This is a genomic window from Allosphingosinicella sp., assembly GCF_036403745.1.
Classification (GTDB): Bacteria; Pseudomonadota; Alphaproteobacteria; order Sphingomonadales; family Sphingomonadaceae; genus Allosphingosinicella.
This window is the reverse complement of the sequence record NZ_DASWQI010000064.1, coordinates 1-47,226: the sequence shown is the minus strand read 5'-3', so window position 1 is coordinate 47,226 and position 47,226 is coordinate 1. Positions and strand designations below refer to the sequence as shown.

Here is a 47,226-nt window from a genome sequence, read left to right as displayed (position 1 = left end):
CGACCTCGACATGGTTCTCGCTCGCGGCCTTCACATAAGTGCCGATGCCGCCGAACCACAGAAGGTCGACCGGCGCGCGCAGGATCGCGGAGATCAGCGCGGTCGGCTCCAGCTCATCGGCGTCGATGCCGAGCGCGGCTTTCACTTCGGGCGTGAGCTTGATCACCTTCTCGGTGCGGGCATGGACGCCGCCGCCCTTGGAGATCAGCGACGGGTCGTAATCCGCCCAGCTCGAACGCGGCAGTGCGAACATCCGCGCGCGCTCGTCCCAGCTCTTCGCGGGATCGGGATCGGGGTCGAGGAAGATGTGGCGATGGTCGAACGCGGCGACCAGCTTGAGTGCTTTCGACAGCAGCATGCCATTGCCGAACACGTCGCCCGACATGTCGCCGACCCCGGCGACGATCACCGGGTCTTTCTGAACGTCGACGCCCATCTCGGCGAAATGGCGGGTGACCGAAACCCAGGCGCCGCGGGCGGTAATGCCCATCGCCTTATGGTCGTAGCCGTGCGAGCCGCCGGACGCGAAGGCGTCGCCGAGCCAGAAGCCGCGGTCGAGCGCGATGCCGTTGGCGATGTCGGGGAAGGTCGCCGTACCCTTGTCGGCGGCGACGACGAAATAGGGATCGTCGCCGTCGCGGATGGTGACGCCCTCGGGGTGGACGACCTTGCCCTCGACGAGGTTGTCGGTGACCGACAGCAACGCGCGGATGAAGATGCGGTAGCTTTCGGTGCCCTCGGCGAGCCACGCGTCGCGGTCGGTGACCGGCGGCAGATGCTTGGGATAGAAGCCGCCCTTGGCGCCGGTCGGCACGATGACGGCGTTCTTGACCAGTTGCGCCTTCATCAGGCCGAGGATTTCGGTGCGGAAATCGTCGCGCCGGTCGGACCAGCGGAGGCCCCCGCGGGCGATCGGGCCGCCGCGCAGGTGGATGCCCTCGACGCGGGGTGAATAGACCCAGATCTCGCGCCAGGGCAGCGGCTGCGGCAGGTTGGGCACCTTGCGGCTGTCGAGCTTGAAGGCGATCGCTTCCTGGCCCGCGGGCGCGAAGGCGTTGGTGCGCAGCATCGCCCGGATGACGGCAAGGAACAGGCGCAGGATGCGGTCCTCGTCGATCGCGGCGACGGCGGAGAGCGCCTCGGCGATGACGCGCTCGGCCTCGGCCGCCGCATCGTCGCGGCCGCTCTTGCGGGCCGGATCGTGGAGGGCGTCGAACAGGGCGATGAGGCCGCGGGTCACTTCGGGCGCGCGGCGGAGCGCATCGACGACGGTCGCCATCGAATATGAGAGGCCGCACTGGCGCAGGTAGCGGAACCAGGCGCGGAACAGGACGACGTCGCGCTGGGCGATGCCGGTGGCGACGAGCAACTGGTTGAAGCCGTCATTCTCGGCCTTGCCCTCGAGCACGTCGGCGATCGCCCGCTCGACCAGCTTGGCACGCTCGAGCACGACGCTCGCGTCGCCCGAGCGGGTCTCGAGCAGGAATTCGTGGATGTAGCCGAGCCGCCCCTCGTCGAGCGCCCAGGGCCGCTCTTCCAAAACGCGGAAGCCGAAATTCTCGAACACCGGTACCGCGTCGGAGAGCGGGATGATCTCGGCCAGCCGGTAGGTCTTGAGCCGCAGCTGGGCCGGATTGCCCTCGCCGGCCGGGTAGAGGCGGGCGTCGCGGGCGGCGGTGCCGTGCATCACCGACATCCGGCAGATGTCCTGCGCGGCGTCGCGCGGCTCGGTCTGCAGCCGGTAGGATTCGGGGAGGTCGTCGAAATAGGAAAGGGCAAGGCGGGTCGCGCGCTGCGGGCCGACGATCTCGCCCAGCGCCTCTTCGACCGCCGGGGCCCAGCCCCGCACCATGGCGTCGAGCCGCCGGTCGAGCGCGGGAACGTCCGGCGTCGGCGTCTCGGCGCCGACGTAGAGCGTGTAGCGCAGGAGGGCGAGATCGCCGTCGCCGAGCTCGACCGACCAGTTGGAGATGCGGCCCTTCGAGGCCTCCGCGATCATCGCGCCGATGGCGAGCCGCCGCCGCGTCGTCAGCTCGTCGCGCGGCAGCCACACGAAGGCGAACATGTTGCCCTTCAGGATCGAGCGGACCAGCATCAGCGTCGGCCGCGGCCTGTCGGCGAGCGACATCGCCTGCGTCGCCAGCTCGCGCACGCAGTCCATGCCGAGGCCGGTCAAAAGGTCGTGGGGTAGGGCGGTGACGGCGTGGCGCAGCGCCTTGCCGCTATGGCCGCCGCGGTCGAAGCCGAACTCGCGCTCCATCAGCGACAGCCGCTCGCGCAGCACGGGCACGTCCTCGACCGGCGAGCTCAGCGCGTGGCTGGTCCAAAGGCCGGCATGGACGCCGATGGCGACCACCTTGCCGTTCTCGCGCACCGGCACCACGACGAGGTCGAGCGGCACCCGGCGGTGCACCGACGAGCGGCGGTCGGCCTTGGTGAGCAAGGGCACGGCGCCGCCATTTTCGAAATAGCGCATCGCGCCGAGGCTGCCGCCCGGGTCGGTCGGATCGCCAGGCAGGCTGAACAGGCCGAGCTGGGACGAGGGCTGCGCGTCCGGCCGCTCGACCTCGTAGCCGAGCAGGGTCATGGCGCCGTCGGCGAACCAGTTGAGGAGAGCGCCGCCCTCGCCGCCGGCTTCCTCGGCGTCCCTGCGCATCTGCGCCTGCATCGCCTTCCAGTCCTGCACTACGGCGCGCACGTCGGCGAGCACGCGCTTGATCTCGTTGGCGAGGTCGCGGCGGCCGCGCGCATCGTCGCGGTCGACCTCTAGGTACATGATCGATTCGCGCCGGTCGCGCTCGTCGCAGAGCGGCTCGACCGCTTCGAGATTGCCCTCGTCGTCGCGGCGGACGCAGACGACCGGGTGGAGCAGGCGGTGGACGGTGAGGCCGCGGGCGGCGAGCGCGTTGGCGACGCTGTCGACCAGGAACGGCATGTCGTCGTTGATGACGCCGATCCGCATCCGCCGCTGGCCGAGCGCCCCGCCGAGCGATTCCACCCGCACGAAGGCGGTGTCGGGCGTGCGGCGGCTGGCGCAGGCGGCGAGGAACTGGGCGGCGCCGATCCGGTCCTGGTCGGTAAAGTCGAGTATCTCCCCCGGGACCGCGCCGGCGACCAGTTCGTGGGCGAGGGCGTCGACGATCTGCACGTCAGCGGGCCTGTCCGCGACGATGCTCTCCGAATCCATAAATCACTCCCGAGGGCGCGGCGGCGCACGGGCCGGCTCGCAGTCGCGCGCCATATGCTCCGGGCGGGCGAGAGGGGCAACCCCGGGCGGGGGCTAAGTGCCTCCCCGCGCGAAGCGGGGGGAGGGGGACCATGCGCAGCATGGTGGAGGGGTATTTGCAGGGGCAAGGGAGGAAATCGGCTGGCAACCTCGGCGCGGGTGAATACCCCTCCACCAGCTTCGCTGGCCCCCCCCATCTCCGATGGGGAGGCAGAGTTACGCGACTTTCTTCAGGGCCTTCTCGATCAGCGCGGCGTCCGTCACGGGCGCCACCAGCGCCGCGCCGCCAATCTCATCCCTACGTCCGATGAACAGGACGAACTCATTGTCGCCCATTTCATAGGCGACGTGGCCGAGCGGCCGGCGGGCGCGCAGCTCCGCCCGAATGCGATCGCCGAGGTCGGGCTTCGGCGCCGGGCGGCGGGCCTTGCGCTCGCAGGCGACGAGGCCCTTCAAGCCGCCTTCGGCCGCCTCGACATAATCGGCGAAGCTGCCGGCGGGAACGTCCTCGCGCCGCGCCCAGGCGAGGGCGGCGGCGAATTCGGTGAGGCGCGCCTTGTCATAGTCGGCGCCGAAGACGAGCTTGGCGACCGCCGTCATCGGCGCGCGGGCCTGGACCTTGATGCCCGCATCTTCGAGCATCTCGGCATAGTCGCCGGGCTCGCCTTCCGCGGCGAGGGCGAAATCATAGGCGTGGCCGAGCGCGCGGTAGAGGGCGGCGCGGCTGCGGCCGTCGGCCTTCTTCGCCGCTTCCGCGCAGTCGCGGGCGACGCAGAGGCGATCGGCGAGGCCGGCGTCGAACGGCAGGCTCGGCTCGTCCCAGCTCTCTTCCTCGGCGGCGGCGGCGGCAGGCGCGTCGAACTCGGGTGCCTCCGCGCTCGGACCGTCGGCCCAGACCGGGCTGGCGGCGGGCGGCGCGGCGGCGGCGAGGACGCCGTGGGCCTGGCGCTCAAGGTCGGCGGCCGTATCGACGTCCGCCAGCTCCTTCCAGTTGATGACGCCGTAGATGAAGTCGATCTGGTCGCCGGTCGACGAGAAGGGCATCAGGATGCCGCGGTACATGGTGTTGACGCCCCGCTGCCCGACGAACTCGGCCTCGAAGCCGATCGGCGCGCGGTTGGCGATGATCTGGAGATAATGGTCCGTGAGCCGCGAGAGGAGCGAGCGCTTGGGCACGTCGCTGATCCGGCGGATGTCGCCCAACAGGCTGCATTCCTCGCGCAGCGCCCGGCCGAGCCAGGAGACGCCGGGATCCTCACCGCCGTCCGAGAAATCGAGCAGCACGCTGTGCGGGCCGAAATCGTCGATGCGGCCCGGATCGAGATCCTTGATCGACGGATAGGGGCGGCCGTCGAGCAGCGACACCCAATGGTTGTAGGCGCGGACGTGCATGCGCCGCTCGTCGACGCCGATCTCCGGCGGCGCCTCGATGGCGTCCTCCACGGTGGAGGAGCCATAGGCTGGCTCGTCGTCGAATGCCCGCAGGCTGTCCATCAGGCGGTCCTTGTCTGCCTTGTTCTTGAGGGAGACATGCAGCCGCCATGGTTGAGAAACCGTTAAGACTTGCCGCGACGGACCTGTCGTCCGCGCCGGACGCTTGTCACGGTGCGGGGGCGCTGGTAGAGGCCCCATTCCCGCCGGGTACGCCGCTTTAGCTCAGCCGGTAGAGCATCGCATTCGTAATGCGAGGGTCAGGTGTTCGAGTCACCTAAGCGGCACCAGCGCCTTTCCCCTTGGCGCCTGACGAGCGCGGCGGAATAAAACCAGATTGGCAGTAAGTGCTTGTGGACAGGCATCAATCCTGCCGTGTAACCTTATACCCTGTGCAGGGGGAGGATTGCGCGTGGCCACGATCAACGGGACGCCGGCGGGCGAGAGGCTGAACGGCACGCCATTTGCGGACGTGATTTCAGGCAACGGCGGCAGCGACACCATCACGGCCGGGCCCGGCAACGACCAGGTGCAGGGAAGCGACGACGGCAACGACGTCATTTACGGCGAGGCGGGCAACGACGTCCTCAACGGCGGCGGCGACGACGATGTCCTCTACGGCGGCCTCGGCGACGACATCGTCCATGGCGGCCTCGGCAACGACATCCTCTTCACCGATGAGCGGACCGGCAACGACTCCCTCTTCGGCGACGACGGCGACGACCAGATCCTTGTGACCCGCCTGATCGGCGGCAGCGCGGTCGCCGCCGCGGGCGGCAACGGCAACGACATCTTCACCCTGGACGTGCGCGGCGGCTCGACCGTCGCCGCAGACGGCGGCGCCGGCGACGATTATTTCATCCTGCGCTCCCCCGATTCCGGCGCCACGCTGACGCTCGGCTCGGGCCGCGACGTCATCGTCTTCAACCAGATGTCGAAATTCTCTGGCTCCGCGACGACCGGCGTGACCGTGCTCGATTTCACGACCGGCGCCGGCGGCGACTTCGTCAATTATGCGAGCGCGCTGGCCTCCCTGGGCCTGCCGAGCCTCGCGATCGACGCCGCGAGCAACCCCTTCACCGACGGCCACCTGCGGCTGCGCCAGTCGGGCAGCGACACGATCCTTGAATATTCCGCCTTCGCGAACGGGACCTACATCGCTGAGCTCATCTTCAAGAACGTCACCGCCTCGGCCTTCACCGCCGACAATCTCTACGGCTATTTCCCGGCCGGCGCCGTGGCAGACGAGACTCTCACCATCGCCGACGGCGGCCGTCTCGCCGCAGGCGGCGCGGGCAACGACACCCTCACCGGCGGATCGGGCGACGACCGGCTCTACGGCAATTTCGGCAACGACACCTTGAACGGCAGCGACGGCAACGATTTCCTCGACGGCGGCGCCGGTAACGACAATCTGAACGGCGGCAATGGCAACGATTCCATTCTCGGCTCGACCGGCGACGACATCGCGCATGGCGGCGCCGGGGACGATGTCATCCAGGAATCGCGGGGCAGCACCGGGACCGACCTGCTGTACGGCGACGACGGCAACGACACCCTCCTTGCGCAGCGCGCCACGGGCTCCGGGGGCAGCATCTCCATGTACGGGGGCGAGGGCAATGACAGCCTCGATCTCGCGAGCTTCACGGCGGAGCCGGTGCTCGCGGACGGCGGCAACGGCAACGACACCTTCAGCCTGGAACGCGGCGGCGGCCCGATCACCCTCACGCTGGGTGCCGGGTCGGACCTCGTCCTGCTCTACGGCTTCAACAGCTTCACGGGCCCGTTCGGCTCCACCGTCGACATCTATTCCACCATCACGGTCACCGACTTCCAGACCGGCAGTGGCGGCGACCGCTTCGACGTCACCGATTACCTCAGCTGGCGCAGTATCTTCGCGCTGAGCGCCAATCCCTTCGGCAGCTCCGGCTACCTGCGGCTGGTGCAGAGCGGCGCCGACACCGTCCTCCAGATCGACATCAACGGCGGCGGCGACAATTTCGTAACGCTCACCACGTTCCAGAATACGCTCGCCACCGCCTTCACCGAATATAATCTGGTGTGGAACCCGGACGGCAGCGCCGCATCGCCGCACACGATCACCGGCACCGGGGCGGACGAGACGCTGTACGGCGGCCAGGCCGGCGATACGATCGACGGCGGCGGCGGCAACGACCTCATCTCCGCCTTGCAAGGCGACGACACGGTCTTCGGCGGCGACGGCAACGACAGAATCGACGGCGGGCCCGGTAGCGACACGATCGACGGCGGTGCCGGGGACGACGTGATCTCTTTCATCGCCGGCACTGTCCACGGCGGCACCGGCAATGACAGCATCTATTACGAGGGCGGCTCCGCCCAGATCGACGGCGGCGACGGCAACGACCTCATCGACCTCGCCGACGCCGGGGGTGGTCCGTCAACAGTCTACGTCACAGGCGGCGAAGGCGACGATCATATCAATCTCTATACCGGCCCGGACGCGATCGACACGATCGACGCCGGCAATGGCAACGACATCGTCAGCCTGACCGGCACGAGCAACGCCAATGTCTACCTCGGCGGCGGCCAGGATGTGATCGATCTCAACAGCCTTGTGGGCACGCCCGGGCAAGTGACGATCAACGATTTCCAGACCGGCGACAATGGCGACCGCATCGACTGGGAGCATTGGATCGGCACCCAGCTGCTCGTCTACAATGGCAGCGCCGACCCGTTCCAGGACGGCCATCTGCGGCTCCTCCAGTCGAGCGCAAACACCCTCCTCCAGGTCGACATCAACGGCGGCGGCGACAGCTACGTCACCTACATCACGTTCGCGAACACGCAGGCCTCCGCCTTCACCGCCTATAATCTCGACAATTACTCCCTCACCGGAAGCGCCGGCGGCACGCCCGGCAACGATGTGATCGTCGGCACGTCGGGCGCGGACCAGATGGCGGGCGGGACGGGGGACGACATTTACTACGTCGACAATGTCGGCGACGTCGTCACCGAAAACCCCGGCGAGGGCATTGACGAGGTGCGCAGCAGCATCCCCGCCTACACGCTTCCCGCCAATGTCGAGAACCTCACCTATATCGGCGCGGGCAGCGCGGCGCTGCGCGGGAACGGGCTCGACAACCTTGTCACCGGTGGCCCCAACGCCGATCGCGTCGACCTCAGCGACGGTGGCCACGATCACGCCATCGGCGGCGGCGGCGGCTACGACGTCTTCGTCTTCGGCGGCGCCTACGATTCCGGCGACGTGGTGGAGGGCGGCGCCGGCATCGACGAGGTCCACATCCAGGGCGCCTACGGCACGATCACGCTCGGCGCGAACCTCATTGGCGTCGAAAGCGTCAATTTCTACGGCCACGCCAACCAGGCGGAGGGGAATCCGGGCGCATCGCCCTACAATTACAGCGTCGTCGTCGGCGCCGTCACCAGCGACGAGAATATGTTCTACGTCGGCGCCGCGCTGGCCGCCAACGAGACCTTCACCGTCGACGCCTCCGGCGCCTCGATGCGGGTCGGCCTCACCGGCAGCGACGGCAACGACGTGCTGAAGGGCAGCGTCTACGACGACTGGATCTACGGCGGCCTCGGCGCCGACACGATGACCGGCGGCGCCGGCAGCGACGTCTATACCATCGACGATGTCGCCGACGTCATCGTCGAGAAGCCGGGCGAAGGCGAGGACACGGTCTCCGTCTCGCTCGCCACCTACACCCTGCCGGACAATGTCGAGGACATTATCGGCTTCAACATCGACCAGCACCTCACCGGCAATGCCGCCGACAACACGATCTACAGCGGCAGCGGGAACGATGTCATCGACGGCGGTGCGGGCGCCGACCGGATGGGCGGCGACCTCGGCGACGACATTTATTATGTCGACAATGCCGGGGACGTGGTCATCGAGAATCCCGGGGCGGGCACCGACACGGTGTTCACCACAATCTCGAACCCCGCCGGGCTCTTCGCCAACGTCGAGAATGTGAAGGCGGCCGCGGGCGGCCTCACCCTCTTCGGCAACGGCCTCGACAATGTCCTGACCGGCTTCGGCAACACCAGCTACAACGTCACCTCGGGCGGCCACGACGTGGTCGCCGGGTCGGCGGCGGGCGATTACCTGCAGGCCGATTGGGGCGACAGCAACCGCAACATCGTCCTCACCGCGACCGTTGACGCCGCCACCGGCGGCTGGGACGGGACGCTCACCGACGGCAGCCTCCGCAGCGTCGCCTTCAGCGCGATCGACGTCTTCAACCTGACGGCCGGGTCGGGCGTCGACAGCATCGCCATCGATTACAGCGCGGTCGGCTCCGGCGTCGGCGTCGACCTCCAGTCGACCGTGCCCGGCTTCCGGGGCTTCGACTATTTCGCTGACTTGAAGACCACGGCCTATGGCGACAGCGTCAATACCGGCCTCGGCGCCTATGACGACCGCATCGCCACCGGCGGCGGCAACGACATCATCACCGTCTATAACGGTAACGACATCGTCGACGGCGGCACCGGCAGCGATACGCTTCATGTCGATTGGAGCGCGCTCGGTGCCGACATCAGCGTCGCCGCGCCGATTACCGGCAGCGCCGGCGCCGGCTATGCCGGAAAGTTCGCGGCCGCCGGCTACAGCGTCGCCTTCACCGGCATCGAGACGCTGGACGTGCACGGCGGCAGCGGCAACGACACCCTCACCGGCGGCGGCGGGAGCGACACGCTCGCGGGCGGCGCGGGCAACGACGTGCTCGACGGCGGCGCTGGCGCCGACACGCTGGTCGGCGGCACCGGCAACGACGTCTATTATGTCGACAATGGCGGCGATGTGGTCATCGAGAATGCCGGCGAGGGCATGGACGAAATCCGCACCACCCTCTCCACCTACGTCCTTCCGGCGAACGTCGAGAAGCTGACCTACGTCGGCACCGGCAATTTCAGCTTCACCGGCGGCGCGGGCAATGACGATGTCGGCGGCGGCAGCGGCAACGACTTCTTCGACCTCTCCCAGGGCGGCGCCGACAAGGCGTCCGGCGGCGGCGGCACCGACGCCTTTTCGTTCGGGGCGGCGTTCGGCGCGGGCGACAGCGTCGACGGCGGCGCGGGCGCCGACACGGTCGGCATCCGCGGCGATTATGCCGGGGCCAACAAGCTGACGATCACGGCGGGCCAGCTCGTCAATGTCGAGACCTTGAGCATCATGACCAGCCTCGGCGGCGCGGTCGGCTACGACATCACTTGGGCCGACGGCAATCTCGCCGCGAACCAGAAGATGGCGATCTATGCCGGCAACCTCCAGGCGGGCGAGAACGTCACGTTCGACGGCTCGGCCGAGACCCATGGCTATTTCGTGATGTACGGCGGCCTCGGCACCGACGACCTGAAGGGCGGGTCGTTGAGCGACGGCTTCTATTTCGGCCCCGGCAAGTTCACCCAGGCCGACCAGGTCGACGGCGGCGGCGGCGGCCAGAACCAGCTCGGGCTCGACGGCCATTACGACTTCTCGGCAGGTTCGGCGCTGGGGACGTTCGGCGGCAACTTCGCCAACATCCAGACCATCGTCCTCTACGCCGGCGATACGAGCTACAACATCGTCACCAACGACGCGGCGGTGGCGGCCGGCAAGCTCCTCACCATCTTCGGCACGCCGGTGGGCTCGAACCTGGTGTTCGACGGTTCGGCCGAGACCGACGGCACCTTCCGCATCCTCTCCGGCACCGGCGACGACACGCTGACCGGCGGCCATGGCAACGACACGCTCTACGGCAACCTCGGCGCCGACACGCTGAGCGGCGGCGGCGGCAACGACGTGTTCCTCTACACCGACGCGGCGCAGTCGACGGCGGCGAAGACGGACCACATCCTGGATTTCGACTTGGGCGACAAAGTGGATCTCTCGCAGATCGACGCGGACTCGACGCAAGCCGGCGACCAGGCGTTCGCCTGGATCGGCGCCGGCGCCTTCGGCCACCATGCCGGCGAGCTGCGCGCCGACCTCGCGAACGGCGTCTGGACGATCCAGGGCGACACCGACGGCGACGGCGCGGCCGACTTCACCCTGCTCGTCACCACGGCGAACAACCACGTGCTGGTGAACACCGACTTCGTGCTGTGAGGGAGGGGACAGTGAAGTCACTGTCCGCCCTCCTTCTCACCCGCACGCCTGAGGGGGCGGAACGTTCCGCCGCGTGAACATATTTTCACGGCGTTTCGAATCGCTCGACAGGGGGCGGGCGCGCCACTAGGGGCCGACCAAAGCCACGTTCCTTCGATCTTCGGACTCATGAATCTGAGACCCACACGAATCCTTCGAGCGGCCATGGTGCCGCTCCTCCTCTCCTTCGCGCTCGCCGCTTGCGGCGGGAGCAGTGACGATGCCGCGGGCGGCGCCGGCAAGGGCGGCGCCGGCAAGGGCGGCCGCGGCGGTGCGGGGGGCACCCCCGAAGCCGGCTATGTCGTCGTCCAGCCGACCAGCGTCCCCATCGTCGCCGAGCTTGCCGGCCGCACCGCGCCCTACCAGGTGTCGGAAGTCCGCCCGCAGGTGTCGGGCGTGATCCGCGCGAGGCTGTTCACTGAGGGCTCGGTGGTCCGCGCCGGCCAGACGCTCTATCAGATCGACCCCTCCGTCTATCAGGCGCAGGCGGCCCAGGCGCGGGCCAACCTCGCCAGCGCCAGCGCCACCCAGCAGGCCGCCCGTATCCGCGCCGGCCGCTACGCCCCGCTCGCCCGCATGCAGGCGGTCAGCCAGCAGGAATATACCGACGTCCGCGCCCAGGCCGCCCAGGCCGCCGCGGCCGTCCAGCAGAATCGCGCCACAGTAGAGAGCGCCAACATCAACCTGCGCTTCACGCGCGTGCCGGCGCCGATCAGCGGCCGGGTGGGCCGCTCGACCGTCACCACCGGCGCCCTCGTCACAGCCAACCAGACGGAGTCGCTCGCCACCATCCAGCGGCTCGATCCCATCTATGTCGACATCCAGCAGTCGAGCGCGCAGCTTCTCGCGCTGCGCAAGTCGATCGCCGCGGGCGGCGCGGTGCCGTCGCGGGCGCAGGTCAAGCTGATCCTCGAGGACGGCAGCGAATACGGTCAAACGGGCACGCTCGAGTTCGCCGAGGCGGTGGTCGATCCGGCGACGGGATCGGTGACTTTGCGCGCCACCTTCCCCAACCCGCAGAACCTCCTCCTGCCGGGCATGTACGTGCGCGCCCAGCTGGTCCAGGAGACCATCCCCAACGCCTATCTCGTCCCGCAGCAGGGGGTGAGCCGCGATCCGCAGGGCAATGCGACGGTGCTGATCGTCGGCCCCGGCAACCGCGCCATCCCGCGCAAGGTCACCGCCGACCGCACCGTCGGCGACAAATGGGTGGTGACGGCCGGGCTCCAGCCGGGCGACAAGGTCATCATCGAGGGCCTGGTGAAGGTGAAGCCCAACCAGCCGATCAAGCCGGTGCCCGCCGGCTCGCCCCCCACCCGCGGCGCGGGTGCCGGGGGACGCGGCGGCGCCGGCGGCCAGGGCGCCGGCGGACGTCCGGGCGGCGCCCAAGGCGGCGGCGGAGCAGGGCAAAGCGGTGCCGCCGGGGCGGGCGGCGCGGGCAGGGGCGGCGCGGGCGGCTCGCAGGGCTAGCCGGCAATGATCTCCCGCATCTTCATCGATCGGCCCATCTTCGCGTGGGTCATCGCGATCGTCATCATGCTCGGCGGCATCGGCGGCATATTGTCGCTGCCGATCGAGCAATATCCCGACATCGCGCCGCCGTCGGTCAACATCCGCGCCAATTATCCGGGCGCCAGTGCCGAGACGGTCGAGAACAGCGTCACCCAGGTGATCGAGCAGCAGCTGACCGGGATCAGCGGCATGCTCTATTTCTCGGCAAGCTCCAACGCGTCGGGCGGCGTCAACATCACCGCCACCTTCCAGAAAGGCGTCGATCCGGACATCGCGCAGGTCCAGGTCCAGAACAAGGTCCAGCAGGCGCTGCCCCGCCTCCCCCAGCAGGTCCAGCAGCAGGGCATCGTCGTCACCAAGTCCAACCAGGACTTCCTGATGGTCGTGGCGGTCTATGACGAGACCGACAAGTCCACCTCGAGCGACGTCTCCGACTATCTCGTCTCGAACATGCAGGACCCGCTCGGCCGCGTGCAGGGCGTCGGGGACGTCAACGTGTTCGGCGCCCAGTATGCGATGCGCATCTGGCTCGATCCCTACAAGCTCGCCAGCTATGCGCTGATGCCGCGCGACGTGACGCAGGCCATCCAGGCGCAGAACACGCAGGTCGCCGCCGGCTCGATCGGCGGCCAGCCCTCGCCCGCCGAGCAGATGCTGAGCGCCACGGTGACCGCGCGCTCGCGCCTGCAGACGGCCGAGCAGTTCCAGCAGATCATCCTGAAGACCCAGCCGGACGGCTCGAACGTGCTGCTGCGCGACGTCGCCCGGGTCGAGCTGGGCAGCGAGAATTACGGATCCCTGTCGCGCCTCAACGGCCATCCCGGTGCCGGCATCGCCATCATGCTCGCGCCGGGCGCCGACGCGCTCAAGACCGCCAAGCTGGTCCGCCAGGAAGTGGAGCGCCGCGCGTCCGCCTTCCCGCAGGGCTACAAGCTCGCCTACCCGAACGACGCCACCGCCTTCATCAAGCTGTCGGTCGAGGAGGTGGTGAAGACCCTCTTCATCGCCATCGTCCTCGTCATCATCGTCATGTTCGTGTTCCTGCAGAGTTGGCGCGCCACTTTGGTGCCGGCGATCGCGGTGCCGGTGGTGCTGCTCGGCACGTTCGGAATCCTCGCCGTCTTCGGGTTCTCGATCAACACGCTGACCCTGTTCGGGCTCGTCCTCTCGATCGGCCTGCTCGTCGACGACGCCATCGTCGTCGTCGAAAATGTCGAGCGCGTGATGGAGGAGGAGGGGCTCTCGCCGCGCGAGGCGACGATCAAGTCGATGGGCGAGATCCAGACCGCCCTCATCGCCATCGCCCTGGTGCTGTCGGCGGTGTTCCTCCCGATGGCCTTCTTCGGCGGCTCGGTCGGCGTCATCTACCGGCAATTCTCGATCACCATCGTCAGCTCGATGATCCTGTCGGTGGTCGTCGCCCTGGTGCTCAGCCCGGCGATCACCGCCACCCTGCTCAAGCCGCCCAAGCACCGCGTCGAGGGCGAGCCGGAGGAGAAGGAAGGGACCGTCGCCGGCTATGGCCGCCGCGTCGGCGCCGGGTTCAACCGCTGGTTCGACCGGAGCCGCGAGCGCTACAAGAACGGCGTCGTCTGGACCATCGCGCGCGGCGTGCCGATGATGATCGCCTATGTCGTCTTGGCGCTGATCCTTGGCGTCATCTTCTTCCGCCTGCCGACCAGCTTCCTGCCGACCGAGGACCAGGGCTTCGCGCAGCTCCAGTTCAACCTCGCCCCCGGCGCCACCCAGGCCCGCACCCTGGCCGCGGCGCAGGCGATCGAGCATTATTTCCTTGGGCGTGAGCAGAAGAACATCAACGCGATGTTCACCGTGGTCGGCGCCAACCAGTCGGGCTCGGGGCAGAATGCCGGCCGCGGCTTCCTCTCCTTCGTGCCGTGGGACCAGCGCAACGGCACCGAAAACAGCGCGCAGGGCATTACCGGCCGCGCCACCCGCGCGCTCGGCGGCTCCTTCCGCGACATGCAATTCTACGCGCTGAACCCGCCGCCGGTGCGCGGCCTCGGCCAGTCGAGCGGCTTCACCATGGAGCTGTTGAACACCAGCGGCATGCCGCGCGACCAGTTCAAGGCCGCCCGCGACCGCATCCTCGCCGGCGCCATGGCGGACAAGAACCTCAGCGGCGTCCGCCTCTCGACGCTGGAGGACAATCCGACCCTCCAGGTCAACGAGGACGCGGCCAAGATCGGCGCCCTCGGCCTCAGCCAGGCGGACGTCGATTCCACCCTGTCGGCGGCGTGGGGCGGCAATTACGTCAACGACTTCATCGACCGCGGCCGGGTGAAGCGCGTCTACGTCCAGGGCGACGCCCCCTATCGCAGCCGCCCCGAGAGTCTCGGCGACTGGTTCGTGCGCTCTTCGACCGGGAGCATGGCGCCCTTCTCCGCCTTCGCGACCACGACCTGGGGCCAGGCACCGTCCTCCCTGTCGCGCTACAACGGCGTTCCGGCCTATGAATTCCAGGGCCAGCCCGCCGAGGGTCACAGCTCCGGCGAGGCGATGGACAAGATCGCCGCCCTTGCCGCCAACGAGCAGGGCGTCGCGGTCGACTGGTCCGGCCTCTCCTACCAGGAACGGCTCTCCGGGGGGCAGGCGCCCTATCTCTACGCGATCTCTTTGCTCGTCGTGTTCCTCTGCCTCGCCGCGCTCTACGAAAGCTGGTCGATCCCGATCTCGGTGCTGCTCGTCATTCCGCTCGGGCTCCTCGGCGCGGCGGTGGCGGTGGCGCTGCGGGGGCTGGAGAACGATGTCTATTTCCAGGTCGGCCTGCTCACCACCATGGGTCTCTCCGCAAAGAACGCGATCCTGATCGTCGAGTTCGCCGAGCAGGCGGAGCGGCAGGGGCGATCCGCCTTCGACGCCGCGGTGGAGGGCGCGCGCCTCCGCCTCCGCCCGATCCTGATGACCAGCCTCGCCTTCATCGCCGGCGTCTTCCCGCTCGCCATCGCCACCGGCGCCGGCGCGAGGAGCCGCGTCGCCATCGGCACGGCGGTGATGGGCGGGATGATCGCCGCGACCATCCTCGCCATCTTCTACGTGCCCCTGTTCTTCGTCCTCGTCCGCCGCCTGTTCAACCGCGGCCGCAAGCGCGAGGCGGGGCCGGCGCTGACCGGCCATGAGGTTCCCGCCGAATGACCCGCCGCCACCGCCTCCTCCCCCTGTTCCTCGCCATGACGGCGCTCGCCGGCTGCAAGACGATGGAGCCCAAATATCAGCGCCCGGACCCTCCGGTTCCGATCAGCTGGCCGCAGGGCAATTCGTATCTGCGCCAGAGCGAGGCGGCGCTGCCGACGCTGACCTATCGCGAAATCTTCCAGGACCCGCGGCTCCAGATCCTCATCGACCTGTCGCTGACCAACAATCGCGACCTGCGCATCGCCGCGGCCAACATCGCCTCGGCCCGCGCCCTCTATCGGGTGCAGCGCGCCGACATCTTCCCCACCATTACGGCGGGCGGCGGCGCCACCGTCACCGGCACGGGCAACAGCGGCCCCGACACCCGCTTTTCCGCCGATGTCGGCGCGAGCAATTTCGAGCTCGACCTGTTCGGCCGCATCCGCAGCCTCACCAACGCCCAGCTCAATCAATATTTCGCCACGGAGGCGGCGGCCCGCGCGACCCGCCTGACCCTCGTCGGGGAGATCGCCACCGCTTACTTCACCTACGCGGCCGACCAGAGTCTGCTCAAGATATCGCAGCAGACCGAGGCCATCGCGGCGCGGGCGACGACGCTGACCAACGCGCGGCTCCAGGGTGGCATCTCCAGCCGCATCGACCTGCGCCAGGCGCAGACGGTGCTCGAGCAGGCGCGCAGCGACGTCGCCGCCCAGGTCACCCGCGTCGCCCAGGACAGGAACGCCCTCCAGCTCCTCGTCGGCGCGCCGATCGCCGAGACCAGCCTGCCGCCCTCGCTCGAGGCGGTCGATACTTTGGTGAAGGAAGTCCCCGCCGGCCTCGACTCGCGCATCCTCCTGCGCCGTCCCGACGTGGTCGAGGCGGAATTCTCGCTCATTTCGACCAACGCCCGCATCGGTGCCGCCCGCGCCGCCTTCTTCCCGCGGATCAGCCTCACCGGCCTGCTCGGCCTCGCCTCGAACGCACTGGGCGCCCTCTTCACCGGCGGCGCGTTCAACTACACGGCCGGCGCCAACGTCTCGCTGCCCATCTTCGACGCCGGCGCCAATCGCGGCAACCTCCAATATGCCGAGGCGCAGCGCCAGCTGTTCGTCGCCCGCTACGAACAGACCATCCAGACCGCCTTCCGCGAAGTCTCCGACGCGCTCGCCCGCCGCGGCACGATCGGCGCGCAGTTCGCCGCCCAGACCCGCCTCGTCGCCGCAGCCCGCGACAGCTATGCGCTGAACGAAGCGCGCTACCGCAACGGCATCGCCAGCTTCCTCGAAGTCCTGGACGCCCAGCGCACTCTCTACACCGCCGAGCAATCGCTGGTCCGCACCCGCCTCACCCGCGCCACCAACCTCGCCGACCTCTACCGCACATTGGGCGGCGACCAGACGATCGACACCGCCACCATCGCCGCCGACAAGCCCCACTTCCCGCTGATCGGGAAATAGGGCCCATGAACGCGCGGGCGGCGGCGGCAACGGCCCTGCTCCTGACGCTCACCGGCGGGTGCCGGTCCGATCCCGTCCTCTCCCCGCAGAGCGCCGCCGACCGTGCCGCCTATGAAAGCCGGCGGGAGGCGAGGCGGCTGGCGCAGGCCGGCTTCGAGCCGCTCGCGGCTCTTGCCGCCAGGAGTATCGAGGTCCAGCGCGTCGATCCGACGTGGAACCTCATCGACTATCCCTCGGTGGAGCTGACACGCGACGCCCAGGGCAATGCCGCCATCGCGCTCAAATATCTCGGCCATGTCGAATCACGGCGGGTGCCCGCGGCGCTTTGGGATCGCCTCTCCGCACGCATCCCCGCTGCCTTCAGGCCTGCCGATCCACAGGCGGAAGGGAGGAGCGATCGGGCGGCCGTGCGCCGCGGCCAATATTGCCACGCCTGGCATAGCTTGGAGGCGCTCAGCGGCGGGCGGCTGTACAGGATCATCGCCACGCCCTGTATGGCCAATCTCCAGAAGGAGACCCTCGCTTATACCGACCTGCTGATCCGCGCCGCGATCGACGCCCTTCCGCTGTGCGCGCCGGAACGCGCCGTGCCCGAGACCGACGAGGCGCTTGCCGCCTGCGGCCATCGGCTCGGGCCTCCGACCGAAGCATTCCGCAACTATCCCTGGTGAACCGCTCCCAGCGGTGCCTTGACAGCAAAGCCCGCGGCCAGTCTCATCGCCTGATGCCGAAGCACTTTCTGCGTGCCGCCGCGCTTGCGGCGATCGCCCTCTTGCTCCCCGCGCAAGCGCCGCCGCCGGCCGCAGCGCCATCGGCAGGTGAGCCGATCGTCATCGGCCGCTCCTACCTGGTCCCGTCTGCGATCCTCCACGGGAACCGGCGGGTGAACGTCTACCTCCCACCGCATTACGGCGCGGCGGGCCGGCGCTTTCCAATCCTGTTCCTGCTCGACGGCGGTGCCGAGGAGGATTTCCACCACATCACCGGCCTCGCCGCCATCTCCGCCGCCTACGGCACGACGGACGAGATGATCGTCATCGGGATCGAAGGCGTCGACCGGCGCCACGATCTCACCGCGCCGTCGACCAGTCCCGAGGATCTGAAGGCGGCCCCGACTTCGGGCGGGGCGGCCGCCTACCGTCGCTTCCTCGTCGAGGAGCTGAAACCCTGGGTCGCCGCCCATTATGGCGGCGCGGGCCGCACCGCCCTCATCGGCGAGTCCCTCGCCGGGCTGTTCGTGGTCGAGACGGCGCTGCGGGAGCCCGGCGCGTTCGACGATTATATCGCGATCAGCCCCAGCCTGTGGTGGAACCGGCAGGCGCTGAGCCGCGAGGCAGAGGCGGATCTGGCGAAAGGGGGTCTGGAGGGCCGGCGCCTGTGGCTCGCGATGGCTAACGAAAGCAGTCTCTACCCCGAAATGCAGCAGGGCATGGACCGCTTGCTCGCCGCGCTCAGGGCCGCCCCGCCGCGCGGCCTGACCTGGAGCCACACGCCCTTCCCTGGAGAAACCCACGCGACGATCTACCACCCGGCGGCCATGGCGGCGATCCGCGCCCTCTACGCCTTGCCGCCGGCCCGCCCCGGCGGCTGACGGCCCGACCCGCCGCAGCCTCAGCCCAGCCGCTTCTCCATCGCGTAATTGTGGATCGCCACCCCGCCGATCTCGAAGTCGCGCCGGTGCACCTCCCGAAAGCCCTGCTTCAGGAAGAACCGCCGCGCCGGCTCGCTCGCCTCCACAGTGAGGCACACTACGCCCCGCCCCCGTGCCGCCGCCTCGATCGCCGCATACAGCGCCGCCGTGACCCCGGTGCCGGCATGCTCGGGCGCGCAATAAAGGTGGTCCACGTGGCCGTCGCCCTCGACGTCGCCGTAGGCGATAGGCCTGTCATCCTCGTCCACCGCGACGAGCAGCGTCCGCCCGTCCCGCCCACGCGCCACGAAACGGGCCGGATCGGCCGGCGCGGGCGACCAGGCCGCCACCTGTTCCGCACTGTAATAATGCGCACCGACGCCGTGGACGGCTGCATGAAAGAGCTCGGCGAGGATGGGCGCGTCGTCGTCGCGGAACGGCCGGATACGCATCGAGGCAGTCTACGCGACCGGGCCCGCGAGGAAAACCAGGGGGGCTCTGCCGATCGTTCAGTGCGGTGCAAGCTCGCAATATCGCGCGATCCATCGGTCGAACGACGGCGCGTCGATGTTCGCCTCGCCCGTGTCGTGGTCGAAGAAGAAGACCGGCTGCCGTCCCTCGACGGGTTGGGAGGGGAAGCAGAATAAATTGCCCCGGCCGTCGGAAGCAAAGGCGACGAGGTCCTCCGACAACCCCATCTCGCGCCAATCTTCGGTGCTGGAGGCGATCTCGTCGGGTGCGAGGAAATCGCCGAGGGTGCGGCAGTCCCCGTTCCGCTCGATGATCGCGTCCCACAATGCGATGACCGGCCGCGGCAGGCCACAATCGAGAATGGCGCGCCGATGGTCCCCGGGCAGCCGCATCCCCAGCCGCCGCTCGACGTCATCCAGCGCTTCGGCGCGCACCGGATCCGGCGGATAATCCCGATGGGTCCACAGCGCGATGAAACGGCCCATGCTCATCCCGCAGCGTAGACGCGTTGCCCCGGGAGCGGGAGGGGGCGGGCGACTATTCGGCGAATCAGATCGCCCCCGACCCTCAGCGAAGCGCGTAAGGCAGGTTCGCCCCGCCCGCGATTAGCGCGCGCAAGGCCTTCGACCAGTTGGTCGCGAGCGGCCGGGCGAGCCTGCGGATCAAGGGCGATCATCCGGCGCCGCTGGCCGGGGGGCCGCGCCCGGCGCCCGAGTTCGTCGCCTTCTGGGATACCGAGGACGCCGGAATTCAGGGCCAGTGGGTGGGAACGGCCGGCGCCTGGCTGGTCTGGCTCCGGGCGCAATATCCGCCTGGCCAGGCGAACGACGCCGAAGCCGCTAAGGCAGCGCAACTCCTTTTCGCCGCGGTCGCAAGAGAGGTGAAATGACGCGCGTCTGGCCGGCCCGGGGAGGCTGCGCCGCGCCGGGCTAGGCGCGCGCTTCGGTGAGGATCATCGACAGTTCCCGCAAACCCTCCGGCGCCATCTCCCAGAAGGCCGAAAGGTCGTGCGGAAACCGGGCCCTCAAGTCTTCGAGGACGGGCGCGGCGTCGGGTTCCTGCAGGCGCAGAAGCCACGGTTCGAGCGGAAAGCCGGCGCGGGCCCCGCCGCAGAGCACGCTTTCGGCCTGGTCGAGCCTCCAGCTATCTTCCGTCGCTGCCTCTTCCAGGTCCCGCGCGAGGGCCGTTTCGAACCAGGCGTCGACGAACGCCTCCACCGCCCGCTGCCGAGTGTCCGACCACGACCGCCAGTTCGCCAGCGCGAGCTTTCCGAGCACGGTCTCGGGATCGTGAAGGTGGCCGGGATCGTTGGCGGAAAAATCGAAGATGCGGGGCAAGAGGTAGCGGAAGTCCTCCTTCCCTCCGACGGTGAGGAAAGCCCCGAGCACGTAGCGCGACAATTGATCGCCCGTCAGCGCCCTCAGCGGCGTCGCCAGGAGAGCATCGAGATTGCGCGGATCGGTGCAGCACGGACAGCCTTCGATCTTCGCTGGCCTGGGTGCGGCGAACGCCTCGTAGAGCGCCTCCGTGGCGGCGTGCAGCCGCGCCGCGCTTGGAGAAGGGGACGCGTCGCTCATGGCCCCAGCATGGCGGCACACGGCCGCCGCCGCAACGCCCCTCGGTCCACCTCTCCCGGCTCCTCGGCCCACCGAAAAATGGTGGATAAGTGATTTACCGTCTTGGCGGCCGATTCGACTTCAGGCACTATCACTAGTGGCGCTGCCAAGGGGGTGACGCTAGACGTTGTGAGCGCCCGCTGCGCATCCTATATCGGATGGAGGCGGAGAAGCCATGTCCTGTGGATATCGGGGACAAGGCGAAATGAGCGCCCCGCACCCCCGTGAAAGCGCTTAAGGTCGGGTTAATTCCGGCTGGAACGGATTGTGAACAAGGGGTAGAGCGATGGACCTGTCAGGCAGCAGCGAAATGGGAGCGGGCGACGTGAGCACGGCCAATATCGCAACCGGCGCAGCCGAGGCCAAGGCGTCCCCGGCCGCGACTCCGTCCCCCGCCAAGGGGCCGCCGGCCAAGGGGGCCAAGCGCGATTCGAAGACCGTCGTGGCGCAGGCCTATGATGTCGAAGTCGACCACAGCCGCGATTCGCTGCTCACCGAATTCGGCAAGGACACGCTGCGCGACCGCTACCTCCTGCCGGGCGAATCCTATCAGGACCTCTTCGTCCGCGTCGCCTCGGCCTATGCCGACGATGCCGGCCACGCGCAGCGGCTCTACGACTACATCTCCAAATTGTGGTTCATGCCGGCGACGCCCGTCCTGTCCAACGGCGGCACCGGGCGCGGCCTGCCGATCAGCTGCTATCTGAACTCGGTGTCGGACAGCCTGAACGGCATCGTCGACACCTGGAACGAGAATGTCTGGCTCGCTTCGCGCGGCGGCGGCATCGGCACCTATTGGGGCAATGTCCGCGGCATCGGCGAAGCGGTGGGCTTGAACGGCAAGACCAGCGGCATCATCCCGTTCGTGCGGGTGATGGATTCGCTGACCCTCGCCATCTCGCAAGGCTCGCTCCGCCGCGGGTCGGCTGCCGTCTATCTCGACGTCTCGCACCCGGAGATCGAGGAGTTCCTCGAGATCCGCAAACCCTCGGGCGACTTCAACCGCAAGGCCTTGAACCTCCACCACGGCGTGCTCGTCTCCGACGCGTTCATGGAAGCGGTGCGCGACGGGACCGAGTGGATCCTGCGCTCGCCCAAGGACCAGACGGAGCGCGGCTCGGTCGATGCCCGTTCCCTGTTCCAGAAGCTGGTCGAGACCCGCCTGGCGACCGGCGAACCCTACATCATCTTCATCGACCAGGTGAACCGGTCGATGCCCAAGCATCACCGCGACCTGGGGCTCAAGGTCTCGACCTCGAACCTCTGCTCCGAGATCACCCTTCCCACCGGCAAGGACCACCTCGGCCAGGAGCGCACCGCCGTGTGCTGCCTGTCGTCCCTGAACCTCGAGACGTGGGACGAGTGGAACAAGGACAAGATGTTCATCGAGGACGTGATGCGTTTCCTCGACAACGTGCTGCAGGATTATATCGACCGCGCCGAGCCGGGCATGGAGCGCGCCGCTTATTCGGCGATGCGCGAGCGTTCGGTCGGCCTCGGCGTGATGGGCTTCCACTCCTTCCTGCAGGCCCGCAACCTCGGCTTCGAGGGTGCCATGGCCAAGTCGTGGAACTTGAAGATCTTCAAGCACGTCCGCGCCCAGGTGGACGAAGCCTCGATGATGCTGGCGCACGAGCGCGGGCCGTGCCCCGACGCCGCCGACATGGGCGTGATGGAGCGCTTTTCGTGCAAGATGGCGATCGCGCCGACCGCCTCCATCTCGATCATCGCCGGCGGCACCTCGGCCTGCATTGAGCCGATCCCGGCCAACATCTACACGCACAAGACGCTGTCCGGCTCCTTCTCGATCAAGAACCCGTATCTCGAGAAGCTCCTCAAGGAGAAGTCGAAGAATTCCGATGCCGTGTGGAACACGATCCTCGAGCAGGGCGGCTCGGTCCAGCACCTCGATTTCCTCACGGCCGAGGAGAAGGACGTGTTCAAGACCAGCTTCGAGATCGACCAGCGCTGGCTGATCGAGCTCGCCGCCGACCGCACGCCTTACATCGACCAGGCGACGTCGCTGAACCTGTTCATCCCCGCCGACGTCGACAAATGGGACCTCCTGATGCTCCACTTCCGCGCTTGGGAGCTGGGCGTGAAGTCGCTCTATTATTTGCGCTCGAAGTCCGTGCAGCGCGCCGGCTTCGCGGGCGGCGTCGAGGCCGACAACACGATCGACCTGAAGGAGATCCAGCTCGCCGCCACCACCGATTACGACGAGTGTCTGGCGTGTCAGTGAACGTCTCGGCCAAGCGGATTAGCCAAAGGAACTAATCATGGGATTGTTGGGACATACGGGACTTTTTCCTCGAGCCGGAGCAGCTATCCTGACTGGGCAGGAAGAGCACTCTTCTCGGCCTCTTGCCACTTTGGCGTCTCGTGCTCTGGAGGATCCGGGCAGCCTTACGCATGACGAGATTCGTTCGCTTGCTGGCTCCGTCCTCACCCAAGCACCCAACCGGAAGTGACCTCGATGAAAGTACCACTTTCATCGAAAAGCATTTCTCCCGCCGCGTCCATGGCGGGGACTGTGCGCGGCACCGCTTCGCACGGTCCATCAGCGGCGGGAGAGACCCGTGCCTTACTCCCTTCGGCACGGGAACTGGCAGGGGAGGGAAGGCAAGCGCCGGCGACCGCCGCGCCTTGTGACGCGCCTTTCCTCCCCGCCTTTTCGCCGGGCGCGAGCCTCCGGCCCGCCACCGGACGAGGCCGCTTGGGAGCCCCGACCGCGAAGGCGCCTACCAGCGGAGCTTCGGCATGACCGGCCCCGTCATCACGCTGATCCTCGCCGCCTTCGTGGTGGTGATCGGCCTCCTCTCCTACAACCGCCGCCAGGCCGGCCCCTCCGGCGGCCGCAGCACGATCGCGATTCTCGTCGGCGTGGTGATCGTCGCCGCCGTCTTGCTCTTCATCCTGAGCCGCAGGCACGGCGGGTGAGCGAGCGCAGCGCCCTCCTCCTGTTCGCCTGCATCGCCATGTCGGCGACCGGCTTCTACGTGATGGCCGGCCCGCGCCGGCTGTTCGTCTATCCGGAGGACCGCGCCCGCTTCCGCCCGGAGGCGGTCGAGTATGATTCGCCGCAGGGCCGCCGCATGCGCCGCCTCGCCCCCTTCTACGCCTATGTCCCGCCGGTGGTTCTCCTCGCCTACTGGCTGCTCGGAGGCCTCAAGGGATGAGCGGCGACACCGTGGGTTCGGCGATGGACAGCCTCTTCCTCGTGGCCGGCGGCCTCGGCTTCGCGCGCCTCGGCTGGATCGGCGTCAACCGTCGCCGCCCGGCCGCGCCGTCTCAGGCGGGGGCGGACGCCGCGGCGATGCCGCCGCCGGCGCGCTCCACCGCCTGGCAGATCTTCTCCGCCCTGCTCCTGCTGTTCGGCGGCTTCGTCGCGCTCTGCGGCCTGATCCTCGCCCTCAGCCTCCTCTTTCCGGGGAATGCCTCATGACGCTGACCGTCGCGCATATCTTCATGCTCATCGCGTTCGTCGACCTGGTCATGGGCTTCGTCATGCTCCGCCGCGCCGCGGGCGCGGGCGTCGATGAGGACCGCCGCCGCAGCTTCCGCTTCACCGGCGGGGCGATGATCGCCTCCGCAATCCTTCTCGTCCTCCTCGCGCTGTTCCTGCCGATCGGCAGCATGCGCCTCACCTGATCCGACACCGGAGTAAACCCCATGCCCCTTCTCGAAGCCCGCAAGCAGTACAAGCCGTTCGAATATCCCTGGGCGTTCGAATATTGGAAGCGCCAGCAGCAGATCCACTGGATGCCCGAGGAGGTTCCCCTCGGCGAGGATTGCCGCGACTGGGCGCAGAAGCTGACCGAGCATGAGCGCTCGCTCCTCACCCAGATCTTCCGCTTCTTCACCCAGGCCGACGTCGAGGTGCAGGATTGCTACCACGACAAATATGGCCGCGTGTTCAAGCCGACCGAAGTGAAGATGATGCTGACCGCCTTCTCCAACATGGAGACGGTCCACATCGCCGCCTACAGCCATTTGCTCGACACGATCGGCATGCCCGAGAGCGAGTACTCAGCCTTCCTCCAGTACAAGGAGATGAAGGACAAGCACGATTACCTCTCGACCTTCGGCGTGGAGAACGACGCCGACATCGCCCGCACCCTCGCCATGTTCGGCGGCTTCACGGAAGGCCTGCAGCTCTTCGCCAGCTTCGCGATGCTGATGAACTTCCCGCGCTTCAACAAGATGAAGGGCATGGGCCAGATCGTGTCGTGGAGCGTCCGCGACGAGAGCCTCCATTGCGAGGGCATCACCCGCCTGTTCCACGCCTTCGTGAAGGAGCGGAACTGCATGACCAAGGCGGTGCGCGAGGACATTATGGACGTCTGCCAGAAGACCGTCCGCCTCGAGGACGCCTTCATCGACCTCGCCTTCGAAATGGGCCCGGTCCCCGGCATGACCCCCAAGGAGATCAAGAAGTACATCCGCTACATCGCCGACTGGCGCCTGGGGCAATTGGGCTTCCAGCCCATCTACATGATCGACGACCACCCCCTGCCGTGGCTGGCGCCGCTCCTCAACGGCGTGGAACACGCCAACTTCTTCGAAACGCGGGCGACCGAATATTCGAAGGCCGCGACAAGGGGGAATTGGGGCGAGGTGTGGGACAATTTCGACCGCAGGAAGTCTGCGAAGGCGGCGAACGACGGGTCCACCCCCGAAGCCCCGGCCAAGCCGGACGACGACATGTTCACCCGTGCGGGCGTCGCGGCTGAATGATGCACAAAGCCCCTCCCCTTCAGGGGAGGGGTTGGGGTGGGGCCTGTCCGGAACCGAGACCTGTCCGGAACCGAAGGGAGCTCGCGCATGCCAGTCGTCTTCCGCTGGAAGGGCCACCGCTTCCACTTCTTCGCGAACGAAGGCGATCCGCGCGAGCCGGCGCATATCCATGTCTCCCGCGCGGGCGCCACAGCCAAGTTCTGGCTGTCTCCCGAAGTCGAACTCGCTTATGACCGCAACTTCGACGCGCGCACGATCAAGCGCCTGCAGGAAGTGGTCGAGGAGCGCCGCGCCGAACTCGAGGACGCCTGGAATGACTTTTTCGCCTAGCCCCACCGCCGTCCGCTTCGACGACGCCCAGATGTGGGTCGACCTGGAAGACGGCCGCACCCTCGGCATCCCCCTCGTCTGGTTCCCCCGCCTGCTCCACGGCTCCCCCGCGCAGCGCGAGGCCTTCTTCCTAAGCCCCGCCGGCATCCACTGGGAGGAGCTGGACGAGGACATTTCGGTTGCGGGGCTGCTCGCGGGGCGGGGCGATATGACGCGGTCCCGCGCGGAAGCGGCGGAGTGAGGGCCACGTGACCGGCAATTCCAAAAATGCCGTCAAAGTCACCCCTGAGGTGCTCGCCGAAGCGATTGCCTGGATGACGCCGGAGCGGCTGGCGGCGCTGGATGCGATGACCGATGAGGATATCGCCGCCCAGATCGCCAGCAACCCCGACGCCGCGGCCGAGCTCACCGACGAATGGCTCGAGAATGCCCGGCTGGTGATCCCGCTCAAGGGGAGGAAGCGGGCGGCGTGAGCGTGGGGGAACTAGGGCGAGGATTTGGAGAGCGTGGGCGTCGAGGGGCTGACGAAGCCGACCGTCGAAAGGGTGCGAACCATGCGAGTGCGGGCTTGTCGGCCGACGCCCCGGCGAAGGCGGGCGAAGACATCTTCGCAGGCGCGAGCCTGGCGGCCGGTTAGGGATACCCGGGCCTATGGCCAATAAGAGATCGCCCTCCCAAGGCGCGGTGCTACCTTCAACAGTTATCTGCTTTGGAGCGCCTAAAGAGGCGTCTCTATACTTTGATAAAGTTTTTCCATTCGATGCGGCTAACGACTTGCTTCACCTGATCGGAAAGGCGGAGCACGACCCGAACTGTATACCATTTGACGACGACGCGTTGAGCAAGAATGTGCTTTCGAGCCTGGTTGGCGATGATATTGGCGCTGTCAAAGCATATTTTTCCCACCTCACTTCGGCATTTACATCTAGGTCTCTTAGCTACGCCAAAAGTCATCCGGAGTACTGCGAAAGCATTCTTACGAACGCCCAATTTCTTCAGAACATGAAGATGATGTCTGCGGGATCGGGGATTGACCTTGAGGCGTCTCTGCGCGCTATACTTGCTGGTAAGTACGACCACGATGCGATAATTCTGGGCACCTCAGAAAGGGTGGCCGAGTGCATCTTTCGCGCCGGGTATCGTGATTCCCCGCTCTGGGTTTCACCCATCAAGGGGATAGGGGACGTCTTTGAAGATGACGCAGATAGCGACGAAAACGTCGTCTTCGCTGCACTTTCGTCCGTTAACCTTGTCGATGTTGACCAAGTCTCTTGGGAGCAGATCATCGAGTTTCGGCGCGATGAGAAGTCTCGGGCCGCGTTGAGAAAGCTAAGGGTGTTTTTCTCGGAAAGCCTTGTAGGCAAAAACAAGGAATACCTCGCGGATTTGCTGCTCGCTCGGGTCGAAGAGCAGGAAAGTGTGGCAAAACTCTGGGGTTTTCGAACTGTTAGCAGATCGCTTGGCGTCGCGCTGTCAAAGGAAAGTCTGCTGACGACTAGCCTCGGCGGGATAGCCCTTGCAGCTACTGGAGCACCCCTCTCGGCGGCCGCTGCAGCTGCCGCGGCTGTCAGTTTGGGCAATTGCCTTCTCGAGTTTGGTAACGCAGTGCTCGAGCGCAAGCAGGCAGCTATAGAGCGGCCGACACAGTATCTGACAGACCTACGTAATCATTTTAAGCGACGCTAGGAAAGTTGGGGGCAGAACACTTGGCACCAGGGGGTGTGCTGAGCCAGGCGCTGCGAGACGTCGTTATGGCCCTTCACCGTTATCGAGAGGCGCTCGGTCAATTCGCTTATCCGGGCGGCGGCACCCGAAAAGGGGCAGGGATGACGCCGCCCGCGTCAAGCCCGGAGTCGAGGAAGCGCAGGCCGAGTGCTTCATAGCCGCGCCGGATCGCCGCCACTTTCGTCGGCACGATGTCGCGCTGGTCATTCTCCAGCCGCAGGATGGTTCGACGGCTCACGCCAACCGCCGCCGCCACCTCATCCAGCGACCAATGCAGCGCCGCGCGCGCCATCCTGGCCTGCGCCGGCGTTAGTCCCTCGGCAGCCCCAACAACCCCCTTGACGGCAGGCTTCGCGGTCACTAGCAGTGACCCAGAGAAGAAGGAACCTCAGGCATGGCTGCTGCGAGGCATAACCTGTCGCGCCGGGCGGTGCTAGGCGCGGGTGTCGGCGCATGCGTGGCGCCAGGGGACATGTACTCGTACGTGTCCCCTTTCGTGCAGGGCTCCGATCCCGCGGCCGCTGACGCCGGTGGTGAACGGGGACACGTACAAGTACATGTCCCCTTACGCCGCCGCTGGAACCGCACCCTCGCCGCCTACCGCCGCGCCGAGGCGCGGGTGGCGGCGTTCAAGGCCGCGGAGGCGCTGCTGCCGCCCGAGCGCCGCGCCTACCCGGCCTGCGAGGACCTCGAGCAACGCTTCGGCGACCTCGATGACCGCCGCTTCGCCGCGCTCCGCCGCCTCCTCCGCCTCCCCGCGCCGGACCTCCCCGCCCTCGCCCTCAAGCTCGACCTCGCCGTCGCCGACCAGGCCTGGGAGCTCCCGGCGCCGAAGACTGCCTGGAAGTCCTCGCCGGCGACGCGCGGCGACTGGCGGCGCGCGGTTAGAGTTACTCGGGATTCGGTGGTTCGCTCGAGCCGAGCACGTCGCCGCACTCACGGAGGGTCTGGTAGGGGGGATTGACACCGCGAGAAATATAAGTGGCGAGCGGCAAAGGCAGTTCGTTGCCGCCGGTATCGCGGACCTGCACGTCCGTCACCTGTCCACTTGAGTCTCGGTAAACACAGATGCCAGTGTACGATGATGCCATCGGATGCCTCCTTCTTGGCCGCGATACGAATTTCCGGGACAGCGGGAGGTGCGCTCTTCCGCCGCGGTCGAAGAACGTCTCAAAGGAACAAAGGTCCAATCGCAATTGCATGGTTGAGCCGCTCTCCGACACCGTAACCCAAGTCCTCAACGCCGCCGTGGCCCCCGCCGCCTCGCCCTTTGTCATCGCGGCCGGCACCCGCGCGCCTGCTAGTAGCCGACATCCGCATGATCTCCGGCGCGCGAACCGTCTTACTGCCGCTTTACACGGCCCCCTCCCGCGCCCAGTCTTCCGCCGCCACAGGGGGGAGGCGAAGCAATGGCCGACCACACACGATCGCTCCTCGCGCTCGCCGCGCTCACGGCCGCCGCCCTCGCCGCCGCCCCCGCGTCCGCCAAGATCCTCCACTTCCACGCCGCCCTCGACGGCAAATATGGCGACGCCCCGACCGGCTCCGCCGCCACCGGCAAGGCGCGCATCACCGTCGATACCGACCGCCGCCGCGTCTCGGTCGACCTCGACGTCGTCGGCATCGCCCCCGCCGCCTTGTGGAAGAAGCTGGTCGCCGCGCCGATCGGCCCTATCCATCTCCACAAATACGCCACCGCCGCCGGCGGCGCCTCGGTGCTGGCCCTGCCGCTCCCCTACGGCGCCGACTACCGCGCCACCCGCCGCGGCCTCCACGTGACGATGAAGGATTACGATTACGCCGCCGGCGCCGCGCTCCTCAAGTCGACGCTGAGCTTCGACGATTTCGTCGCGGCGATGAGGAGCGGCCTCATCATCCTCAACGTCCACACCGAGGCCCACAATCCCGGCGAGATCAGCGGCAAGGTCGCCGAGGGCTGACCGCGCCGGCGTCGCACCTCCCCGCCCTCGCCCTCAAGCTCGACCTCGTCGTCGCGGACCAGGCGTGGACCTCGAAGGCGCCGACGCACGGCGGCTCGCGGCCTGACGTCCGCCGCTACCTGCGCCTCGCTATCACCCGCGCCGTCTCGCGGTGCCATTTCTCCCGGATCTTCCGCTTCTTCTCGGGCGGGTGGTCGCGCAGGTGGCGGTTGCAGGCGGCGTGGCAGAGGACGAGGTTGTCGAGGCCGTCGCCGCCCTCCATGCATCGCGGGATCAGCTGTTCGAGCGTGGTGCGACGCCCCTCCTTGGGGGTCGTTGCCGCAAGCGGGCGGTTACAAAGCCAGCAATGACGGCCGTCGCGCTTGAGAAGCGCGCGGACCCGCCGCGCCTTCCACTCGGCTGTCCTGCGCCACAAGCCCATGGCGGCCAGCTTGCGGCAAGCCCGGTTGCCGAGGGGTTAAGCCGCCGCGCCTACCGCATCAGCCCCGCCTTGCGCAGCGCGTCCTCGATGACCTTCTGGACCCCGCTCGGCTGCGCAGGCTGCGGCGCGGCGCGCTTGCGCTCCGGCGCCGGCCGGGCGGAGGCGGGGCCTGACCGCGGCGCCTTCCTTGGCGACGCCGCCCCCGCCGCCGCCCCGGCAATCCCGAAGAACTCCGCGATCCGCTGCGTCGAGCTCACCCCGACGTCGAGCATGTGCGCCCCCGCCGCGCCGAGCCCCTCCGCCCCGTCCGCCCCGTCGAGCGGCACGCCGTGGCCCATGCCGGCGACGGTATATTGCTCGATCAGCGCCTCGCCCTTCGACCCGAGCCAGGCGCGGCGCGGATGGCCCTCCACCTCGTCCACCCGGTCGGGCTGCGGCGCGAGGCCGTGCAGCGCTGCCCATTGCAGCACGATCGCGTCGGCATTGGTCGGCACCACCGTGCGGTCGGCGCTGCCCTGCCAGACCTGGACGCGCGGCCATGGCCCCTTGTGCGGGCTGGCGCGCCGGACCTGGGCGGCGAGCGCGGCGGCATCGCTCTTCGCCCGGCCGCCCATGCAGTCGAACGCCCCGGCGACGTCGGCGGCGCAGCCATAGGCCACCCCGGCCAGGATCGCGCCGCCCGCGAACACGTCCGGGTAGGTGGCGAGCATCACCGACGCCATCGCCCCGCCGGCGCTGAGTCCGGTCACGAAGATGCGCTGCGGATCGACGCCGTGCGCCGTCTTCATCGCCTCCACCATCGAGCGGATCGAGGCCGCCTCGCCCATGCCGCGCTGGGTGTCGCCCACGGAGAACCAGTTGAAGCACAGCATCGGATTGTTGGCCCGCTGCTGCTCGGGGAAGAGCAAGGCGAAGCCGTGGCGGTCGGCGAGCGTCGACCAGCCGGAGCCGTGGTCGTAGACTGCCGCGTCCTGGGTGCAGCCGTGCAGCACCACGACCAGCGGCGCCCCCGGCTCCAGCCCTTCCGGCACATAGCAGCGGGTGCGCAGATTGCCCGGATTGTCCCGCACCCCCTCCAGCTCCGACAGCCGGTCGCGGGTGGCGGCGCGCGGCGCGAAGCCGCTGCGGCCCTTGCGGAGCCGGGGGAGGGGAAGGCGCAGGCGTGGCGTGACGACAGGCATGGGCAATATCCTTTCGGCCGCCGCGAAAAACGTCCGGCCCTCCCGCCGCCCAACCGGCGAACGGGGCTTTTGTTGCAGTGCAACATAAGCGCTCCGGGCCGGGTTTTCAGCACCCCGAGGCTGCCGGGCCCGTGCGTCGCGGTCCCGACCGGCGCCGCACCGGCTCCCGCGGGGCCGCCCAGGGCTCCCGCCCGGTAAGCACCCGGCATGTGCACGGTAACGACCCGGCATGTGCACGGTAACGACCCGGCATTCGCCCGGTAACGACCCGGCACCCGCAAGGTAAACACCCGGCATGCGCACGGTAACCACCCGGCAGCCGCACGGCACCGGTGGGCGGGCCGCATGCTCCTTCGTCGTCGAATATGAGGAACCCCCTCGCCACCTCATGTTCTGCAACGGGCTTCTTGAACCCGTCGGCAGCGGGGAGTGGCGGTTTGAGTCGCCGGCCGCCTGTCGCGATCTGTCCGTGCCGCCCCCCTGAACGCTGCGCGCCGCCACATTCGAACCGAGATGCTACCCTCCGCCGCAAAATTTGACGGCACCTAGCGTTCGTGCTATGTTCAGGATGTGAGAACAGGCTGCGCCATCAACCGAGTCGAAGGGCCGGAGGGGCGCGGGCGGGATCGAAAGTTTTTTATTTTTCACGAAACTTCGAAACTTCCGCCGCCGATCGGCCATCGTCCGTCCGCCCGAATGGGGCTCCGCTAGGCGTGCTTCATCTGGCCTGCGCCCTCCTCGCAAGCGGTGGCGCTTGCAATCCCGATCAGCGCGAAAGCGGTGGCCAAAGCGGGCGCGGCGGCTCATAGGCGATGGCCATGGCCGCCTCTCCCATCACCACCATCGAGCGCGCGTTCGAGCTGGCCCGCTCGGGCCGCTTCGCCTCCGTCTCCGACATCCGGCTCGCCCTGCGCCGCGAGCGTTTCGACCAGGTCGAGGCGCACCTCGCCGGCTCGTCGATCGCGCGCCAGCTGCGCGCCCTGTGCGACGAGGCCCGCCGCGGCCCCGCCGCCGCCGCGCCCGAGGCTAGCGAGGACGCCTGACGCTCGGCGCCGCGGGGGGTGGGGGTCCGCCTCAGCGGAAGACGTCGGTCAGCTCGGCCGGCTCCGGGCTTCCGCGGAACCATGCGTTCGCCACCGGGGTGACGAGCAGCGCAACCGTCAGCCACGTCACCGCAGTGGCGAAGATGGTCTGCGGATCGAGCGGGTTCACCGCGAGGCCGTATCCGACGACCGGGATCGCGCAGGCCGCAAAGGGCCAGCGCGTCCAGCCCCAGCGCCGCAGAACGCCGATGCCGGCAATCAGGCGCACCAGCACCCCCAGGGTTCCTATCGCCTGCTGCGCAGGAGTGAGGACCTGGACGCCGATCTCCGGCGCCGCCCCACCAAGCGCCACTATGAGGCCAAGAACGCCTCCGGTGAGGATTTCGCCGCCGATCAGCAGCACCGCCGCCAGCGTCACCGAACCGGGGCGCTCCGCCGTCCTCCCCCGATCCCGCGACTCCATGCCATCGAGGCTAAGGGGACCCCCGCGCCGCGGCAAGGCCGCTCCTCCTCGGGGCGGGACCCCAGCCACGCCCTCGCGCGTTCTGACGTCGACGTTTCCACGAGGACCAGACCTATGTTTCGCTTACCCCCATCCGCGCCGCGCCGGCCCGCCCGCCGGCTCCTCTCCCTCGCGCTCCTCGCCGCCGTCGCCGCGTGCGCGACGCCGACGCCGTACCAGCCGCTCGGCGCGCCCGGGAACCGCGTCTCGGGCGGCTTTGCCGAGCAGCAGATCGAGGCCAACCGCTTCCGCGTCACCTTCGCCGGAAACGAGATGACGGCCCGCCAGACGGTCGAGACCTATCTCCTCTACCGCGCCGCCCAGCTCACCACGCAGCAAGGCTATGACTGGTTCGTCACCGACGATCGCGAGACGAACCGCCAGTCCAACACCTATGTCGACCGCGGCTTCGGCGGGCCGTGGGGCGGCTGGGGCGGCGCCTGGGGCCCGCGCTGGCGCTATTTCGGACGCGGCTTCGGCTGGCGCAGCTGGGATCCGTGGGGCCGGGATCCCTTCTGGGGCGACACGATGGATGTCCGCACGGTCGAGCGCTACGAGGCCTCCGCCGAAATCCTGATGGGCCGCGGCCCGAAGCCGGCGGACAATCCGCGCGCCTTCGACGCCCGCGACGTGCTGAACCGGCTCGGCCCCAGCATCGTCCTGCCGCGCTGAGGAAGCACCGGCGCGGTCTTCGGGCCGCGTCGGGCTTCCCGCCTAAACCCCTGATGAACCTCGCGTAGTTTGTGGTTAATGAAACGGACAGGCCGCATCATCCGTTCTGACGATCGTTCCCTGGCCCCAAGCGGGCCTTGCCGATCCAGGAGAATCAGTATGCGTTTCCTCGTTCCCGCCGCACTCGCCGCCGTCACCGCCGCCGCCATCCCCGCCGCGCCGGCGCTCGCGTCCGGCTGCGGCTGCGGCCACCGCGTCGTCCATCACCGCGCCGTCCACCGCGTCGCCTATGTCCGCCCGGTCGTCCGCCGCGTCGTCTACCGCCCGCGCATCGTCGAAGTGGTGCGCCCGGTCGTGTACCGCCCGGTCCGCCATGTCTTCGTCGAGCCGATCTACCGCCCGCGCCCGGTCTTCTACGGCGCCCGCTTCCACCACCGCCCGCAGTACGGCTTCTACGGCCGTGAAGCCTATCGCGGCGGCTTCCGCGGCGAACGCTACGGTTACGCGCGCGGCGGCTACCGCCACGACGGCTTCCGCGGCGGGAGCGGCGGCGATTTCCACCGCGGCGGCTATGGCTGGCGCTAACGGGGGAGGGGCGCTAGCCTCTCACCGCGCATGAAAATACTCGACGTCGATCCGCTCCCCACAGCCGATGCCGCCAGTCTCACGGGCCATCTGGCCGAGTGCGAGCGGGTCGACGCCGCCTTCGTTTCCCCCACCGGCAGCGTCCTGTTCACCGCGCTGCGCATCCTCGTCGTCACCCGCGAGAATCTCCTTGAGGAAAAGGTCGAGACCGCGAGCTGGCCCTATCGCGAGATCCGCCGGTTCTCGATCCAGGACAGCGAGGATGGGCGCACCGGCCTGCGCGTGTGGCTCGGCGAAGAGGCCCAGCCGCTTCACCTCCGCGCCCGCCCCGACATTGACTTGAAACCCCTCCAGCGCCTCCTCGCCGAGCGGCTCGGCTGAGTTTTCCACTCACCTCACCCAGACCACGCCCCAGCCCCCGGACCGCAACCACGACACTGGGGCGGCCGTTCCTAGAACCAACATAGGTTCAAAAAGGATCTTACGATGAAGACGCTCGTCCTCTCCGCCGCCGCGCTTGCCGCTTTGGTGCCCGCCGTCCCCGCCGACGCCCAGGGCTATTACAACCAGGGCTATTCCAACCGCGGCTATAATCAGGCCTACAACAACAATTATTACAACCAGGGTTATAACAACCGCAGCTACAACCAGGCCTATCAGGGCCGCACGTGGCGCGGTCGCGACGGCCGCTATTATTGCCGCCGCTCGAACGGCACGACCGGCCTGCTCGTCGGCGGCGTCGCCGGCGCTCTCTTGGGCCGTGAGATCGACGGCGGCCGCAACCGCACCGCCGGCACTCTGATCGGCGGCGCCGCCGGCGCCCTTCTCGGCCGCGAGGTCCAGAGGAGCAGCTCCGGTTCGCGTTGCCGGTAAGCAACCCCCGCTGAACGGAAGGTAGTTTCCAGTTCATGCAACGAGCGGCTTCGGCCGCTCGTTTTGCATATATCCGGATGCGGCGAAGCTGAACGCCGGATTTCGTTACGGTAGCCGCACGTTCAGCCCCGCCCCGCTAAAGTCCGAATCGTTCAGGAGGGGCGGGCGTATTTCGCCACCTTCGCCTCGAAGTAAGGAGAGGACATATGCGTAAGCTCATTCTTGCCACTCTGGCCGTCGCTGCCTCCGTCACCGGCGCCACCGCGGCCGACGCCCAATATTATCGCGGCGGCCCCGGCTATGGTGGCGGCAACATCTGCCAGCGCGAGGCGAGCCGCGCCTGGAACCGTCGTGAGGCGGACCGCATCTACCGCCATTGCGTCAAGGAAATGCGCCGCGCCGAGCGCGACCGCTGGCGCCACGAGCGCCGCTACGAGGGCTATCACCGCGGCTGGTAAGGCTGCGTCAGGAGGCCGGCGCCGCCTGTTGCGTACAGCGGCGCCCGCCTTCCCCTTTTATGCTTCGGCGCGCGCGGCTAGAGCCCGCCCATGGCCGAATCCATCACGCCCGAGATTGTCGCCGAGCACGGCCTTTCCCCGGAGGAATATCAGCGCGTCCTGAACGCTCTGGGGCGCGAGCCGAACCTCACCGAGCTCGGCATCTTCTCCGTCATGTGGTCTGAGCATTGCTCCTACAAATCGTCGCGCATCCATCTGAAGAAGCTCCCGACGACGGCGCCGTGGGTGATCTGCGGCCCCGGCGAGAATGCCGGCGTGATCGACATCGGCGACGGCCCCAATGGAACGAAGCTCGCCGCCATCTTCAAGATGGAGAGCCACAACCACCCCTCCTACATCGAGCCCTACCAGGGCGCGGCGACCGGCGTCGGCGGCATCCTGCGCGACGTCTTCACTATGGGCGCGCGGCCGGTGGCGAACCTGAATGCGCTCCGCTTCGGCCGCCCCGACCATCCGAAGATGCGGCACCTCATTGCCGGCGTCGTCGCGGGGATCGGCGGCTACGGCAATTGCGTCGGCGTTCCGACGGTCGGCGGCGAAGTCAATTTCCACAGGGCCTATGATGGCAACATCCTCGTCAACGCGATGACGGTGGGCATCGCCGAGCAGGACAAGATCTTCTATTCGGCCGCCGCCGGGATCGGCAATCCCGTCGTCTATGTCGGTTCCAAGACCGGTCGCGACGGCATCCACGGCGCGACTATGGCGTCGGCGGATTTCTCCGAGGACAGCGAGGAGAAGCGCCCCACCGTCCAGGTCGGCGACCCCTTCACCGAGAAGCTGCTGATCGAGGCGTGCCTGGAGCTGATGGCGTCGGACGCCATCGTCGCCATCCAGGATATGGGTGCTGCTGGTCTCACCTCTTCCTCGGTCGAGATGGCGTCCAAGGGTGGCGTCGGGCTCGAGCTCGACATGGACGCCGTGCCCTGCCGCGAGGAGGGGATGACGCCCTACGAGATGATGCTCTCGGAAAGCCAGGAGCGGATGCTGATGGTGCTCAAGCCCGGCCGCGAGCCGGAGGCCGAGGCGATCTTCCGCAAGTGGGAGCTGGACTTCGCCGTGATCGGCCGAGTCACGGACACGGGGCACCTCGTGCTGACGTGGAAGGGCGAAACCGCCGCCGACATCCCGCTCGCCCCGCTCGCCGACGACGCGCCCTGCTACGAGCGGCCGTGGGTGGAGACGCCGAAGCCGGCACCGCTCACAGATGTACCGGAGTCGAGCGACATCGCCGCCGATCTCCTCACGCTGATGGCCTCGCCCGATCTCGCCAGCCGCCGCTGGATTTGGGAGCAATATGACACGATGGTTGGCGCCGATACCGTCCAGCGCCCCGGAGGCGACGCGGCGGTGGTGCGCGTCCACGGCACGGAGAAAGCGCTCGCCATCACCACCGACGTGACGCCGCGCTACTGTTACGCCGACCCGTTCGAAGGCGGGAAGCAGGCGATCGCCGAAGCCTATCGCAACCTCTGCGCGGTCGGCGCGACGCCCCTCGCCACCACCGACTGCATGAATTTCGGCAACCCCCAGCGGCCGGAAATCATGGGCCAGTTCGTCGGCTGCATCGAAGGCATGGCGGAGGCCTGCCGCGCCCTCGACTTCCCGATCGTCTCGGGCAACGTCTCGCTCTACAACGAGACGAAGAACGAGGACGGCACCGGCAGCGCGATCCTGCCGACGCCGGCGATCGGCGGGGTGGGGCTGCTGGAGGATTGGCGCAAGTCCGCGACGATCGCATTCAAGGCCGAAGGGGATCACCTCTGGCTCATCGGCGGCGACAAATGGGAGCAGCATCTCGGCCAATCCCTCTGGCTTCGCGAGATAATCGGACGGGAGGAAGGTCCTCCGCCCCCCGTGGATCTGGAGATGGAGAGGCGAACCGGAGAGTTCGTGCGGTCGCTGATCCTCGATCAAGTGGCGACGGCCGTCCACGACGTTTCCGACGGAGGCCTGCTCGTCGCCGTCGCGGAGATGGCGCTCGCCGGCGGCATCGGCGCCAACGTGGATCCGGAAATCGACCTGGCCGTAGACCTGCCGCTGACGGGGCAGATGTTCGGGGAGGATCAAGGGCGGTACGTCGTCGCCGTCAGCCCAACGGATTCGGATGCGCTCGTCCGGCGGGCCGGGGAGGCCGGCATCAAGGTGTCCCGCCTGGGATCCACTGGTGGGCAGGAGATCTGGGTGGGCGAAGGACCGGAGGCGCTCGGTAATTTCGCGGATCCCGTCCCGCTTGCGCAAATTCGCCGTGCCCATGAAGGCTTCTTCCCCGCGCTCATGGGCGGCGACCTGACGGTGGCCTGAGGGCTTCATCTCGCGCCCATTCCGTGTCACCCTTCCGGGCCATGGGGGCGGTGACGGAACCGGACAGGATCCTGACGCTGGACGTGCTGCGCGGCGTCGCGGTGATGGGGATATTCTCCGTCAACGTCGTCGCGTTCGGGATGCCGGAGCAGGCCTATTTCAACCCGTCGGCCTATGGCGGCGCGCACGGGCTGAGCCTGGCGACCTGGGTCCTCAACTTCATCCTCATCGACGGCAAGATGCGGGGGCTGTTCTCGCTGCTGTTCGGGGCCAGCACCTTGCTCGTCATCGAGCGGGCGTCGGCGCGCGGGCTCGATCCCGCACGCGTCCATTTCCGCAGGATGGCGTGGCTGATCGTCTTCGGGCTCTGCCATTTCTTCCTGCTCTGGTACGGCGACATCCTCACCCTCTATGCGTGCATGGGCTGCCTGCTCTGGCTGTTCCGGAACAAGCCGGTGCGCGCGCTGCTCGTGTTCGCAGGCGGGCTGCTGTTCGTCGATTTCGCGCTGATGGCCTTCTTCGGCAACGCCTTCATCCAGGCTGAGGCGGCAGCGCAGGCGCCGCACGCGGCCTCATCCGCGGTCGCCACCTGGAGCGACATGAGCAAGGCGTTCGCGCGGCCGACGCCCGATGGGCTGGCGCACGATCTTGCGCTCTATCGCGGCGGCTGGGGCGGCATCGTCGCGCACCGCTTTGCCGAAGCCTGGACCGATCCTTTGGTCCAGCTCATGTTCGGCACGGCGGAGACATTGGGCTACATGCTGCTCGGCATGGCGGGGCTGAAGAGCGGTTTCCTGACCGGCGCCTGGGAGCCGCGCCGCTACCGGCGGATCGCCGCCATCGGCCTCGCCATCGGCATCCCGGCTTACGCCCTGCTCGCCTGGAACGGCTGGCGGAGCGGCTTCACGACCTCCATCCTCTTCGCCGACGCGTTCGGCGCCGCCGTGCCGTTCCGCCTCGCAATGATGGCGGCCTATGCGTCGCTGATCATCCTCTTCGCGCGCCGGGCCGTCTGGCTCCGCGACCGGATAGCGGCCGCCGGGCGGGCGGCCTTCACCAACTATCTCGGGGCGAGCCTCTGCGCGTCCTTGCTGTTCAACGGCTACGGGTTCGGCCTCTACGGCCATTTCGAGCGGTGGCAGGCCTGGCTGGTCGCGCCCTGCTTCTGGGCGGCGATGCTGCTCTGGTCGAAGCCCTGGCTCGATCGCTACCGCTACGGGCCGTTCGAATGGCTGTGGCGCTCGCTGTCACGCTGGTCGCCGCAGCCGATGCGGCGCTCGCTCGTACCAGCCTAAGCCGGTGCGCGGCGCTGGCGGAGCGGGTTGGCCTCCGCTTCGAGCAGCTCCATCGTCCGCAGATAGAGCGGCCGCAGGCGGGCCACCTGGGGGACCAGCTCGTCCGGCACCGTCCGCATCTCGACCGAGCGGCGGGCGGCCACCTCGATCTCCTCGGCGAGCGTGCCCAGGGGATCGGCGCCGAACTGGCGCGCCTCGGATTTCATCGTATGAGCCGGGAGGACGAGTCCGGCGGCATCGTTACGGTGCATCGCGGCCTCGATCTTCTCGACCGCCTTGTCGCCGTCCTCCCGGAAATAGGAGAGGATGCGCGCGAAGCCGGCGCCGAGCTCCGCACGGGAGCGGCAGAACATGTCCCAGTCCACCAGATCGATATCGTCCACCGGCCAGATCTAGGCGGCCACGGGTAAAGGAGCGGTTTACTCCGCCTTCTTGAACGGGTTTTTCGACGCGCGGGCGGTGAGGCGGACGGGCACCGCGCCGAAGCCCAATTCCTTGCGCAGCCCGTTGGTGAGGTAGCGCAGATAGGTGTCGGGCAGGTCATCGACGCGGTTGCCGAACAGCACGAAGGCGGGCGGGCGCGTGTTCACCTGGGTGATGTAGCGCAGCTTGATCCGCTTCCCGCCGGGGGCGGGCGGCGGGTTCTTGTCGATCGCGCCCTCGAACCAGCGGTTGAGCTGGCCGGTCGAGACGCGCTTCGACCAGGTCTCGCGAATCTCGAAGGCGGCGGCGAGCATCTGGTCGATGCCCTTGCCGGTCATGCCCGAGACGGTGAGGAGGGGGATGCCGCGGGCCTGGCTCAGCCCTTCGTCGAGCGCGGCCTTGATGCCGTTGAACAGGCTGCTGGCATGCTCGGCGACGTCCCATTTGTTGATCGCGATGATGAGCGCGCGGCCTTCCTGCAGAACGTTGTCGGCGATGCGCAGGTCCTGCGCCTCGAGCCCCCGCGTGCCGTCGAGGAGCAGGACGACGACCTCCGCGAAATCGACCGCCCGGCGGGCGTCGGCGACCGCGAGCTTCTCGAGCTTGTCGTCGACCTTCGCCTTCTTCCGCATCCCCGCGGTGTCGATCAGCCGCACCGGCCGCGCGGTGCCGTCGGGCGCCTGCCATTCCCAGTCGATGGCGATCGAATCGCGGGTGATGCCAGCTTCGGGCCCGGTGATCAGCCGGTCCTGCTGGAGGATGCGGTTGATCAGCGTCGATTTGCCGGCATTGGGACGGCCGACGATGGCGAGTTTGAGGGTCGGGTCCCCTTCCGGATCCTCGTCGCCCTCCTCCTCGTCCCGTTCGACATGGGGGCGGAGCTGCTCGAACAGGTCGACGACGCCTTCGCCGTGCTCGGCGCTGAGCGCGATTGGGTCGCCGAAGCCGAGCGCGTAGGATTCCATGATCCCGCTTTCGCCGGCGCGGCCCTCGGCCTTGTTGGCGGCCAGGACGACGGGGGTGGTCTCGCTCCTCAGCCAGCGCCCGATCTCCTCGTCGAGCGGGGTCACGCCGGCGCGGGCGTCGATCAGGAACAGGGCCACGTCCGCCTCGCGCACCGCCGCCACCGTCTGCTGGCGCATGCGGCCGGGCAGGGTGTCCGGGTCCTCATCCTCGTAGCCGGCGGTGTCGATGATGCGAAAATCGAGGCCGAGCAGGTTGGCCTCGCCCTCGCGGCGGTCGCGGGTCACGCCGGGACGATCATCGACGAGCGCCAGCTTCTTGCCGACGAGACGGTTGAACAATGTCGATTTACCGACATTCGGGCGCCCGACGATGGCGACGGTGGGCAGCTTGGCCATAAGCCCGCTGCCCTGCCGCCTCACCGGTGCCCGGTCAACCTCGCCTCGCCCCCCGAGCAGCCCATTGCGGACGGATTGAGCGCCACGCTTACCGCCAGGCGGAGAGCTGGCCGTTGTCGTGGAGGATGTAGAGCGTGTTGTTGGCGACGATCGGCGAGATGGTGGAGGGCAGGCCGGTCTCGACCGTCGCCTGCACTTTGCCGTCGTAGGGCGAGACGTAGGTGATGTCCCCGTCGCTGTCGATCAGGATGAGCCGCTCGCCGGCCAGCACCGGTCCGCGATAATAAACGGCGCCGCTCTTCTTCTTCTCGTTGTGATAATGGGGAAGCTGCGAGATCCACTTGGCGTGGCCGTTGGCGCGCGAGAGGCAGAGCAGGCGGTCGTCGTCGGTCACGACGTAGATCCAGTCGCCCGCGACCCAGGGCGTGGAGATGCCGGTGCCGTTCAGCTCCCACAGGCGCTGGCCGGTGATCAGCTCGATCGCGACCATGCGCCCGCCCTGGCCGATCGCGAAGACGCGGCCCTGGTCGATCACCGGATTGGCGTCGATGTCGGAAAGGGTGGTGACGACGGTCGAGATGCTGGTGCGCGTGAGGGCGTCCTGCCAGACGACCTGCCCGTTCTCGTAGCGATAGGCGGTGAGCTCGCCGGACGAGTAACCGGCGACGACGGTGCCCTGCGCCGCGGCGGGGGCCGCCGCACCGAGCACGCCCGCGGTCTCGACCGAGCCGGAGCCGTTCCAGCGTACCTTGCCGTCGGCCGGGTTGAGCGCGAACAGCTGGTTGTCCTGGCTCACCACATAGACATTCTCGTTCGACACGGTCGGCGCGCCGCGCAGCGGGCCAGCGGGGCGGACGATCCAGATGACGGCGCCGGTCTTCGCGTCCAGCGCGGCGGCATCGCCGGCGCCGTTGGTCGCGAAGATCCGGCCGTTATCGTAGCTGACGCCGCCGCCGAACAGGGTGCCTGGGGTGACGTCCTTGCCGCGGACGGCAGTCCGCCACACCGTCGCGCCGTTCTGCGGATCGAGGGCGCGGACGATGCCCTGCGCGTCCATCACGAAGATGCGGCCGTCGGCATAGACCGGCGCGGCGGCGAGCTGCTGCTTCTTGCCGCTGCCCTCGCCGATGCTGACTCGCCAGGCCATGGAGGGCGAGGCACCGAGCGCGAGGTGGCGCATCGACTTCGCCGCATTGCCGCCAGGCTGGGCCCAGGCGGTGTTGGTCTCCGCCGGCGGCAGCACCACTGCGGTGCCGGCCAGGGCCGGATCGACTTCGACCGCAGCCTCGGTGGAGAGGACGGCGATGCGCTGGCCGACCGTCGGGGTCGTCGGCTTCTTGCCCTTGCCGAGGACGCCGCAGCCGCTGAGCGCGGTCGCCGCGACGAGAAGGAGGAGGATGCGCTTCATTATTTGCCTTCCTGTGATCCGCCGGGGACGTCCTGGACCGCGTCGACGCCGAGCGAGCCTGCCATCTGGCCGGCGCGCGCGCGGATCGATTCCGGGACCTTCCTGTCCTTGGCGATGGCCGCGAAGAGGCGACCGGCCTCCTGCGGCTTGTTGAGCTTCATGTAGGAGATGGCGACCATTTCGCCAGCGCTGCCGAAGAACGGGCTGCCCGCGACCGCCAGCGGCTTCAAGCGGTCGATGACCGCCTGCGGCTTCAGCGTGTCCATGTCGAGCGCCGTGGCGCGGATGGTGGCGAGGTCGCGATAGGGTTGAGGGAGGCTGGTGTCGCCCGCCGCCTGGTGGAACAGGGCCGCCGCGCCCTTGAGGTCGTTGCCCTCGATCGACAGGTCGGCCTTGGTGAACAAGGCTGCAGCGCGGTAGCCCGGGGCGGAATCGGTGGAGAGCGCCTCGAGCTTCGTCTTGGCCGCGGCCTTCTTGCCGACGCCGATATCGTCAAAGGCCGAGAGCAGCTGCTCGCCATGCGCGCCGGCGGTTTCCTGGCGATGGCCGTGCCACCAGATGCCGGCGCCGAGCAGGACGAGGAACAGGATGATGCCGGCGATGACGAGCTTGCCGTAGCGCTGCCACAGGCTCAGCATGCGGTCGCGGCGGAGCTCCTCGTCCACCTCGCGATAGAAAGTCTCGTTATCGACGGGCCTCAGCGCCAAGGAAAGTCTCCACTCCGAAAAATAGCCGGCGCCCGGCCCTCGCGGCTTGTGGCCGGGGCGACCAAAACCGCAGATGAACGAAGGCGTGACGGCGCGGCCCCCGCGCACCTCTACCGGCGCGCGCGCGGCAAACCAAGCCTCACTTTTTGCTGCGGTAGATTTGGTCCTCGCCGGGGAAGGCGCGGCTGCGGACCTCGGCGGCGTAGGCCGAGACCGCCGCCTCGATGCGGCCGGCGAAATCCTCATAGCGCTTGACGAAGCGCGGCGCCCGCTCGAACAGGCCCAGCATGTCTTCGGTGACGAGCACTTGGCCGTCGCACGAGGCGGAGGCGCCGATGCCGATCGTCGGGCAGGGGACGGCCTTGGTCGCCTCCGCCGCAATCTCCTCCATCACGCCTTCGAGGACGAGGAGGAAGCAGCCCGCATCGGCGACGGCCCGCGCGTCCGCGACGATCTTCCTGGCTTCGGCATCGCTCTTGCCGCGGGCGCCGTAGCCGCCGAGCGCGTTCACAGCCTGTGGGGTGAGGCCGACATGGCCGATGACGGGAATGCCACGCTTCGTCAGGAAGGCGATCGTCTCGGCCATCGCCTCGCCGCCTTCGAGCTTGACGGCCGCGGCCCCCGTTTCCTTGAGGATGCGCGAGGCGCTGCGGAAGGCCTGCTTGGGCGATTCCTCATAGGCGCCGAACGGCATGTCGATTGCCACCACCGAATGCCAGGAGCCGCGCACCACCGCAGCGCCGTGGGCGCACATCATCTCCAACGTCACCGGGACGGTGGAGGGCAGGCCGTAGATCACCTGACCGAGGCTGTCGCCGACGAGCAGGAGATCGCAGTGCGGATCGAGCAGCTGCGCCATCCGCGCGGTGTAGGCGGTGAGCATGACGATCGGCTCGCCGCCCTTCATCGCCTGCAGCTTCGGAACGGTAAGCCGCTTCATCGGCGCCGGCACCGGGTTGGCGCGGCTTGTCGCGGTGTCGAGCGAATGGGTGACGGACATGGGGCCTCATAGCGGCTTGGCCGCGGGGACGCCAGAAACCGGTCGGGCCGTCACGCGCGCCCGGCGATCTCGCGTATTTTCGATTTCGCGGAGTATTGCGGGACACTCGGCGATTTTGTTGAACTCTGCTTTCCTGGCGCGCGCCGCGATTAAGAACCCCCCGATTTTATCCCTTTAAGTGAACCACTTACGGGTGCACCAAAGGGCATTCAGATGTTGGGGTGCGTGACTTCGTTCGGCTGTCGATTTTTCGAAGAACAACTTCGCAAATGCCGCCGAATTGGGTATTGTCGCGACTCGAATTCCAAACAGGGGGGGAATCATGATCAATCATTCCGCACGCAAAATGCTTTACGCCGCGCTGCTCATCGGTGGCACGCTCGTCCAGGCGTCGCCGGCCTTCGCGCAGGCGACCCGCACCTGGGTCTCCGGCGTCGGCGACGACGTCAATCCGTGCAGCCGCACTGCGCCGTGCAAGACCTTCGCGGGCGCGATCTCGAAGACCGCGGCCGGCGGCGAGATCAACTGCCTCGATCCGGGCGGCTTCGGCGCGGTGACGATCACCAAGTCGATGACGATCGATTGCCATTACACCGAAGGCGGCGTCCTCGCCGGCGGCAACGGCATCGTCGTGAACGCATTGTCCACCGACGTCATCTATCTTCGCGGCCTCGATTTCTTCGGCGTGAACCCGCCGACCCACGGCGTCCGTATCCTCGCCGCCGCCGCCGTCCACATCGAGGATTGCGTCATCCGGCGCTTCAACGCGGCCAACAGCTACGGCATCTCGTTCGTGCCGAGCGGCACGACCGCCCTCTTCGTGTCCAACACCACCGTCGCCAACAATGGGGCCGCGGGCTCTGGCGGCGGCATTCAGATCGCCCCGACCGGCGCCGGCGCCGGCCGCGTCGTGCTCACGAACGTGCGGTCGGAAGACAACCCCAATCACGGGGTCTTGATCGACCTGACCGGCGGATCTTCGGCCAACACGACGGTGTCGATCGACGGCAGCGACATTTCGGGCAACGGGAACGGGATCTCGATCTTCTCTCCCGGTCCTGCGGTCAACGTGATGGTGGCGAACACGACCGTTGCCAACAACAGCCTCAACGGCATCATCGCCAACGGCCCGGTGACGGCGCGGGTGGGCAACACGACGATCGTCGGCAATTCCTTCACCGCCGGCTCGGCAGTGGTCGCGGTCAACGGCGGCAGCGCGCTCAGCTACAACAACAACCGTCTCGACGGGAACACCAACAACGGTGCCTTCTCGTCGACGATCCTGCCGCACTGATCGCGGCTTCCGGATCGGTTTATCGTGGGGGCGCTTCGGCGCCCCTTTTTTTGCGCTTAATGCCCGATGGAAATCCGCCTTGCGGCCGAGGCGCATTTGCGCGGATATCTTGGCTGTTGATCCGAGGGGGGCTGGGGGTGCGGATGCGCAAGCGTGCTGCAGTGATAGCGTTGATGGCGTCGTGGCTGTGTGGCGCGGTGCCCGCCGCGGCGGCGGAGCCGCCGGCCGAGCAGCGCCGCGTCTTCGAAGATTATGGCAACGTCACGGAAGGCAGTGTCGACGCCGCCGGGGCGGTCTGGCTGAAGCTGTGGGAGCCATACGTTCGCTACCGCATCCCGCCGCAGTCAGACGAAAAGTCCAAGGCGCTCCTCTTCCTGCTGGAGCAGGCGAATGAAGGCCGCCGCGCTTTGTTTGTCCTCTACGACGGGGCGGAGGGGCGGTTGAACCCCGCGACCGGCACCCTCGATTATCCGCTTTGCAGCCTTGCTCTCGACCAACTGAAGTTCGAGCCGTCGCAGGCCTGCTCGAACGCGCCTGTCGCGGCGCCCGCCAATGCAGAGGCGGCGCTCGCCCGCGCCCGGGCCCATTCCACCGCAGGCAATTCCGACCTTGCGCAGAAGCTGCTGGGAGCCGCGCCGCTGCCCGCCGCGGCACCGGCGAAGAAGCTGTTCCTCACCGTGCGGGCGCAGAACGACACCCTTGTGGCAGACACACGGCCGCGGGGCAGCCGCGGCGCCGACGAAGCATTGGTCGCGTCGCTCACCGACTATCGGGCCCTCGCGGCGCTCGATCCCAAAGATGTCGAGCACCAGTTCGACATCGCCGGTGCGCTCCTCGATCTCGGCGCCTACGCCGAGGCCCGCGCGGTATACGATGCCATCCTCGCCCGCTGGCCGGACGAGGCGTACCGGATTTCCGTGCGCATCGGCGCGCTGCATCGGGCGCAGGGGCAGTATGACAAGGCGCTGCAGTCCTTGAACGACCTTATCGCGCGGAGCGGCCCGCAGGAGGGGATGAAGTTCCACTATCACCGCGGCTGGACGCTCAGCCTGCTCGGCCGTTACGACGAGGCGATCCGGGAGTTCGGCGAGGGGCTGAAGGGCCAGCCCGACTATAGCGCTGCCTATTTGCTGCGGGGCTGCGCCTACGCCGGGATCGGCCGCCTCAAGGACGCGCTGGCCGATTTCGAAGAGAGCGCCCGGCTCCTCGCGCTGTTGCCCGGCGCCGGCCGCGTGAAGTGGCTTCGCGAGGACCAGGATGAGGCCGAGTTATTGCGCCAACGGGTGCGGGCCGCGCTCGCCGCGGGCGACGGCACGCCGCTCGCCGGCCGCTGCCCAAGCCCGAAATGGGATCGATACGAGCGCCCACGCGCCCGCAGCCCCCTGCTGCCGCCCAGCTGAGCGGCAGCGCCTTTCACTCCCACTCGATCGTGCCGGGCGGCTTCGACGTGTAATCGTAGACGACGCGGTTGATGCCGCGCACCTCGTTGATGATGCGGGTGGCGACGCGGCTGAGGAACGCCGCGTCGAACGGGTAGACGTCGGCGGTCATGCCGTCGGTCGAGGTGACGGCGCGCAGCCCGCAGACATATTCGTAGGTGCGCGCATCGCCCATCACGCCCACCGTCTTCACCGGCAGCAGCACCGCAAAGGCCTGCCAGATGGCGTCGTAGAGGCCGGCGGCGCGGATCTCCTCGAGGTAGACGGCGTCGGCCTTGCGCAGGATGTCGCAGCGCTCCTTCGTCACCTCCCCGGGGATGCGGATGGCCAGGCCTGGCCCGGGAAAGGGGTGGCGCGTCACGAACGCCTCGGGAAGGCCGAGCTCGCGGCCAAGCTCGCGCACCTCGTCCTTGAACAATTCGCGCAGCGGCTCGACCAGCTTCATGTTCATGCGCTCGGGCAGCCCGCCCACGTTGTGGTGCGACTTGATGGTCACCGACGGGCCGCCGGTGAACGAGACGCTCTCGATCACGTCCGGGTAAAGCGTGCCCTGTGCCAGGAACTTCGCGTCCGAGATGGACTTCGCCTCGTGCTTGAACACGTCGATGAACACCTTCCCGATGATCTTCCGCTTCTCCTGCGGATCAACCACACCGGCAAGCGCGGTCAGGAACCGCTCGCGGGCGTCCACCGCGTGCAGGTCGGCCTTGAACCAGTCGCGGAAGGTGTGCTTGACCACCTCCGTCTCGCCCTCCCGCATCAGCCCGTTGTCCACGTAGATGCACGCCACCTGCTGCCCGATCGCCTTGAGCAGGAGGGCGGCGCACACGCTCGAGTCCACGCCGCCGGACAGG

Annotated in this window: 44 protein-coding genes and 1 tRNA gene; 30 read left to right on the top strand and 15 right to left on the bottom strand. The window is 68.1% G+C overall.

Annotated features, from left to right (window positions below):
- Both VGC56_RS12645 and VGC56_RS12640 read right to left on the bottom strand, forming a co-directional pair.
- The coding region (locus VGC56_RS12645) for an NAD-glutamate dehydrogenase domain-containing protein (RefSeq protein ID WP_464125336.1) at positions 1–3,187 on the bottom strand (3,187 nt) is incomplete at its 3' end.
- A gap of 255 nt (positions 3,188–3,442) precedes the next feature.
- Entirely contained in the window at positions 3,443–4,720 is a 1,278-nt protein-coding gene (locus VGC56_RS12640) for a PAS domain-containing protein (RefSeq protein WP_464125335.1), read from the bottom strand.
- A gap of 151 nt (positions 4,721–4,871) precedes the next feature.
- Here VGC56_RS12640 and VGC56_RS12635 point away from each other — a divergent pair.
- The 7 genes from VGC56_RS12635 (at position 4,872) to VGC56_RS12605 (ending at position 18,488) form a co-directional block, all read left to right on the top strand.
- Positions 4,872–4,947, top strand: a tRNA-Thr gene (locus VGC56_RS12635).
- Positions 4,948–5,069: 122 nt separating this feature from the next.
- Positions 5,070–10,754, top strand: a complete 5,685-nt coding sequence (locus VGC56_RS12630) for a hypothetical protein (RefSeq protein WP_464125333.1) — start codon at positions 5,070–5,072, stop codon at positions 10,752–10,754.
- A gap of 168 nt (positions 10,755–10,922) precedes the next feature.
- Positions 10,923–12,263 (top strand): efflux RND transporter periplasmic adaptor subunit, encoded by a 1,341-nt coding sequence (locus tag VGC56_RS12625; protein ID WP_464125331.1) that lies wholly within the window; start codon positions 10,923–10,925, stop codon positions 12,261–12,263.
- A 6-nt stretch (positions 12,264–12,269) separates the two neighbouring features.
- Positions 12,270–15,458, top strand: a complete 3,189-nt coding sequence (locus tag VGC56_RS12620; protein WP_464125329.1) for an efflux RND transporter permease subunit — start codon at positions 12,270–12,272, stop codon at positions 15,456–15,458.
- The gene (locus tag VGC56_RS12615) at positions 15,455–16,897 is read left to right on the top strand and encodes an efflux transporter outer membrane subunit (protein WP_464125327.1); all 1,443 of its coding nucleotides are present in this window, start codon (positions 15,455–15,457) and stop codon (positions 16,895–16,897) included. Before VGC56_RS12620 ends, VGC56_RS12615 begins: the two co-directional genes overlap by 4 nt.
- A 5-nt stretch (positions 16,898–16,902) precedes the next feature.
- Positions 16,903–17,568 (top strand): hypothetical protein, encoded by a 666-nt coding sequence (locus VGC56_RS12610; protein WP_464125326.1) that lies wholly within the window; start codon positions 16,903–16,905, stop codon positions 17,566–17,568.
- A gap of 53 nt (positions 17,569–17,621) precedes the next feature.
- Positions 17,622–18,488: an alpha/beta hydrolase gene (locus tag VGC56_RS12605; protein WP_464125324.1), complete on the top strand. Its 867-nt coding sequence runs from the start codon at positions 17,622–17,624 to the stop codon at positions 18,486–18,488.
- Positions 18,489–18,508: 20 nt separating this feature from the next.
- Here the strand turns inward: VGC56_RS12605 and VGC56_RS12600 are convergent, their stop codons facing one another.
- Entirely contained in the window at positions 18,509–18,979 is a 471-nt protein-coding gene (locus VGC56_RS12600) for a GNAT family N-acetyltransferase (protein WP_464125322.1), read from the bottom strand.
- Between the two features lie 57 nt (positions 18,980–19,036).
- Positions 19,037–19,483 carry an SMI1/KNR4 family protein gene (locus tag VGC56_RS12595; protein WP_464125320.1) on the bottom strand — a complete coding sequence of 149 codons (447 nt, stop codon included), beginning with the start codon at positions 19,481–19,483 and terminating at the stop codon, positions 19,037–19,039.
- Positions 19,484–19,629: 146 nt separating this feature from the next.
- On the opposite strand from VGC56_RS12595, the gene VGC56_RS12590 reads away from it, so the two are divergent.
- Positions 19,630–19,887, top strand: a complete 258-nt coding sequence (locus VGC56_RS12590) for a hypothetical protein (protein ID WP_464125318.1) — start codon at positions 19,630–19,632, stop codon at positions 19,885–19,887.
- A 40-nt stretch (positions 19,888–19,927) separates the two neighbouring features.
- On the opposite strand, the gene VGC56_RS12585 is transcribed toward VGC56_RS12590, so the two are convergent.
- Positions 19,928–20,575 (bottom strand): hypothetical protein, encoded by a 648-nt coding sequence (locus tag VGC56_RS12585; protein ID WP_464125317.1) that lies wholly within the window; start codon positions 20,573–20,575, stop codon positions 19,928–19,930.
- A gap of 325 nt (positions 20,576–20,900) precedes the next feature.
- On the opposite strand from VGC56_RS12585, the gene VGC56_RS12580 reads away from it, so the two are divergent.
- From VGC56_RS12580 to VGC56_RS12535, 10 genes are all read left to right on the top strand, one after another.
- Positions 20,901–22,856: a ribonucleoside-diphosphate reductase subunit alpha gene (locus VGC56_RS12580; protein ID WP_464125316.1), complete on the top strand. Its 1,956-nt coding sequence runs from the start codon at positions 20,901–20,903 to the stop codon at positions 22,854–22,856.
- 518 nt (positions 22,857–23,374) lie between these two features.
- The gene (locus VGC56_RS12575; protein ID WP_464125315.1) at positions 23,375–23,554 is read left to right on the top strand and encodes a hypothetical protein; all 180 of its coding nucleotides are present in this window, start codon (positions 23,375–23,377) and stop codon (positions 23,552–23,554) included.
- Positions 23,551–23,793: a hypothetical protein gene (locus VGC56_RS12570; protein WP_464125313.1), complete on the top strand. Its 243-nt coding sequence runs from the start codon at positions 23,551–23,553 to the stop codon at positions 23,791–23,793. The genes VGC56_RS12575 and VGC56_RS12570 overlap by 4 nt, the downstream gene beginning before the upstream one ends.
- Complete coding sequence (locus VGC56_RS12565) at positions 23,790–24,059, top strand: hypothetical protein (RefSeq protein WP_464125312.1); 270 nt, start codon at positions 23,790–23,792, stop codon at positions 24,057–24,059. Before VGC56_RS12570 ends, VGC56_RS12565 begins: the two co-directional genes overlap by 4 nt.
- Positions 24,056–24,265: a hypothetical protein gene (locus VGC56_RS12560; protein ID WP_464125311.1), complete on the top strand. Its 210-nt coding sequence runs from the start codon at positions 24,056–24,058 to the stop codon at positions 24,263–24,265. Before VGC56_RS12565 ends, VGC56_RS12560 begins: the two co-directional genes overlap by 4 nt.
- A 21-nt stretch (positions 24,266–24,286) precedes the next feature.
- Positions 24,287–25,351 carry a ribonucleotide-diphosphate reductase subunit beta gene (locus VGC56_RS12555; protein ID WP_464125310.1) on the top strand — a complete coding sequence of 355 codons (1,065 nt, stop codon included), beginning with the start codon at positions 24,287–24,289 and terminating at the stop codon, positions 25,349–25,351.
- An 87-nt stretch (positions 25,352–25,438) separates the two neighbouring features.
- Positions 25,439–25,681 carry a DUF4160 domain-containing protein gene (locus tag VGC56_RS12550; RefSeq protein ID WP_464125309.1) on the top strand — a complete coding sequence of 81 codons (243 nt, stop codon included), beginning with the start codon at positions 25,439–25,441 and terminating at the stop codon, positions 25,679–25,681.
- A complete protein-coding gene (locus tag VGC56_RS12545; protein ID WP_464125307.1) occupies positions 25,665–25,922 on the top strand; it encodes a DUF2442 domain-containing protein in 258 nt (85 codons plus the stop codon). The genes VGC56_RS12550 and VGC56_RS12545 overlap by 17 nt, the downstream gene beginning before the upstream one ends.
- Positions 25,923–25,929: 7 nt before the next feature.
- Positions 25,930–26,154 carry a hypothetical protein gene (locus tag VGC56_RS12540; RefSeq protein ID WP_464125306.1) on the top strand — a complete coding sequence of 75 codons (225 nt, stop codon included), beginning with the start codon at positions 25,930–25,932 and terminating at the stop codon, positions 26,152–26,154.
- Positions 26,155–26,455: 301 nt separating this feature from the next.
- Entirely contained in the window at positions 26,456–27,367 is a 912-nt protein-coding gene (locus tag VGC56_RS12535) for a hypothetical protein (RefSeq protein WP_464125305.1), read from the top strand.
- A 106-nt stretch (positions 27,368–27,473) separates the two neighbouring features.
- Here VGC56_RS12535 and VGC56_RS12530 read toward each other — a convergent pair whose 3' ends face one another.
- The gene (locus tag VGC56_RS12530) at positions 27,474–27,698 is read right to left on the bottom strand and encodes a helix-turn-helix domain-containing protein (protein WP_464125304.1); all 225 of its coding nucleotides are present in this window, start codon (positions 27,696–27,698) and stop codon (positions 27,474–27,476) included.
- Between the two features lie 180 nt (positions 27,699–27,878).
- Here VGC56_RS12530 and VGC56_RS12525 point away from each other — a divergent pair, with 180 nt between their 5' ends.
- Positions 27,879–28,370, top strand: coding sequence for a hypothetical protein (locus VGC56_RS12525; protein WP_464125302.1), 492 nt, complete (start codon positions 27,879–27,881; stop codon positions 28,368–28,370).
- 445 nt (positions 28,371–28,815) lie between these two features.
- Positions 28,816–29,346 carry a CHRD domain-containing protein gene (locus VGC56_RS12520; protein ID WP_464125300.1) on the top strand — a complete coding sequence of 177 codons (531 nt, stop codon included), beginning with the start codon at positions 28,816–28,818 and terminating at the stop codon, positions 29,344–29,346.
- 115 nt (positions 29,347–29,461) lie between these two features.
- On the opposite strand, the gene VGC56_RS12515 is transcribed toward VGC56_RS12520, so the two are convergent.
- Positions 29,462–29,767 (bottom strand): HNH endonuclease, encoded by a 306-nt coding sequence (locus tag VGC56_RS12515; protein ID WP_464125298.1) that lies wholly within the window; start codon positions 29,765–29,767, stop codon positions 29,462–29,464.
- 50 nt (positions 29,768–29,817) lie between these two features.
- Positions 29,818–30,948, bottom strand: coding sequence for an extracellular catalytic domain type 1 short-chain-length polyhydroxyalkanoate depolymerase (locus VGC56_RS12510; RefSeq protein ID WP_464125296.1), 1,131 nt, complete (start codon positions 30,946–30,948; stop codon positions 29,818–29,820).
- Positions 30,949–31,766: 818 nt separating this feature from the next.
- On the opposite strand from VGC56_RS12510, the gene VGC56_RS12505 reads away from it, so the two are divergent.
- Complete coding sequence (locus tag VGC56_RS12505) at positions 31,767–31,991, top strand: hypothetical protein (RefSeq protein WP_464125295.1); 225 nt, start codon at positions 31,767–31,769, stop codon at positions 31,989–31,991.
- 31 nt (positions 31,992–32,022) lie between these two features.
- On the opposite strand, the gene VGC56_RS12500 is transcribed toward VGC56_RS12505, so the two are convergent.
- Positions 32,023–32,454: a hypothetical protein gene (locus VGC56_RS12500; protein ID WP_464125293.1), complete on the bottom strand. Its 432-nt coding sequence runs from the start codon at positions 32,452–32,454 to the stop codon at positions 32,023–32,025.
- A 114-nt stretch (positions 32,455–32,568) separates the two neighbouring features.
- Between VGC56_RS12500 and VGC56_RS12495 the strand changes: the two genes are divergently transcribed.
- The 7 genes from VGC56_RS12495 (at position 32,569) to VGC56_RS12465 (ending at position 38,740) form a co-directional block, all read left to right on the top strand.
- The gene (locus VGC56_RS12495; protein WP_464125291.1) at positions 32,569–33,165 is read left to right on the top strand and encodes a CC0125/CC1285 family lipoprotein; all 597 of its coding nucleotides are present in this window, start codon (positions 32,569–32,571) and stop codon (positions 33,163–33,165) included.
- Positions 33,166–33,324: 159 nt separating this feature from the next.
- Positions 33,325–33,750, top strand: coding sequence for a hypothetical protein (locus tag VGC56_RS12490; RefSeq protein WP_464125289.1), 426 nt, complete (start codon positions 33,325–33,327; stop codon positions 33,748–33,750).
- 30 nt (positions 33,751–33,780) lie between these two features.
- Positions 33,781–34,131, top strand: a complete 351-nt coding sequence (locus tag VGC56_RS12485) for a PH domain-containing protein (RefSeq protein ID WP_464125288.1) — start codon at positions 33,781–33,783, stop codon at positions 34,129–34,131.
- Positions 34,132–34,236: 105 nt separating this feature from the next.
- Positions 34,237–34,623, top strand: a complete 387-nt coding sequence (locus VGC56_RS12480; protein ID WP_464125286.1) for a glycine zipper 2TM domain-containing protein — start codon at positions 34,237–34,239, stop codon at positions 34,621–34,623.
- Positions 34,624–34,829: 206 nt separating this feature from the next.
- Positions 34,830–35,081: a hypothetical protein gene (locus VGC56_RS12475; protein WP_464125284.1), complete on the top strand. Its 252-nt coding sequence runs from the start codon at positions 34,830–34,832 to the stop codon at positions 35,079–35,081.
- Positions 35,082–35,171: 90 nt separating this feature from the next.
- Entirely contained in the window at positions 35,172–37,445 is a 2,274-nt protein-coding gene (purL, locus tag VGC56_RS12470) for a phosphoribosylformylglycinamidine synthase subunit PurL (RefSeq protein ID WP_464125283.1), read from the top strand.
- 23 nt (positions 37,446–37,468) lie between these two features.
- A complete protein-coding gene (locus VGC56_RS12465; RefSeq protein ID WP_464125281.1) occupies positions 37,469–38,740 on the top strand; it encodes a DUF418 domain-containing protein in 1,272 nt (423 codons plus the stop codon).
- On the opposite strand, the gene VGC56_RS12460 is transcribed toward VGC56_RS12465, so the two are convergent.
- The 5 genes from VGC56_RS12460 to panB form a co-directional block, all read right to left on the bottom strand.
- Positions 38,737–39,123, bottom strand: coding sequence for an Hpt domain-containing protein (locus tag VGC56_RS12460; protein ID WP_464125280.1), 387 nt, complete (start codon positions 39,121–39,123; stop codon positions 38,737–38,739). The two genes, VGC56_RS12465 and VGC56_RS12460, sit on opposite strands and share 4 nt — an antisense overlap.
- A 36-nt stretch (positions 39,124–39,159) precedes the next feature.
- A complete protein-coding gene (der, locus tag VGC56_RS12455; RefSeq protein WP_464125279.1) occupies positions 39,160–40,524 on the bottom strand; it encodes a ribosome biogenesis GTPase Der in 1,365 nt (454 codons plus the stop codon).
- An 88-nt stretch (positions 40,525–40,612) separates the two neighbouring features.
- Positions 40,613–41,932 (bottom strand): PQQ-binding-like beta-propeller repeat protein, encoded by a 1,320-nt coding sequence (locus VGC56_RS12450; RefSeq protein ID WP_464125277.1) that lies wholly within the window; start codon positions 41,930–41,932, stop codon positions 40,613–40,615.
- Positions 41,932–42,639, bottom strand: coding sequence for a tetratricopeptide repeat protein (locus VGC56_RS12445; RefSeq protein ID WP_464125276.1), 708 nt, complete (start codon positions 42,637–42,639; stop codon positions 41,932–41,934). The genes VGC56_RS12450 and VGC56_RS12445 overlap by 1 nt, the downstream gene beginning before the upstream one ends.
- Before the next feature lie 139 nt (positions 42,640–42,778).
- Complete coding sequence (gene panB, locus VGC56_RS12440) at positions 42,779–43,639, bottom strand: 3-methyl-2-oxobutanoate hydroxymethyltransferase (protein WP_464125275.1); 861 nt, start codon at positions 43,637–43,639, stop codon at positions 42,779–42,781.
- Between the two features lie 322 nt (positions 43,640–43,961).
- Here panB and VGC56_RS12435 point away from each other — a divergent pair, with 322 nt between their 5' ends.
- Both VGC56_RS12435 and VGC56_RS12430 read left to right on the top strand, forming a co-directional pair.
- Entirely contained in the window at positions 43,962–44,933 is a 972-nt protein-coding gene (locus VGC56_RS12435) for a right-handed parallel beta-helix repeat-containing protein (RefSeq protein WP_464125274.1), read from the top strand.
- 161 nt (positions 44,934–45,094) lie between these two features.
- Positions 45,095–46,333, top strand: coding sequence for a tetratricopeptide repeat protein (locus tag VGC56_RS12430; protein ID WP_464125272.1), 1,239 nt, complete (start codon positions 45,095–45,097; stop codon positions 46,331–46,333).
- Between the two features lie 13 nt (positions 46,334–46,346).
- Here the strand turns inward: VGC56_RS12430 and guaA are convergent.
- A partial coding sequence (gene guaA, locus VGC56_RS12425; RefSeq protein ID WP_464125270.1) for a glutamine-hydrolyzing GMP synthase occupies positions 46,347–47,226 on the bottom strand: 880 nt, incomplete at its 5' end.

Coding starts and splice junctions, on each gene's coding strand:
- VGC56_RS12640 (WP_464125335.1), bottom strand. CDS start 4,720: ATGGACAGCCTGCGGGCATTCGACGACGAGCCAGCCTATGGCTCCTCC.
- VGC56_RS12625 (WP_464125331.1), top strand. CDS start 10,923: ATGAATCTGAGACCCACACGAATCCTTCGAGCGGCCATGGTGCCGCTC.
- VGC56_RS12620 (WP_464125329.1), top strand. CDS start 12,270: ATGATCTCCCGCATCTTCATCGATCGGCCCATCTTCGCGTGGGTCATC.
- VGC56_RS12615 (WP_464125327.1), top strand. CDS start 15,455: ATGACCCGCCGCCACCGCCTCCTCCCCCTGTTCCTCGCCATGACGGCG.
- VGC56_RS12610 (WP_464125326.1), top strand. CDS start 16,903: ATGAACGCGCGGGCGGCGGCGGCAACGGCCCTGCTCCTGACGCTCACC.
- VGC56_RS12605 (WP_464125324.1), top strand. CDS start 17,622: ATGCCGAAGCACTTTCTGCGTGCCGCCGCGCTTGCGGCGATCGCCCTC.
- VGC56_RS12600 (WP_464125322.1), bottom strand. CDS start 18,979: ATGCGTATCCGGCCGTTCCGCGACGACGACGCGCCCATCCTCGCCGAG.
- VGC56_RS12595 (WP_464125320.1), bottom strand. CDS start 19,483: ATGGGCCGTTTCATCGCGCTGTGGACCCATCGGGATTATCCGCCGGAT.
- VGC56_RS12585 (WP_464125317.1), bottom strand. CDS start 20,575: ATGAGCGACGCGTCCCCTTCTCCAAGCGCGGCGCGGCTGCACGCCGCC.
- VGC56_RS12580 (WP_464125316.1), top strand. CDS start 20,901: ATGGACCTGTCAGGCAGCAGCGAAATGGGAGCGGGCGACGTGAGCACG.
- VGC56_RS12575 (WP_464125315.1), top strand. CDS start 23,375: ATGACCGGCCCCGTCATCACGCTGATCCTCGCCGCCTTCGTGGTGGTG.
- VGC56_RS12565 (WP_464125312.1), top strand. CDS start 23,790: ATGAGCGGCGACACCGTGGGTTCGGCGATGGACAGCCTCTTCCTCGTG.
- VGC56_RS12560 (WP_464125311.1), top strand. CDS start 24,056: ATGACGCTGACCGTCGCGCATATCTTCATGCTCATCGCGTTCGTCGAC.
- VGC56_RS12555 (WP_464125310.1), top strand. CDS start 24,287: ATGCCCCTTCTCGAAGCCCGCAAGCAGTACAAGCCGTTCGAATATCCC.
- VGC56_RS12550 (WP_464125309.1), top strand. CDS start 25,439: ATGCCAGTCGTCTTCCGCTGGAAGGGCCACCGCTTCCACTTCTTCGCG.
- VGC56_RS12545 (WP_464125307.1), top strand. CDS start 25,665: ATGACTTTTTCGCCTAGCCCCACCGCCGTCCGCTTCGACGACGCCCAG.
- VGC56_RS12530 (WP_464125304.1), bottom strand. CDS start 27,698: ATGGCGCGCGCGGCGCTGCATTGGTCGCTGGATGAGGTGGCGGCGGCG.
- VGC56_RS12525 (WP_464125302.1), top strand. CDS start 27,879: ATGTACTCGTACGTGTCCCCTTTCGTGCAGGGCTCCGATCCCGCGGCC.
- VGC56_RS12520 (WP_464125300.1), top strand. CDS start 28,816: ATGGCCGACCACACACGATCGCTCCTCGCGCTCGCCGCGCTCACGGCC.
- VGC56_RS12515 (WP_464125298.1), bottom strand. CDS start 29,767: ATGGGCTTGTGGCGCAGGACAGCCGAGTGGAAGGCGCGGCGGGTCCGC.
- VGC56_RS12510 (WP_464125296.1), bottom strand. CDS start 30,948: ATGCCTGTCGTCACGCCACGCCTGCGCCTTCCCCTCCCCCGGCTCCGC.
- VGC56_RS12505 (WP_464125295.1), top strand. CDS start 31,767: ATGGCCGCCTCTCCCATCACCACCATCGAGCGCGCGTTCGAGCTGGCC.
- VGC56_RS12500 (WP_464125293.1), bottom strand. CDS start 32,454: ATGGAGTCGCGGGATCGGGGGAGGACGGCGGAGCGCCCCGGTTCGGTG.
- VGC56_RS12495 (WP_464125291.1), top strand. CDS start 32,569: ATGTTTCGCTTACCCCCATCCGCGCCGCGCCGGCCCGCCCGCCGGCTC.
- VGC56_RS12490 (WP_464125289.1), top strand. CDS start 33,325: ATGCGTTTCCTCGTTCCCGCCGCACTCGCCGCCGTCACCGCCGCCGCC.
- VGC56_RS12485 (WP_464125288.1), top strand. CDS start 33,781: ATGAAAATACTCGACGTCGATCCGCTCCCCACAGCCGATGCCGCCAGT.
- VGC56_RS12480 (WP_464125286.1), top strand. CDS start 34,237: ATGAAGACGCTCGTCCTCTCCGCCGCCGCGCTTGCCGCTTTGGTGCCC.
- VGC56_RS12475 (WP_464125284.1), top strand. CDS start 34,830: ATGCGTAAGCTCATTCTTGCCACTCTGGCCGTCGCTGCCTCCGTCACC.
- purL (WP_464125283.1), top strand. CDS start 35,172: ATGGCCGAATCCATCACGCCCGAGATTGTCGCCGAGCACGGCCTTTCC.
- der (WP_464125279.1), bottom strand. CDS start 40,524: ATGGCCAAGCTGCCCACCGTCGCCATCGTCGGGCGCCCGAATGTCGGT.
- VGC56_RS12450 (WP_464125277.1), bottom strand. CDS start 41,932: ATGAAGCGCATCCTCCTCCTTCTCGTCGCGGCGACCGCGCTCAGCGGC.
- panB (WP_464125275.1), bottom strand. CDS start 43,639: ATGTCCGTCACCCATTCGCTCGACACCGCGACAAGCCGCGCCAACCCG.
- VGC56_RS12435 (WP_464125274.1), top strand. CDS start 43,962: ATGATCAATCATTCCGCACGCAAAATGCTTTACGCCGCGCTGCTCATC.